Source organism: Shewanella sp. MF05956 (genome assembly GCF_059758055.1).
The window spans coordinates 1-46,418 of record NZ_JCAYNV010000023.1; the positions used below are offsets into that span (position 1 = coordinate 1).

39 protein-coding genes are annotated in these 46,418 nt (G+C 40.9%); 16 read left to right on the forward strand and 23 right to left on the reverse strand.

Annotation, left to right across the window (positions count from 1 at the left end; genetic code table 11):
- Both AC19MX_RS19350 and AC19MX_RS19355 read right to left on the reverse strand, forming a co-directional pair.
- On the reverse strand, positions 1-1,027 hold a 1,027-nt coding region (locus AC19MX_RS19350; protein WP_498299540.1), incomplete at its 3' end, for an acyltransferase family protein.
- A gap of 135 nt (positions 1,028-1,162) precedes the next feature.
- Positions 1,163-1,531 carry a LysR family transcriptional regulator gene (locus tag AC19MX_RS19355; RefSeq protein ID WP_498299541.1) on the reverse strand — a complete coding sequence of 123 codons (369 nt, stop codon included), beginning with the start codon at positions 1,529-1,531 and terminating at the stop codon, positions 1,163-1,165.
- Between the two features lie 32 nt (positions 1,532-1,563).
- Between AC19MX_RS19355 and AC19MX_RS19360 the strand changes: the two genes are divergently transcribed.
- Positions 1,564-1,749, forward strand: a complete 186-nt coding sequence (locus tag AC19MX_RS19360; protein WP_498299542.1) for a hypothetical protein — start codon at positions 1,564-1,566, stop codon at positions 1,747-1,749.
- 34 nt (positions 1,750-1,783) lie between these two features.
- On the opposite strand, the gene AC19MX_RS19365 is transcribed toward AC19MX_RS19360, so the two are convergent.
- Positions 1,784-2,740: a Gfo/Idh/MocA family protein gene (locus AC19MX_RS19365; protein WP_498299543.1), complete on the reverse strand. Its 957-nt coding sequence runs from the start codon at positions 2,738-2,740 to the stop codon at positions 1,784-1,786.
- A gap of 59 nt (positions 2,741-2,799) precedes the next feature.
- Here AC19MX_RS19365 and AC19MX_RS19370 point away from each other — a divergent pair, with 59 nt between their 5' ends.
- Both AC19MX_RS19370 and AC19MX_RS19375 read left to right on the forward strand, forming a co-directional pair.
- The gene (locus AC19MX_RS19370) at positions 2,800-3,081 is read left to right on the forward strand and encodes an amidohydrolase family protein (RefSeq protein WP_498299583.1); all 282 of its coding nucleotides are present in this window, start codon (positions 2,800-2,802) and stop codon (positions 3,079-3,081) included.
- Positions 3,082-3,200: 119 nt separating this feature from the next.
- Positions 3,201-4,220, forward strand: coding sequence for an NAD(P)H-hydrate dehydratase (locus tag AC19MX_RS19375; RefSeq protein WP_498299545.1), 1,020 nt, complete (start codon positions 3,201-3,203; stop codon positions 4,218-4,220).
- A gap of 472 nt (positions 4,221-4,692) precedes the next feature.
- On the opposite strand, the gene AC19MX_RS19380 is transcribed toward AC19MX_RS19375, so the two are convergent.
- Positions 4,693-4,869: a hypothetical protein gene (locus tag AC19MX_RS19380; protein ID WP_498299547.1), complete on the reverse strand. Its 177-nt coding sequence runs from the start codon at positions 4,867-4,869 to the stop codon at positions 4,693-4,695.
- A gap of 697 nt (positions 4,870-5,566) precedes the next feature.
- Here AC19MX_RS19380 and AC19MX_RS19385 point away from each other — a divergent pair.
- Complete coding sequence (locus AC19MX_RS19385; protein ID WP_498299548.1) at positions 5,567-6,595, forward strand: ABC transporter substrate-binding protein; 1,029 nt, start codon at positions 5,567-5,569, stop codon at positions 6,593-6,595.
- A gap of 248 nt (positions 6,596-6,843) precedes the next feature.
- Here AC19MX_RS19385 and AC19MX_RS19390 read toward each other — a convergent pair whose 3' ends face one another.
- The 5 genes from AC19MX_RS19390 to AC19MX_RS19410 form a co-directional block, all read right to left on the reverse strand.
- A complete protein-coding gene (locus tag AC19MX_RS19390) occupies positions 6,844-8,679 on the reverse strand; it encodes a putative bifunctional diguanylate cyclase/phosphodiesterase (RefSeq protein ID WP_498299550.1) in 1,836 nt (611 codons plus the stop codon).
- A 1-nt stretch (position 8,680) separates the two neighbouring features.
- Entirely contained in the window at positions 8,681-9,826 is a 1,146-nt protein-coding gene (locus AC19MX_RS19395) for an FIST signal transduction protein (RefSeq protein ID WP_498299551.1), read from the reverse strand.
- 293 nt (positions 9,827-10,119) lie between these two features.
- On the reverse strand, positions 10,120-11,328 hold the full coding sequence (locus tag AC19MX_RS19400) for a class I SAM-dependent methyltransferase (RefSeq protein ID WP_498299553.1): 1,209 nt from the start codon (positions 11,326-11,328) through the stop codon (positions 10,120-10,122).
- A gap of 240 nt (positions 11,329-11,568) precedes the next feature.
- Complete coding sequence (locus AC19MX_RS19405; protein ID WP_498299555.1) at positions 11,569-12,255, reverse strand: LrgB family protein; 687 nt, start codon at positions 12,253-12,255, stop codon at positions 11,569-11,571.
- Between the two features lie 34 nt (positions 12,256-12,289).
- Positions 12,290-12,727 (reverse strand): CidA/LrgA family protein, encoded by a 438-nt coding sequence (locus tag AC19MX_RS19410; protein WP_498299557.1) that lies wholly within the window; start codon positions 12,725-12,727, stop codon positions 12,290-12,292.
- 104 nt (positions 12,728-12,831) lie between these two features.
- Here AC19MX_RS19410 and AC19MX_RS19415 point away from each other — a divergent pair, with 104 nt between their 5' ends.
- From AC19MX_RS19415 to AC19MX_RS19435, 5 genes are all read left to right on the forward strand, one after another.
- Positions 12,832-13,734, forward strand: a complete 903-nt coding sequence (locus AC19MX_RS19415; protein ID WP_498299559.1) for a LysR family transcriptional regulator — start codon at positions 12,832-12,834, stop codon at positions 13,732-13,734.
- A 395-nt stretch (positions 13,735-14,129) separates the two neighbouring features.
- Positions 14,130-15,125 carry a GGDEF domain-containing protein gene (locus tag AC19MX_RS19420; RefSeq protein WP_498299561.1) on the forward strand — a complete coding sequence of 332 codons (996 nt, stop codon included), beginning with the start codon at positions 14,130-14,132 and terminating at the stop codon, positions 15,123-15,125.
- 3 nt (positions 15,126-15,128) lie between these two features.
- Positions 15,129-16,169: a GGDEF domain-containing protein gene (locus AC19MX_RS19425; RefSeq protein ID WP_498299562.1), complete on the forward strand. Its 1,041-nt coding sequence runs from the start codon at positions 15,129-15,131 to the stop codon at positions 16,167-16,169.
- A gap of 219 nt (positions 16,170-16,388) precedes the next feature.
- Positions 16,389-18,266, forward strand: a complete 1,878-nt coding sequence (locus AC19MX_RS19430) for a DUF294 nucleotidyltransferase-like domain-containing protein (protein WP_498299563.1) — start codon at positions 16,389-16,391, stop codon at positions 18,264-18,266.
- A 10-nt stretch (positions 18,267-18,276) separates the two neighbouring features.
- A complete protein-coding gene (locus AC19MX_RS19435) occupies positions 18,277-18,993 on the forward strand; it encodes a 3'-5' exonuclease (RefSeq protein ID WP_498299564.1) in 717 nt (238 codons plus the stop codon).
- A gap of 82 nt (positions 18,994-19,075) precedes the next feature.
- On the opposite strand, the gene AC19MX_RS19440 is transcribed toward AC19MX_RS19435, so the two are convergent.
- The 5 genes from AC19MX_RS19440 to nhaC form a co-directional block, all read right to left on the reverse strand.
- Positions 19,076-19,393: a chaperone modulator CbpM gene (locus AC19MX_RS19440; protein WP_498299565.1), complete on the reverse strand. Its 318-nt coding sequence runs from the start codon at positions 19,391-19,393 to the stop codon at positions 19,076-19,078.
- A gap of 2 nt (positions 19,394-19,395) precedes the next feature.
- Complete coding sequence (locus AC19MX_RS19445) at positions 19,396-20,376, reverse strand: DnaJ C-terminal domain-containing protein (RefSeq protein WP_498299566.1); 981 nt, start codon at positions 20,374-20,376, stop codon at positions 19,396-19,398.
- A gap of 246 nt (positions 20,377-20,622) precedes the next feature.
- Positions 20,623-21,711 (reverse strand): endonuclease/exonuclease/phosphatase family protein, encoded by a 1,089-nt coding sequence (locus AC19MX_RS19450; protein ID WP_498299567.1) that lies wholly within the window; start codon positions 21,709-21,711, stop codon positions 20,623-20,625.
- 155 nt (positions 21,712-21,866) lie between these two features.
- A complete protein-coding gene (locus AC19MX_RS19455) occupies positions 21,867-23,450 on the reverse strand; it encodes a BCCT family transporter (RefSeq protein ID WP_498299568.1) in 1,584 nt (527 codons plus the stop codon).
- A gap of 531 nt (positions 23,451-23,981) precedes the next feature.
- Positions 23,982-25,388 carry a Na+/H+ antiporter NhaC gene (nhaC, locus tag AC19MX_RS19460; RefSeq protein ID WP_498299569.1) on the reverse strand — a complete coding sequence of 469 codons (1,407 nt, stop codon included), beginning with the start codon at positions 25,386-25,388 and terminating at the stop codon, positions 23,982-23,984.
- Between the two features lie 474 nt (positions 25,389-25,862).
- Between nhaC and AC19MX_RS19465 the strand changes: the two genes are divergently transcribed.
- The gene (locus tag AC19MX_RS19465; RefSeq protein WP_498299570.1) at positions 25,863-27,011 is read left to right on the forward strand and encodes an ADP-ribosylglycohydrolase family protein; all 1,149 of its coding nucleotides are present in this window, start codon (positions 25,863-25,865) and stop codon (positions 27,009-27,011) included.
- Here AC19MX_RS19465 and ovoA read toward each other — a convergent pair.
- The 5 genes from ovoA to AC19MX_RS19490 form a co-directional block, all read right to left on the reverse strand.
- Entirely contained in the window at positions 26,983-29,145 is a 2,163-nt protein-coding gene (gene ovoA, locus AC19MX_RS19470; protein ID WP_498299571.1) for a 5-histidylcysteine sulfoxide synthase, read from the reverse strand. The genes AC19MX_RS19465 and ovoA overlap by 29 nt on opposite strands.
- Before the next feature lie 126 nt (positions 29,146-29,271).
- Positions 29,272-30,396, reverse strand: coding sequence for a MalY/PatB family protein (locus AC19MX_RS19475; RefSeq protein WP_498299572.1), 1,125 nt, complete (start codon positions 30,394-30,396; stop codon positions 29,272-29,274).
- Between the two features lie 389 nt (positions 30,397-30,785).
- A complete protein-coding gene (locus tag AC19MX_RS19480; RefSeq protein WP_498299573.1) occupies positions 30,786-32,930 on the reverse strand; it encodes a bifunctional diguanylate cyclase/phosphodiesterase in 2,145 nt (714 codons plus the stop codon).
- A 489-nt stretch (positions 32,931-33,419) separates the two neighbouring features.
- A complete protein-coding gene (locus AC19MX_RS19485; RefSeq protein ID WP_498299574.1) occupies positions 33,420-34,364 on the reverse strand; it encodes a LysR family transcriptional regulator in 945 nt (314 codons plus the stop codon).
- A 163-nt stretch (positions 34,365-34,527) separates the two neighbouring features.
- A complete protein-coding gene (locus AC19MX_RS19490; protein WP_498299575.1) occupies positions 34,528-35,505 on the reverse strand; it encodes an alpha/beta fold hydrolase in 978 nt (325 codons plus the stop codon).
- 232 nt (positions 35,506-35,737) lie between these two features.
- Here AC19MX_RS19490 and AC19MX_RS19495 point away from each other — a divergent pair, with 232 nt between their 5' ends.
- The 4 genes from AC19MX_RS19495 to AC19MX_RS19510 all read left to right on the forward strand — a co-directional run bounded on the left by AC19MX_RS19495 (position 35,738) and on the right by AC19MX_RS19510 (position 39,740).
- On the forward strand, positions 35,738-36,595 hold the full coding sequence (locus AC19MX_RS19495; protein WP_498299576.1) for an SMP-30/gluconolactonase/LRE family protein: 858 nt from the start codon (positions 35,738-35,740) through the stop codon (positions 36,593-36,595).
- A gap of 40 nt (positions 36,596-36,635) precedes the next feature.
- Positions 36,636-37,490, forward strand: a complete 855-nt coding sequence (locus AC19MX_RS19500) for a hypothetical protein (protein ID WP_498299577.1) — start codon at positions 36,636-36,638, stop codon at positions 37,488-37,490.
- Positions 37,491-37,603: 113 nt separating this feature from the next.
- On the forward strand, positions 37,604-38,239 hold the full coding sequence (locus tag AC19MX_RS19505) for a DsbA family oxidoreductase (RefSeq protein WP_498299578.1): 636 nt from the start codon (positions 37,604-37,606) through the stop codon (positions 38,237-38,239).
- Positions 38,240-38,867: 628 nt separating this feature from the next.
- A complete protein-coding gene (locus tag AC19MX_RS19510; RefSeq protein WP_498299579.1) occupies positions 38,868-39,740 on the forward strand; it encodes an enoyl-CoA hydratase/isomerase family protein in 873 nt (290 codons plus the stop codon).
- A gap of 152 nt (positions 39,741-39,892) precedes the next feature.
- Here the strand turns inward: AC19MX_RS19510 and AC19MX_RS19515 are convergent, their stop codons facing one another.
- Positions 39,893-40,198, reverse strand: coding sequence for a hypothetical protein (locus tag AC19MX_RS19515; protein WP_498299584.1), 306 nt, complete (start codon positions 40,196-40,198; stop codon positions 39,893-39,895).
- 487 nt (positions 40,199-40,685) lie between these two features.
- Between AC19MX_RS19515 and AC19MX_RS19520 the strand changes: the two genes are divergently transcribed.
- Both AC19MX_RS19520 and AC19MX_RS19525 read left to right on the forward strand, forming a co-directional pair.
- Positions 40,686-41,540: an alpha/beta fold hydrolase gene (locus tag AC19MX_RS19520; protein ID WP_498299580.1), complete on the forward strand. Its 855-nt coding sequence runs from the start codon at positions 40,686-40,688 to the stop codon at positions 41,538-41,540.
- 110 nt (positions 41,541-41,650) lie between these two features.
- Entirely contained in the window at positions 41,651-42,451 is an 801-nt protein-coding gene (locus AC19MX_RS19525) for a peroxiredoxin family protein (RefSeq protein WP_498299581.1), read from the forward strand.
- A gap of 685 nt (positions 42,452-43,136) precedes the next feature.
- Here AC19MX_RS19525 and AC19MX_RS19530 read toward each other — a convergent pair.
- From AC19MX_RS19530 to AC19MX_RS19540, 3 genes are all read right to left on the reverse strand, one after another.
- Entirely contained in the window at positions 43,137-43,475 is a 339-nt protein-coding gene (locus AC19MX_RS19530) for a hypothetical protein (protein WP_124731065.1), read from the reverse strand.
- A complete protein-coding gene (locus AC19MX_RS19535) occupies positions 43,468-45,117 on the reverse strand; it encodes an RHS repeat domain-containing protein (RefSeq protein WP_498299582.1) in 1,650 nt (549 codons plus the stop codon). The genes AC19MX_RS19530 and AC19MX_RS19535 overlap by 8 nt, the downstream gene beginning before the upstream one ends.
- 421 nt (positions 45,118-45,538) lie before the next feature.
- Positions 45,539-45,931 carry a hypothetical protein gene (locus AC19MX_RS19540; protein WP_124731067.1) on the reverse strand — a complete coding sequence of 131 codons (393 nt, stop codon included), beginning with the start codon at positions 45,929-45,931 and terminating at the stop codon, positions 45,539-45,541.
- Positions 45,932-46,418: the final 487 nt, after the last annotated feature.

Here is a 46,418-nt window from a genome sequence, read left to right on the forward strand (position 1 = left end):
AAATTCTCTTTGAAGTGGTCAATATGCATGGTGTGCTCCCGAAAAAAGGGAGTATAAGATCATAGCGAGATGTTAACGTCAAATAGTGCGTCAAATTGTTCAAAAAACATTCACGATCTCGCCCTGAGGTTGGTGTCCTGTTAATATGCGCACTGGCAAAACCAACCATGGTTAATAAACCCGACCATGACACCAAGCTGCATACCAACCACCAAATTTGCCACCGAGCCGTTAATGACAAATACGGGCTTAAATCTGGTGAATAGTAATATGCATAAAAAAGTAACGAGCTAATGAGTAGACTGATTAAATAGGTGCGACGATGCAAAGCCAATGTTTGCCAAATCTGTCCGCTGTATATAAAACTCATACCCACAAAAAAGAACAACACAAAAAACAAACTTAATGACAGGTTTTCAATATGATGACTGTCATCGGGCATTAGGTATTTTGCCAAACCTCTCACTATGACCAACACCAGCCCTAACGACAATAATCCATATTGCGACTGGCTCAGGCGTTCAAGCCATTTAAGCCACACAGTTCCCGTTGCGCCATCTAAAAAGCGCTTAAACGGAATAGCCAGTAACATAAAAATCAGCAGAAACTCGATAAACCATAAATGATTGTTATCAAAAGACCACATAAGTTGGCCATAGGCTGATAACAATGACTCATAATCTGCGATATTTTCGATATAGTTTTGCGGCGGTACTATCAATATCATCCCCACCAGCAATGGTATAAATAACCGATGAAATTTACTGATCATAAATGATTTTGCCGACATTTTTTGCAGTAACAATAAACTACCAGCGCCTGCAATAAAAAATAACGTTTGCAGCCTCAACTGCTCAAAATAAACCATAATGTCGTCAAGCACTTTGCTGGACTCGTTATTTATTACATGCCAGCCATCACCATTGAATGGCATAAAAATGTGATGTAAAAAAACAGCAAATATCAATATCACCCGCAACCAATCAAGCTCAGAGTAACGTCTACTTTGGGGTAAAACCTTGTCCATAATCAATGCCTTCCTCTGGCTTATTCGTTTAATGGTATGCCGTGATGGCATACTGATATATATCAGTTATAAAAATAATAGTAAGGCTATTTTAGGGCATGAGTAGCATACGGCAACAAAACCCTAACTTTTTTATTAGGCCATACTTTTTGCAATACTTGGTTGATTAGCGATGACTCGCGCCACAAAGGCATTGACCGTAGCACTGTGATTAGTTGACTTGACATGCAACTGCGTCGCAATGGATTTATGCGCATCAGTAAGCGCCATAAAACTTAAACAGGCAGAACTTAAATAGGCAATATTTAACTCGCCCACCTGCCCTTGCTCTGCTCGCTTTACCTGGCTTTTAGCTTTTTCTGCCAAGGCAATAATCTGTTTGGCATCATGCAGTAACTGCTCACCTGCTGTCGTGATCATCACCTCTCGCGAGTTACGAATAAACAACAATACTCCAAGCTCATCTTCAAGCATCGCAATATCCCGGCTAATGGCGGGTTGCACAGTATTTAGCGCGCCGCGCCAGAAAAGCTTTGATGTGCTGCCACACTGATAAAGCTATTAAGCAATTTATTACCTCTTTTGTTGAGTTTATTCCTGGTGGAGTCTCTGCGAGATTTTATACCAGCATGTTATTAGCCAGCCTAGTCACGATGGCATTAGTTATCATGCAATACAGCAACAATAAACGCATTAATCAGTTCAAAACCGACAATACATAAACAATGGACGGCAGCCGTTTTGCCCGTAATCATCTTAAATTAGCGCTTTGACTCGTGCCAGTTGCGACTGAAACAACACGCTATCTTGATGCGACACGATATCGCTTTCGGTTATCCCTAAAGCGACTAACCGACAGGCTTCATCTGCTTCAAAGTGATAACCCAACGAATGGCGATTATCGGCATATGAGTCAACTAAATCATCGAGATGATATAAATGACACTCTGATGCTCTAAATGCATCAGGAATAACGATGTAGCCTTTATCGCCAATCAAATAAGCATTATTACTTAATCGACATTGAAATGAACTTGCGAGGCTTACCGCAACTTGTTCACTTTTACCGATAATAATCACATCATCTTCAACCCCCGTCTCACATAGCTGGGCTTGCACATATAAATCATCGATATCGGCGGCTAAAAAGTAGTCAGCAATAGCTAACGGGTAAATGCCCATATCAAGTAAACAACCACCAGCCAATTGTCGATTATATTCACGGCCATTTGCGCTGAAGGGAATGGGATAACCAAAGTCGACTTTGACATGTTTAAGCTGGCCGATTTTACCGTCATCGAGCCACTGTTTGGCCTGCTTCATTGCCGGTAAAAAATAGGTCCATAACGCTTCCATTAACAGTAACCCCTTTTGTTGTGCCAATTGGCACAACTGTTGGCATTCTTCAACTGACACTGTCATTGGTTTTTCGCACAATACATGCTTACCCGCCATTAAGGCATCATAAGCTTGTTGAAAATGAAAGTTATGTGGGGTGGCGATATACACAATATCGACATTGGGATCATCAAATAACGCTTGATAACCCTGGTATGATTTATCGGCCCCATATTGTTTCGCAAACTTATCGGCATCCGCTTGCTGACGAGCGGCAACGGCATACAAATGGCTTTGCGGTGAGAAAGCCAGATCTTGACAAAATAACGCAGCAATTCGCCCTGTACTGACAATGCCCCAATTTATTATTTTCATGAACACTCCATTTCAATGTCGGTTAATCCGCGTTACGTTAATGTCGAAATAAGCTTCATATTAGCACGTCGCCATTTAAAGGTTTGTACATGGCCACCTTAGGCGGAGCAACATCATTAAGTATCGACGACAAAGTGGGTAACTTTATGCCCGGTAAAGAAGCCGATTTTGTGGTGTTAGACTGGGCAGCTACCGATTTACAACAGCTGCGCTTTAGCTATTCAAGTGGCATTGAAGACAAACTGTTTGCAATTATTATGCTGGGCGATGACCGTAACATTTTTGAAACCTACGTCGCAGGTAAATCGGTGTACCAACGCGATACGCTTAACCCTAAATAAAAATTAAGACTCATTAATGACAACAATTTACCTTGTTGTCATTTTATGCGTTAGTGCACAAAAATTAACCATTCTTATGGTATGGTTAATATCGGATGTTAGTTTTAGGGGTGCTAAATATGCAAACTCTCACCAAAGAATACATCACCTCACTGTTACCTGAGCGCCCTGATAATAGCCATAAAGCGACCTTTGGCCATGTGCTAAATATTGCAGGCTCAATGCATTATCGCGGTGCAGCATATTTATCGAGTTTATCAGCACTGAGAACAGGTGCAGGTTACGTGACACTGGCCAGCAGCCCTGGTGTTTGTCAGAGCGTAAGCGCATTAACGCCCAACATTGTCATGCGCCCGTTACCGACTCGGCCCATTATTTACGCCGAACTCAGTACGCAAATGACCGATTCTGTGTGTATCGAATTACAATCAATCGACACTGAATCTATTGATGAAAAAGCAGTAGCACAGTTACATGATTTATTAGAGAAAGCCTCGGTTATCACGGTAGGCAGTGGCCTCGGTATTAGCCTAAGTAAAGATGAGTTTAATCTCTCAACGACACCATTAAGCGCCACGGCGATTGCTGAGGGAAATCATGGGTTTTTCTTTGCCTTGCTCGGCGCACTGCAAACTCGCCCCCAAAGTATGGTATTTGACGCTGATGCGCTCAATTTTATTAGCCATTTATTACATCATTTACAACCTCAAACACCCTTACGTTTACCCAAAAACAGTATTATTACCCCGCACCCTAAAGAGCTGGCACGCTTACTTAATATTGATGTTGAAGAAATTCAGTCTGATCGCGCTCATTACGCGACATTAGCAGCAAAACAGTTACACGCTATCGTGGTATTAAAAGGTCACAATAGCGTGATAAGCAATGGAGAATATGCCTTTATTAACCCTACAGGTAACAGTGCACTTGCCAAAGCTGGCACGGGGGATGTGTTAACGGGGATGATTGGCGGGTTTTGTGCTCAAGGCATGAGCCCATTAAATGCAGCTTGCTTAGGAGTCTATTTGCACGGATTAGCGGGTGATTTAGCCGCACAGGCATTAAGCGAATATTCAGTGCTAGCCAGTGACTTACTTGACTATATCCCGCAAGCCATTAAACACATAATGGCAGACTAAAACCAATCCACATTAGAATGTGCTCTTTTTGCAAAAATGATCAGGGCGTTATTCGCAGCAAGCTTTGAGGGCATAGTACTCTCGGTAACGGCTCCTGAGCTGTTCTACTTCATCCATGCTGTATCGTTAAGACAGGCCAACAAAGAAAGGCGTGCTGATAAGTTCGCCCTTCGGGGGGATCACAAACCCTATTATGGTTTTAAATGACTTTGATGTGGATGACTTTGATGTAGATGACTTTTATGTAGATGACTTTGATATAGATGACTACACCTACATTCATCTTCATTGTTCTTAGCCTCGTGACACAGCCTAAAATAGATCACTTTCTCATAAGGATTCGCATAACATCTGCACCGATAAAGGATGACTCCATATGAAAGAAGCACCGCAGCAGAGGATGAGCTTAGGTTAATGCATAAAACAATGTACATTAGTGATTGATGATTTTATAAGCCACTATATCTAGCGATTATGATGATTGTCTGCGCGAGCGCGTAGACTTAAAAATGCCAAGCCAAAATGCGATTTCAAGCAAGATGCCCATGACAATAAACGCCACTGCACCAGTTGCACTGCCAACAAAATAACAAACTAAGGCTAAGCAAATTAATGCTGCTAACAATAAATATTGGGTCACTGCTGTCATGTAAACTCCGTAAATTATATGGCCATTTAATCAAAAATACTTAATCAACAGCACTGTATCAATGAGACTACATCAACGAGATTGCATCAATGAGAGTGCATCATTGATGCTAAGAATCTAATCCATCAATGTAAAACATTACCATGTCACAAAAGCGACACGATATTCACATTAACACTATTTAATCGATGACATTCGCAAAAAGTGAACCTCTAAACAACAGTTTAACCGTATGGTATCGACTTGCTTTGATGAGTGAGCTTTCATCCTAAATTGTAGAATCACAGCATTTCACAACGAATCATTTAAGCATCAGACTAAATAAGAACTAAGCTCATTTCTTCATGGTAAGTTCGCATTGCACACATTAGTTTAGGGCTAACTAATATCATGTGCGCCATCAAGAGAGTACACAATGACAGTTTATTTACCGAAAAGCTGAAACTGTTAACAAACCTGCAATCATGCTAAGTTGATGAGTCAATTAGGCGTATTTTTGCACAACTGTATTGTTATGTTTATTCGTCAAACCCATTTGTTACCACTCAAGATTACATAGAATACTAACGATTAAGCCTAATGGTTATAGAAAATGGTTATAGAAAATGGTTATAGAAAATGGTGACAAACATTAATGATAAACAATAGTGACAAACAATAATGACAGACTACTCTACCCTCAGGTACGGAGCTCTATATGAAAAACAGATTTTTAATTGCTGGATTACTACTCAGTATCTCTGCATTTCAAACCTCTGCACAAGAACATTGCGGCACAGTGACTATCGCCGACATGAATTGGAGCTCCGCGTCGTTAATTGCCAATGTCGATCAGTTTATTTTAGAGCATGGCTACGGCTGCGACGCCACGCTAACACCAGGAGATACCATACCAACGAGCACCTCTATGGTTGAAAAAGGTCAACCCGATATTGCCCCAGAAATTTGGTGGAACAACGTCAAAGACCTAATGGATCGAGGGATCAGTGAAAATCGCCTTGCTGTTGCGGGTCATTCACTCACCAACGGTGGCGAAGAAGGGTTTTGGGTACCTAAGTACATGGTTGATAAAGTTCCGAGTCTGCAAACCATTGAAGGTATTATTGCCAACGCAGCGCTGTTTACCAATCCGGATAACCCAGAGCGCAGTGCTTTTTACGGTTGTCCTGTCGGTTGGGGTTGCCAAATTACCGCAACCAATCAATATCGCGCGTTAAAACTCAATGCTGCGGGCTTTGATTTAATCACCCCTGGCTTTGGTGCGGGATTATCAGGCTCTATCGCGCATGCTTATCAACGTAAACAACCTTGGTTTGGATATTATTGGGCACCAACGGCCATATTGGGAAAATATGACATGGTCAAAGTTGAGTTTGCGAACGAAAGCGATATCGCACATTTTCGCGACTGTATTTCAAAAGAAGATTGTGCAGAGCCTAAAGCAACAATGTATCCAGCGGCATTAGTACAAACAGTGACTACGGCTAAATTTGCGCAGCAATCGCCCCTCGCATTCAGCTATCTTGGTAAACGTGCTTTTACTAATGCTCAAATGAATCAGTTGTTAGCCTGGATGGAAGAAAATCAAGCTGATAGTCAGGCAGCGGCTGAAGCATTTTTCATTAACCATAAAGACATTTGGGTTAACTGGGTGCCCGCAGATATCGCTGCCAACATTCAACACGCAGTCGATACGTTAGTAAAACCAATCCGCATGAATATGTGACCACTCAGAATGCATCCAGCGTTTTTTGATTAAGGCGTCGTTATGAGGTAATAGTTATTACCTTTCACATAGCGAGATCGCAGAGTAACTGCCGCGGCGGTTAAGCGTGAAAGAGGAGCACCAATTGATAACGTTATATTATAAAATCAGCCGCCAATTCCACCAGATACTCGACTTAACGTTATTGTTTCAGCCACCCCGTTTGATTTCCTATCCCTGTAATGTCCACTGATTAATGCGGATTGGTATTACTCACAAAGCAAGCTGAAAAAGTCTTTAATCGCCATAGGTTTATGGAAAAAATACCCTTGAAATGCACAACACCCCATTGCTGTTAACGTGTCCACTTCAGCTTCTGTCTCTACGCCTTCTGCAATTAACTCTAACTTAAAGGTTCTGGCAATTAGCATCGTCGCTTCAACGATGGCTCGGCTATCATCACGTTTATCGATAAGCGATACAAAGCTCCTATCAATTTTAATTTTATCGACGGGTAAATGCTTAAGATAACTTAGTGAGGAATACCCGGTCCCAAAATCATCAATAGACAATTCAAAACCGATTTGTTTTAACGCTGTAATTTTAGATACCGCCAAATCAATATCTTCGAGCATGGCGCTTTCAGTCAATTCAAGTTCGATATCACTCACTTTTATGTGATGTTGACTAATCAGTGTGCTGATGCGGTCAATAAACTCTGCTTGGTAAAACTGTTTTGCGCTGACATTGATGGCTAATTTGATAGGCATTTTTAATGGCAATGTTTGCAATGTTTGAATGCATAAACACGCTTGTTCAAATATCCACTCGCCCAGCGGAATAATAAACCCGGTTTTTTCTGCAATTGTTATAAACTCATCTGGAGGGATAAAACCGAGCTCTGCATGTTGCCAACGGATCAATAGTTCTGCACCTATAATCTCACCATATTGATTAACTTGGGGTTGTGCCACCATAAAAAAATCATTTTGAATTAGCGCTTGTCGCATTTCGGTGTCGAGTAAATAACGACGTCGAGTTTGCTTTTCCATATCTTGCTGGTAGAACACCGAGCTAGTCCCGGTAGAGATTTTAGCCTTCGACATGGCCAAATCGGCTTGCAGATACACCGTATAAGCATCGCAACTAGTAGACGAAAAATAAGTAATCCCTATGCTGGCATTCACGTCAATACGTCGACCATCAATTTGATAATTTAATTCAAAGCATTGATGTACTTTTAGCAACAACAGATCAAGGTCTTTTTGTAAGTTCAATTGGTTTGGGCATAAAATAACAAATGCATTACCCGAAAAACGCCCTACCATTTCCTGCTTAAGGCATATTTGTTGTAATCGTTGTGCGACCTGGCAAAGCAGTTCATCACCAACGATATGTCCTAGAGAATCATTAATGTCTCTGAAATGGTCTAAATCAATATAAATTAACGCACCATGGCGATCGTGTTGAACGCATAACTCAATTTGTTGGTTAAGCACATTAATAACTTGAGTGCGGTTAGGTAAACCCGTTAGTTCGTCATGGAATGCAATAAAAGTCAGTTGCTGCTCGGCTAGTTTTCGGCGCTCTACTTCACTCACCACTCGTGAATGCTGTAAAGAAGCACGGCAAACATAGAACAAATCTTTTACTGCTGGTGTAATAGCATTAATCACTTGCGGCGGTAAGGGAATGTCACAGCGTTCAAGTACAAAGAACGTGTGATCGATGAACGCGAACAGATGATAATAAGTCCCTTGATGGACGACGTGCTTAGTGATCACGTTATCAATCCTTGGCTCATTCAATAACTGGGTAAAAAAATCTTTAATTTCTGGAACTTGCTCAGGATAACACGCCGTAACATTTGGCATACAAATCCGCCCTAAATGATTGCACGTCATCTCATTGGGAGTAAACAAGTCACCTGACATTTTAGTCGGCATATACAAATAAGCCGCTCTAACGGATAAACGACGAATACACGTTTCCATGTAGCGCCGGCACAATGACCTTATATCAGTATTCACATTTAGGCTGCGAGTGATTTCATACTGTATTGATACAAGTTCTAATGTGGCTAAGTTGGCGGTAGAATTAATCACACTAAAGCCCCCCTAGCACGATGGTTTTATTAAGAAATTGAATGGCACCTTGGTCAGTATTTTTTATCTCACCAATAGATAATACTCCAGCCAATTTTTTCCCCACTGGCATCTGTGCATTAATGGCATTGAGTTCTAACTGATATTCATCATTTAAAAATAATGCTCGTGAAATACAATCAATCAGCACCACATAATGCATTTGCTCAGCCGTGTTTGGCTGTAGTTTTTGCGCAAATTGTTTACCTGCATCGCTGGCTGCCGTAATTAAAATATCTTTAGTGGCATTAAGAATATACACCAAACTGTTTTCAGCAACATTACCCACACACACAAGACTATTACCGTTAACTGCAATAATATCTCTAACTAAATACTCTTCATTTAATTGTTTTAAACCAAAAGGATAACTATGTATGTGTTGGGCAATTTCATCTTGTGTGATGTCCATACCACTCACTGTGGATATTGCATCACTATAAATATCTGCGGCGGGTTGGTAATTTAGACTATAGATTATGTTGTCTTTGGCTTCGGTGACTAAATAAGGACCTGCAACTTGAGGTAAGTCATGCTTGCCTTCTACTTGCAATTTAACGGTATTGGACAAACAAAAGATAATTGCGGCATTGCTAAAGCAGCCCTGTTCATTAGCCACACACATATTGAAGCGATTATTAAGATCTCCAACACCTGCGCCAATCAATATCCTGTCACTGCCAAGGTTTTCATAAACTGTTGCAATAAAGGGCTCTACTGCAGGGCTTAATCCATCAACAAAAATACCTGCAGAACCCAAGGTACCATTTGAGGCAACAAACTGTTGAAGTTGTTGGCATAAAACATCGTGACTTGCGGCAATATCTGGGATTAATAAACTGCATATTTTATCTTTAAAGCCAAGCACCAACACGCCTTTATAACTGTAATGATCTTCAAATATCACGCCAGGAATAATACAAGCATTGAGCGGCACAGGTGTGGCCGCAGCAATACCAGGAATAGATTCAATATGCAGTGTGGACTGAGAACCCATTAACACTAAAATATATTGTGCTTTTTGACTAACGGTATGAGCAATTAATGAAACAACATCATCCTCTGTTGCCTCATCTAAAAATTCGATATTGGTGAATATAATTGTCATTACTTATCTGAAATTCCCTATCATCAAATGGCTTCATTATCATAGTTGATAATGGCATATTCTTAGCACGACAAATAGTGAATTGTGGCTTTCATCACATCATCTAATGAGCATAATTCACACTACCCTCTAATGACCTGCTTCATTTCAAATTTTGTATCAAGTACTTAAGTGACGTGAGTGAGTTCAATGCTTGTATGAGAAATAAACGAAAAGAGTAAAACATAACACGTCACCCACTGACTATAGGTGACGTTATTGTCACTTTTAAAATAAAATAGAGTCGCGTTTATCTACCCAAGTAACGTTTCTAAGCATTGCTCTTTGATGCCGTAAAACGCTTTAATATCCGCAATTTGCTGTAAAATTGCACTGTTGTCACGGGGTTGCTTACGTTTTTGCGCCAAGATCATTTTGTTTTTGCTGGTGTGTTCAAGGGAAATAAACTCAAACACTTGCGTGTCGTAACCGTGAGCTTCTAACAATAATGCGCGTAGGCCGTCGGTGATCATTTCAGCTTCTTGACCTAAATGGATCCCATGTTGTAATAATGGTGCCAGTAACTGCGGGCTTTGCATTTGTGGGCGAATTTGTTTATGACAACATGGCGAACACATAATAATTTCCGCACCGGTTTGGATGCCCATGTGCAGCGCGTAATCAGTAGCGATGTCACAAGCATGTAAGGCAATCATGATATTAATGCCCTGCGCCTTAAAGTGTTGCACATCGCCCTGTTCAAACTTAATCCCAGTTAATGCTAGCTTCGCAGCCGTTTGATTACACAAATCAACTAACCCTTGGCGAAGCTCTACTCCAGTTACCTGGGTTTTCACCTGTAACTTATCGATAAAATAGTCATGCACCGCAAAGGTTAAATAGGCCTTACCTGAGCCAAAGTCTGCAATATGCACTTCATTTTTATCGGCTAAGCCGGTGTTATCAATGGCACGTGATAACACTTCAATAAACTTATTGATTTGCTTCCACTTTCGTGACATCGACGGAATAATCTCGCCCTTAGCATCGGTAATACCTAGCTCGCGTAAATACGGACGATGTTGTTCTACAAAACGCTTTTTAGCTCGGTTGTGTGACATTGCATCATCATCGACGCTAATCTCTTTTTCGCTGGCTTTAGGGGCATTTTTATTGCGATATTTATTGATAAGCACTTTACCCTTTTTACTGATGCTCAACTGCACTTCCCACTCATTAGTCATTAAATGGGCGCTTTGAAAATCACTCTCTAACCATTGCTGGCAAAGGTTGCCAACATCGGCAAGTTCAACATTTTTGGTAATATGATTGGTACGGTATTCATATAAACAAGATGCAAGCCGCTGACCTTTAAGTTCAACACTGCGCACAGCAATGCGAGTCAGCTCTTTATCGTCGCCACGGTATTTTGAAAACACTAAGCGTTGTAACGTGTTGTCAGTTAACGCGTTAACACATTCTTGTACAAAGCCATTCAGTTCGAGGGGGGTTACGTTTGACATTAAAATCTCGTTTACATTAAAAAATTAAAGCGGTATAGCACAAATGATCCTAGCGCATCTCATCTTAGTGCATCACCTGCGGCTAATGCTGATGTCCTATTCTACACCATCTAGCCGATACAACTCTCCTATTGATATCATTTCTCTGTACAGAATGATCCATGGTTTATGCACAAAAGAAAATGGTTGGAACTGATAAGTAAAATGTCAAATGCTTGCCTGCGCGCAATACCGGCTATATTAAAATAGCAATGCAAATACAGGTGCAGTAATGACCATCGCAATGCCGGTAAAAATCATGGTTAAACTGGCAATAACCCCCTCTTCTCGGCCAATTTGATTCGCTTTAGCCGCACCTGCGCCATGGGCAGATGCGCCTAATGAAATCCCTCTTGCCAAGCTACTTTGTATTCTGGCAGCTTTAAATAACGGTTCACAAATTAGCATGCCCATAATTCCGGTCACTAACACCAACATCGCGGTAAGCTCAGGTATACCACCAAAAGCACTCGTGGCTTCAATAGCAAATGGCGTTGAAACAGAACGCACAATTAAGCTTTTAGATAACTCCGATGGCATATGAGTAAAGTGGACAATCATCCATGAAGAGCCAACACCTAAACATAAACCAACGATTACACCCACACTGATGGTGAGCGGATAACGTTTAATCAACGCCCTTTCTCGATAAATCGGCACTGCAAATGCAATAGTTGCTGGCGCTAATAATGCTGGCAACCAATGGGTAAACTGAAAATAATCTTCGAGTGGGATCTTAAAAATCACAACTGTGAGTAATATTAATGTAGGTGCCATGATAATGGGCGCAAACCATATCCGTTGTTGACGTAAATAAAGCTGCTTACTGATGTAATAGCCAGCCAAGGTGAGTAATAAACACAATATACCTAACGATGAACCACTCATAACACCCCCTATATCCATTGCATTAACTCACTGACTATCTAAGCTGAAAACGCAGTGATGTGATGTGGTTTAAACGTTGTTGACGTTCAAATTTAAATAACTTGTCGACGACAAATGCGGTACCCAATAACACGCTGGTGCTAGCAAGTAACATGCACACAATTAGCTCAACACCGTAGCTTTCGAGTATTAATTGATATTTAGTCATCGCAACTACGGGAGGAATAAAAAATAATAGTAAATCGCCGATTAACCATGCTGAGCCTTTATTCACTGCTTTTTCAGGCACCCAGCGACAGGACAACAGTAATAATAACAAGCCCAAACCAATCACACTGCCAGGAATAATCGAGTGCACAGATTGCGCAAACCATTGGCATATCCATGCAAATAAACACAAGCCGACAATTTGAAAAAATAAGGTCGTTTTGCACTTTAACAAGCTTAGATGGGCGTTTAATGAAAATGTCATGTTGAATTACACTGTAGTTTTAATTAATAACTGAAGTTTACTCTTGCTTAATTTATAAAAAAAATGAATATTAATAATCAAATGCATCACCTTTGGTTATACAAATGGATCTTAAAGCACTGCATTATTTCACTGAAGTGGTCAACGCTGGCGGTTTTGCTAAAGCGTGTAACCGTGCATTTGTCACCCAACCTGCGCTTTCTAAAGCCATTCGTTTGCTAGAGGAAGAGCTTGACATGATGTTGTTAGAGCGAGGAAAACGCGGAACGCAAATCAGGTTAACAGAAGCCGGTCACGTCGTTTATCGCCATGCCTCAAGATTAATAGAAGGACGCCAACTCATGTTAAATGAGTTAGACAGTTTACGTAACTTGAATGGCGGCGTACTTAAACTAGGCTTAGCTCCGCTAGGGAGCGCTGAGCTATTTGCCCCTGTCATAGCAAAGTTTAGGCAGTTACACCCTCATATTGAATTACAACTTTTGGTACGTGGTGGTGTAGAACAAACTGTCGCACTACATAAAGACGAAATTGAATTAGCGACAGGTATTATTGATTTTGATGATGAATTTGATGGCATTCGAGTGCGCGATGAGTCAATGGTTGTTGTGCTGCCCGCGGCCCATGCATTAGCAAGTAAACAAACACTACAACTGAGTGATCTCAATAAATTAGCTCAAGTCATGTTTGAACCAGAATATGCATTATATGAATTAGTATTAGGCGCTTGTGCCAAAGCCGGTTTTACACCAAAAAATATCACCCGAGTCAGCCATGCTGACTTTGGTATTGCCCTCGTTGCGGCTGGCACTGGCGTAATGATACTGCCTAAAATTATTGCAGAGCGTTATCGGGTTAATGAGGTGGTTAATATTCCATTAGCCAGTGCCGACTTACGCTGGGAGTTATCATTATTTTGGCGTAAACAAAAACACTTATCATTTGCTGCAAAAGCCATGCTTCAGCTCGTTAAACAACATTTGAGCCAATTAGAAAATACCTATTAAACCAAAGAACAGTAAACATACTTGTATTTAAATAGTGTAGTAGCGAACTTATAATCAGGGTAAGAGCATTATCTTGACCAACCGATTGCGTCCGTATATGTCTATCTAATTTGTATCAAATAGGTCGTCTTAAAAAATAGTTTATATGAGTTGAGCAAATATACATCAATCAAATTTTGGGCTATTGTAGTTTAAGTACCTCCTAAACTTTGTTAAATATTGCTTAAGTAAACTATAAGCATTTTGCTTAAGATACAAAAGAGACCATAAAAATCAACAGATTAAAAATATCACCTTACTTTTATGTTAAATTAACATCAACAATCCGGTCGATGATTAATTGCGGTGAAAAATCGGGGTCTGTTGTTAATTTTGAAGCAATTCAAAGCATCAACATGATTTGTTTGTTTTTAATTGCAGGCAGTCTTTTCTATGCAGTGCAATGGTGGGTATTCGGCTTTTATTCATTAATGCTGCTAACACTGCTGTTTTGCATTAGTTATGTATTTAGTTTTGTGTGGATGCGAGTAGGAAAGCCAAATTATGCGGCATACCATTGCCTTATTATTGCCATTCTTCATTTTATCGCCTATTCAACTGTTATTTTTAATCGTGATTCTGGTTATCAATGGTTTTTAATCGCAATTATTCCAGCCTCTTTTTTGATGCTCCCCTCAGCTCCCCGATGGCATCATCTTATGTTTTCGCTTATTGCGATGTTCGGCATAATGGTGAGCGAAACGGGCATATATGGCGATCCTCTTCTTACATTCCCAGCCGAATTCTGTACGTTATCAATCTTAATCGGAGGGTTATTCTTAGTAATAGGACTTAATCTGACAATGCAAATGTGTAACCATTCACTTGATAAATATCAATCTAAACTGATCACCTTGGGGCAAAAAGATGAGCTCACAAATATTGCTAATCGCAGATTTTTTATGTCTACAATTGAACAGTTCGCTGAAAAAGAGGTAGGGAACTACTTTATTTTAACTTTGGATTTAGATCATTTTAAAAAAATCAATGACCAATATGGACATGCTGTAGGTGATAAAGCGTTAATTAATGTTGCAAAAACAATCAATGACATGATTGCTCATGGGACATTACTCGCACGCCTAGGCGGCGAAGAATTTGCAATATTGCTGCATTGCGACACCAACGAACAGGCTATCAATATAAGTAACGATATCAGGCAAGCGATAGCAGAACAATCGATCATTACAAGCGACGGAGAGAACATTAACTGCACAGCAAGTATTGGCATCGCGCCATTAACCCGAGATTTCTCAGTCTCGATGCAATTATCTGACAAGGCACTATATCGAGCCAAGGCAAATGGCCGCAATTGTGTCGTTTTGATCAACACTATCCCCGAACAACGATAAATTATGAATATCAAAACCGATTTACTTACAGCAGATGAAGCGGACTATGGCATACCAGCAAGCCGGATATTTGCGTTAGTTTTATTGTGTATCAACATTGTATTTATAAGCTATTTCTTCTACAGCGACTATCAGATTATCGTATTAATGGATGCGATTTTCATGGTCCTTTTTATTGCACTATATGGGCTGTCTTTTACTGCTTATGCACTGTTGATTAAAGAATCCTTGATGGTTCTGGCATTACTGCAAATTATGTTACTTTCAGTAGTATTTATCGGCAGAGATTCGGGGATGCATTTATACACAATAGGTATGATACCTGCGACGTATATTTTTGTTTCACGGCGACAAATTTGGCCTCGAATAAGAATTGCCACATTATGTTCCTTGGGATTAGTTTTTGCTGAAACTCAAACCTTTATTAAGCCAGTCTATATAGTGCCTCAGCATGAACTTATGGCCATAAAAATCATGGTTATTATATCGGTGTGCGTAATTGTTTTTAGTTTTTTCTTACTCTTTTTTAACTATATTCAAGATAAGAACACACAATTAAAAACACTGTCAGAAGTTGATGAACTCACAAAAATTGCCAATAGAAGGTTGTTTATACAGCATCTTCAGGATCATACTAAAGAGACTATAACCCATAGTTTATTACTCATAGACATAGATCATTTTAAGCTCATTAATGACCAGTATGGTCATGCAGGCGGAGATGAAGTGCTAAAACATGTTAGTGCATTGATGCGCTCTTTTTGTCACCCTAACGACTTAGTAGCAAGGCTCGGTGGTGAAGAGTTTGCTCTCTTTTTATCTAATACAACACTAACGCAAGCCATCACTCGCGCTGAGCACCTTTGCAAAACAATTGCAGATACACCTACAGATACAATTCTATTTTCACAACCTATTCCCTGTACCGTCAGCATAGGTGTAAACGTGTTAACTAAAGATATTAAAACGAGTTTAGGCAACGCAGACAAAGCAATGTACTCAGCAAAAATGAAAGGTCGCAATCAAGTTGTAAGCTCTAATTAATATTATTTTTTAGATATTCAGGGAAAAGGGATACTCTGGTCACTCACCTAAACTGAACGTCGCTTGTATTGTTATACCAAGTATTAGCCTTAATCACCCAGTAGCAGAGCCATGACAACATATTCAATAGCAACGATATATCCCCATGTTGTGTCTTTTGCTCGTATAATATCGACATAACGATAAAGCGCTAGTCATCACATATTAACAGGTTTATTTATGTCAGCCGAAGTACTCGAAATCCAGAGCTTTATTGCTCAGCACGCTCCATTTGATAAGCTTCCAGAACACGTTTTGATTGACGTTGCCAAAAGTGTTGAGATTTCTTATTACCGTACCGACAGTATGATTGTTAACTTCAATGACAGGATTACCGAACTTTATATGATCCGCAGTGGCGTCGTAGAGTTATATCGCCGTAAAGGTGAGCTCTATAATCGTCTTGATCAAGGGCAATTATTTGGCCAAATGGGATTATTGACCAATAATAAAGTGCGTTTTCCAGCTAAAGCGGTAAAAGATACCCTCGTATACTGTATTCCAGAATCAGTGTTCAATGATTTATGCGAAAATTATGATGATTTTGCAGATTTTGTTGAGGCTGAGGATACCACTCGGTTAAAACAAGCCGTAAAGGGTAAAACCGTTGAGGCTAACGCGCTCACCACCTCTAAAGTGAAAACCTTACTGACGAGAGAACCGGTTATTCTCCCTTGTAACAGCACGATACAAACCGTAGCCCAAATTATGGCTGAACAAAATATTTCTGCGGTATTAATTAATGACCTCAATATAGATGATCAACAAAATAGCAGTTTTGTCGGCATTATTACTGAACATGATCTTTGCGCTAAGGTGATTGCCGTGGGTGTTAATGTTGATAGCCCTATTTCACAAGTCATGTCGACCGATTTAATTTCACTGGATCATAACGCATATATATTTGAAGCGATGCTACTGATGCTTCGTAATAATATTGACCATCTGCCCATTCTTAAAAATAAAATCCCCATAGGCTTAATTGAAGTTGCCGATATTATTCGGTACGAGTCGCAAAATAGTTTGTTATTTGTCAGCAGTATCTTTCAACAGAATAGTTGCGAGGATTTAGTATCGCTATCTTCGCAGTTAAAAAGTTGTTTTGTACGCATGGTTAATGAAGATGCTAACTCGCATATGGTCGGGCGGGCAATGTCTGAAATCGGCCGTAACTTTAAACAACGTTTATTAGAACTTGCTGAAGAAAAGTTCGGCCCACCACCAGTTCCTTACTGCTTTTTAGCGCTGGGTTCAATGGCTCGTGATGAACAACTGATGGTAACCGATCAAGACAATGCCATTATTTTAGATAATAGTTATCAAGTCGCGGTGCATGGTGAATATTTTGCAAAGTTAGCAGATTTTGTGTGTGATGGTTTAGCGGCTTGTGGTTACAGTTATTGTACTGGCGATATTATGGCCAGTAATCCTGAGCACCGTAAAACTCGCTCAGAGTGGGAAGCATGTTTTGCTGACTGGATAGAAAACCCAAACCCAAAAGCTTTATTAAACAGCTCTATATTCTTCGATCTTACCGGGGTTTATGGTCGGGTTAAATGGGCAGAACAATTAAATACATTTATCTTGAGTAAAGCCAAGAAAAACAACCGTTTTTTAGCTTGCCTGGCGCACAACGCCCTTAACCGTAAACCTCCGCTGGGGTTTTTTAAAGACTTTGTGATGGAAAAAGATGGTCGTCATAATAACGCCATTAATTTAAAACGTCGTGGTACTGCGCCATTGGCAGACTTAATCCGAGTACATGCGCTAGCCATTGGCTCACAAGCACAAAATTCATTTGAACGCTTAGAAGATATTATCGACGCGGGTATTCTACCCAACTCAAAGGGGGAAGACTTACAGCATGCGATGGAACTTATCTCTTTGGTGCGCCTGCGCCACCAATCATCCGATATTGAATCTGGGATAGAACCTGATAACAATATTGAACCAGAAAGTATGTCTGATTTTGAACGTCGTAATCTTAAAGATGCTTTTTTAGTGCTAAGCAATGCGCAAAACTTTTTGAAATTTCGCTACAGTTCCAACAAACTTTAAAGGCTAACTCATGACAAATTTCAGTAAACAGGAGATTGTAAACTGGCAAGCCTTTCTCGAATTAAAAATGCAAAAAAGTAAAGATAGACGCTTGTTTGATTTTTACCACGCTGGAACATATCAAAATGAAACACCATTAAGTGATATTGAGTTTGTTGCACTGGATTTTGAAACAACAGGCTTAGACTCAGAGAAAAATAGCATCATTAGCATTGGTTTAGTGCCATTTAATTTGCAACGTATATTCTGCAATAAAGCAAAACAATGGTATCTCAACCCAAAAGATAAACTCCAAGAAAACTCTATTATTATTCACGGTATCACCCATTCAGACTTACAAGGTGCACCCGATCTTTTGTTGATTTTAGAGCAGATTTTAAATGAATTAGCCGGAAAAGTCGTCGTGGTACATTATCGGCATATTGAACGCGATTTTCTCGATCACACATTACGCATGTTGATTAACGAAGGCATTGTTTTTCCGGTAATCGATACGATGCAAATTGAAGCCAATTTGCATCGGGCGAAATCTCAGGGGTTATTTAATTTCTTTAAGCGAAAGCGTCCACATTCCATTCGGCTTGCTAATAGTCGTGAACGTTATCACTTGCCTGCTTATGCTCCTCATGATGCATTAACTGATGCGATAGCCACGGCTGAATTATTGCAGGCTCAAATTAAATATCATTTTAGCCCCGATACAGCGATTAAAAATTTATGGGTATAACTGAACCGCTATATGAATAAAAAAGCCGATGAATGAATCATCGGCATCGGTTGCAATACCCAGCTGTAGCCATGCTGGTTAACTATATTTTAAAGCGACTTAACTGCTGTTTAAGCCTATGTACTTCATGCTCTAGTTGATCTCTTTCATCGAGTAATTGCAAAATTAAACCAATTCCACTCCAGTCGAGCGCCAAATCACGTTGAATGCGCGTGGCTTTTTTAACTTGATGTAAATTTTCAACACTAAATTGCCATTGCTCTGTTACCTCGCCCTGCAGCGGAATCGCAATATTGTGCTCTACAAGCTCAAGTAATAACGCTGAGCTAATGTCGCTGCATTCACACAGTTCATCACTACTCAACCAACAATCTTGTTCGCTTATATTAATCTGCAGCATCGTTAGTTACTCCAACTGGCACGAGGGTCGAATGTATTTTTTTCAGCTAATTCAGTCCACAAAGGTTTGCTTGTATCGTCTGATACAGTCGGCACCACGATTTTAAGCACCGCAAATAAATCACCCTGCTCTTTTTTACTCAACAACCCTTTACCTTTTATGCGCAACCGCTGCCCAGATTGACTATTGGCTGGAATACTCAATTGAATATGCCCGGTTAAGGTCGGCAGTTTAACCTTGGTACCTAACACTGCTTCCCAGGGTGCCAGTGGCACAACTATAGTCAAATTTCGACCATCAACGTCGAATAAAGGATGAGGCGCATAACGAATTTTTAAATACAAATCGCCATTGTCGGCTTTGGTTTGCCCTGGTCCACCTTGGCCTTTTAGGCGAATGCGCTCGCCATTACTCACACCGGCAGGAATGTTCACTTTTAAGGATTTAGGATGTTCAACAACCTGACCATGAGCATCGCGTTGTTGTAGGGTAAACGAGACAGGCTTAAGAGTATCGACCAATGTTTCTTCAAGAAACATCGGAAACTCCATTTCGATATCCTGGCCTTTAGCGTGTTGAGATTGACGACCATGATGTTGTTGGTTAGGGTCAAAGCCTGAATGACGAGAGTCAAAGCCTGAATGACGAGCCCCAAAAATTGAATTAAAAAAATCAGCAAACTCTTGATCGCTTTGAGGATCGCTTTGCTGTTGTCCCCAATTTTGCCCACCTGCTTGATCGGCATCGTTGTTGTGTGGCCTATTGAGATGATGATGACGTACTTCATCATATTCAGCACGCTTTTTAGTATTATTTAATATCGCATAAGCTTCACCAATTTCTTTAAATTTTGCTTCTGCATCAGCATGTTTACTGACATCGGGATGATATTTTACCGCCAGCTTTTTATATGCGGCTTTTACCGCTTTAATATCCGCTTGCGGATCGATGCCCAATACCGTGTAATAGTCTTTAAAATTCATGTTATCCCCTAACAAAAACACGTTTGCAACGGAACGTCAGACAGCTTAATACTTAATACTAATGAGTTTAGGCCCACAGAGAAACAATACGCTTGATCTTGATCAACTCTATTACTGTACGCCTCGTTTAATTAATCACCAATAATTAATCACCATCACTCATTAAGAATCACCATGAATCAATCAGGCATAATCGCTTACTGAGATAATATCTTGAATATAGGTAACCATTAGCGCTATCGATGTTTATGGTGCCTCACTAGGCTCTGGCACATCATGCTTATTCACTTTTTGCTCTGCGGCTATCTCTTTGGCCCACTCATGCTCAGACACTCCCGCGTCAATACCTTGCTGTTGGGTACTTTGCGACGGAGTAAACGACAGTCTAGTCAATAAAGGAAAATGATCCGAACCAATCGATGGTAAACGTTGAATGTGCTGCAAGGTAAAATGTTGGCTGTGAAATAAATGATCTAATGGCCAGCGCATAAATAAGTAATCGGCATGAAAAGTGTTAAATGCTCCACGGCCAACACGCGGATCAAGCAATCCACTCATTTTACGAAAAAGTCGAGTGGTGGCTGACCAGGCGACATCATTAAGATCGCCGGTGACAATCACGGGCAGATCGCTGTCTGCGACACTTCTCGCTACGATGACTAATTCAGCATCTCGCTCTGCCGATTCAACATTTTCGGTTGGGCTTGGCGGTGCGGGGTGGAGAAAGTGCATCCGAATATGGTCTGTGGTGCGTAAGGTTAATGTGGCATGTATTGATGGCACATCCTTCTCAACCAAATAACATATTTGTTGCTCGCCTAAAGGCAATCGTGAATAAACGTGCATGCCATAAAGGTTATCAAGCGGACATTTAATGCTGTAAGGCATGTCGGTTTCTAATACCTTGAGCTTGTCTTGCCACCATTGGTCTGATTCAAGTGTGACTAATACATCGGGCTTATGCTCGTTGACTAATTGGATCAATGCGTCGGCATTACGATTGGGCGTGAGTACATTAGCAGTGATAATACTAAGTTGCTTATCAACATCAAATTCAGTGGACGTTTTAACCTCTTTGGGAAATAAAAAGGTATAAGGGAATATCCAGCTGAGCTGCCACATTAAGCATAACGTGGTGGCCACAACCAATATCTGCGTACTTAGCAGATGAATGTCGAGAAAAACAATATTAGCGATTAATAGTATTGCGGAGAATATAGACAATTGAAATCGGGGAAAATCCATACTCCTGACAATCCAATGCGGATGCCGTGAAAGAGGCAATAAAGTCGCCAGTAACATTAACACAGTAAAAAATGTCAGTATCGTAAACATAGACAACCTAGTTTTGTATGGTGAATCTTAATATCACTCTCACTGCCACATTATTTAAATAGTGGCCTACATTCAAGACTAAAAAAGGGCTTATCAATAATGTATCTTGATAAGCCCCCCTTCACAGTAGAGTCGTTAAGTGGATTGATTACGACTTAACTGCGGCGCTTTACCTCAGTAAACATACCGAGTACTAAGCTAATACAAGCGAGTATTAAAATAATAGCAAACGGAAGTGCTGCGATAATAGTCACCGACTGAAGTGCTTGAATAGAGTCAGTACCACCAATCCACAACATCACCATAGCGATTACCGCAGAGATAACCGCCCACACTATCTTTTGCTTCATCGGTAATTCCAACTTACCGCCTGCAGTCATACTATCGACCACGATGGAGCCTGAATCTAAAGTCGTCACAAAGAACACAATAATCAGTATAACCGCAATAATGGATAAGATATCACCCATTGGATACGCATCAAGCATGTAGAACAAACTCAATGAAACGTCGGTAATACCTTGTTCGGTCCCTAGCTGACCAACCTTATCAATGATTTGTTGAATCGCGATACCACCAAAAAAAGACATCCAAGCAGTCGTCACTAAAGTAGGGATAATCAACACACATGCCAGAAACTCACGTACGGTGCGGCCACGTGAAATTCGCGCAACAAACATACCAAAGAAAGGTGCGTACGCTATCCACCAGGCCCAATAGAATACTGTCCAACCGTGTAACCAGGTGGTGTCTTCACGGCCAGAATTCTGGCTCAGTGGTATGATGTTTTTGACGTAACCGACAACGCCTGTTACCAATGAATCAAGCACCGTCGTGAAATTAAGAATGCTGATAAAGCCAAGGAATATAAAGGCAATAATCATGTTGATGTTACTCAACAGTTTAACCCCGCCATCCATTCCACGCACCACTGAGAGAATAGCCAGCCCCATAATGAGCAGAATAATCGTCAGTTGCAGATAAATACTATTTTCAAAACCAAACACATGGCTTATACCGCTGGCCGCTTGAGAACCACCTAAACCCAGTGACGTTGCAAGACCAAACAATATAACCAGTACCGCCATAATGTCGATGACATCACCGGTTTTACCCCAGACTCTATCACCGAGTATGGGATAGAAAACCGAGCGCATAGACAGAGGTAAGCCCTTGTTATATACAAAATACGCCAATGAGAGCGCGGTCATGCCGTAAATAGCCCAGGCATGAAAACCCCAGTGGAATAACGAGGCGCCGAGCGCTAATTCACGACCTTCAGGTGTAAAAGGTGCTACGCCGAGCGGGGTGCCAAACCAATCGGTGTAAAACGCTGTTGGCTCTGCTACGCCCCAGAAAATAAGGCCAATACCCATACCTGCGGCAAATAGCATGGATATCCAAGATACTGTCGAGTAATCAGTGGTGGCACTATCACCGCCCAAGCGAATTTTGCCTAATGGGGAAAAGGCTATCACAAGTGCAAAAATGAGCATTATGTTCGCAGTCCACATGAACACGAAGTCAAAGTGAGATAGCGCGGCAGCCTTGACTGAATCAATGGCAGCTTTGGCATCTGCAGGAGGGAAAACCAGCAGGGCCACAATAAATAAAATGGATAAACCGACAGAAACGGTGAACACGGTGTTGTGGACATCCATGCCCCACTTTAAAATATTATCTTGACCAACTTGATAATCAGTTGAGTCGATACTGTATTTTTTTGATTTAAATTTCATAATTAAAAGGTTTACCTATTCGCAATCACGAATATGAAGACCAACTCCATTTTTGAGTGGTACTAATTAAACTGTAATAAAATACAAGGGGATTTGTACTTAATCATTTGTGCAGCGGTTTGATTTACATTAAAGAAGACGTTCTTAGAGTGTAAATATTTAGCTGACAAAATACGGGTAAAGTATACGTTATTAACAGCCCAACTTATATAAAAATAGGGACATTGCCCCTGTAATAAATTCAGAATCAATTTTTATTAACGTGTCCGTCTAATTCTGCCACAACACTTGTATTGGGTTTTAGTTAAGTACATAAGCGTCAGGTAATTAACTCGAGTATTTCAGCGTAGTTTAGAGATGTAACGATTCGACAAAACGCTGCATTAATACCTCACTCTGCACCAATGAAACGCTTTATGTTATCAATCCTATACATGGCTGAATGGTCAAGCGCAAAAAACGGTGAGTCATTCAGAAAAATAATGACCATCGTCAGCAATGTGACTATCACTCCCTTGAAGTAAACACAGCCTAAGCGGGTTCGGTTTTCGGTTTGAGTAAACCAATGCCAACAGCGGCCATTGCCACTGCAATAATGGCATTGAGGTAATTGAAAAACGCATAAGGTGCGTAATCAAGCACGTCCACTCCTAACGTCGCGGTATAAAAGGCACCAGCCGTGGTCCACGGAATAAGGCCTGTGGTCATCGTGGTCCCTTCTTCCACTGAGCGCGAAAGAATGGCGGGCTCTAAATTTTGTTGTTCATATTTAGGCTTAAACAGTTGGCAACTTAGAATAATCGAAATATAGGCTTCACCCATGGCAATGTTACCTAAAAAGCCCGACATAATCGTCGTTGCAATAAGGGTAGCGGTGCGTTGCACTCTTTTTATGATGCCCGCTAATAGTGCGGTGAGAAATCCCGCCCCGTGCAAAATACCGCCTAGCGCGATAGCCATTAACGCCAGCAATAAGGTCCAGCTCATGCTGCTAATGCCACCGCGACCCAGCAAAGCATCTACATTGACGATACCCGTTGATTCGGGCGTATTTTCCCACAGCGCATTAAGCACGGAGATAGCACTCTCTCCTTGATAAAAAATGGCGATGAGCACGGCAAGTATAATGCTGCATGACATCGTCACTTCTGCAGGCACTTTTCTAATGCTCAATACTGCAAGTAAAATTAGGGGTAATAAAGTAATCAGTGGCGTGAGGCTGTAAGTGTTGGCAAGTGCCGTTTGAATTGAAGTGACTTCTGTTAAATCAAGATTTTGCTCACCATAGTTAAATCCGATCACTAAAAATATGATGAATGTAAGGATAAAAGTAGGCGTAGTGGTGAACAGCATAGAATAAATATGTCGATAAATATCAGTGCCAGCACTCATTGCTGCGAGGTTTGTGGTATCTGAAATCGGTGACATTTTATCACCGAACGTTGCACCGCAAACAATCATACCTGCGACTAAAGGCAGCGGGATATTCATCGCTGAGCCGATGCCAATAAAAACCACGCCTAACGTGCCAACGGTACCCCAGGAGGTTCCTGTTGCGACCGACATCAAGGCGCACAGTAATAAACCAACAGCCAAAAACACACTCGGACTCAACCAGCTAAGGCCATAATAAATCAGCGTCGCGATGGTGCCACTGTGCATAAAACTGGCAATCACCATGCCGATCAATATAAAGATATAGATGGCAGGCATCGCTTTGCTCAACGCATTCGTCATTAACTCACGTATGTGTATATAGCCATAGCCAAGACTAAAAGCGTTAAGTCCTACCCATAAAAGGCACAAAAACATCAGTATATGCAGGCTGATCCCTAGACCAAAAAGCCCTCCTGCAATGGTGATGATAATCACGCTAAAACAGATAAGAGACTGCAAAAAACTAGGGCTACGGGGTAAGTTAGGAGTGATAACTGGCATTGGCACACATTATGATAACAATTGGCATAAAGCTGAGTATATCAGTACAAGTAATTGGGTAAACTATAAACCAACAAGTTATCAAAATTTATACAGTTCATCTTTAATAAGCGGTGGTTTAGCGACCTGTAAGCCTCTGTAAATAAGCCCCCATAAATAAAAACCTGTAAATAATTTCCGGGGTATGGCCATAAAAAACATCTAAATTGGTATAAATTACGTATTCATTATGACCACATACGTTTTTAATCAATATTCACATCGTCAACATTATCGATTTGTTATCGATTCACAACCTATGCTTCGCAGACTAATGTTAGGTGTCGATTGTTGTTAAGTCGATTGTTGTTGAGTCGATTGTTGTTGAGTCGATTGTTACTGAATCTATTGCTGTGAATCGAATGCTTGAGAATCTGTTGTTACAGAGTCAAATGCAGATACGAATTATTTTTACCATGTGAGTGAGGCATTACTATGAATAATCCCCCTTCTCAGAAACTTCGCGTAACCTGGGCACTAAAAACAAGTTTTATTGCTGACGCTTTAGCCATGCCAGTGCATTGGTATTATCAACCAATGGAAATAGAGCGTGCTTTTACTGGTGGGATTCAACGCTTTGAAGCTGCACCAGAATTTCATCCTTCATCGATTATGTCGTTGCACTCCAAACACAAAGGAGGGCGACAATCGGCTAATGGTTTGCCTAAAGGGCATTCGTCTAAGGGACATGCAGTTAAAGATCAGCCGCCACAAGTAGTCGGTGATATTATTTTAAAAGATAAAGCGCAGTTTTGGGACACACCGAATGTGCATTATCATCAAGGCATGCAGGCAGGTGAAAACACTCTCAATGCCCATTGCGCTCGAGTCTTAATGCGCACCCTCGCGAGCTCGTCACAACCCTATGACCGACAAGCATTTGTTAATGCCTACATTGACTTTATGACGAAGTCCCCCGCCGCTCATCCTGATACTTATGCAGAATCTTACCATCGAGGATTTTTTGCTAATTTGGCACAAGGTCGCGAGCCTGAAAGTTGTGCCATGATAACGCACGACACCGCATCCATTGGTGCATTAGTAACCATAGCGCCTTTGGTTTTTTCAGAACGGCTTAAGGGCATAAGTGAAGCTGATATAAAGATTGCCTGCCGAGCGCATTTAGCCTTAACCCATCCAGATGAGTCCTTAATGCAGGTGTGTGATAGCTATGTGCAACTCTTGTGTGCTCTGATGGAAGGGCCTGATGAAGTCAGCACTAAAGCACTTTTACTTAAAGCCAGTAAAGGCTTAACGAGTACCCATTTAGCCGGTCTGTTAAAACGTAATCTGCCCGACAGTCAGGTTATCGGCCAGGTGTTTTCAAGGGCGTGTTATATTTCAGATTCCTGGCCTATCGTCTTGTATCTGGCTTATAAATACCAAGGTGATCCTTGGCAAGCACTGCGAGTGAATACCAATTTAGGCGGTGACAATGTACATCGCGGTATCGTACTGGGAACCTTGCTTGGACTGCAAGGCGATACTGTGGCCACCAGCTGGTTTGAACAACTGGTAGACCACAAAGAGATTGCTGTAGAAATTGAGGCGCTTATCAGCGTGGCAAACGCTGCCAAATCGTAAGTTCTGACAAGGTATGCTGAAACTTATGCTGAGTTTCACGGATCACAAACGGGACTTTTTGTGGCTCACCCACTAACGTAAAGTGGCTTGATAATTGATCTTTCAAGCCATCTAATGTGCTGTAGTTTTCGCCATCTTTTTTGAAACCCCCTATCCACTCTTCCTTAGGTGTATGTTCTTCTAACCACGTATAAGGCGATGCAATAATAAGCAAGCCGCCATCATTGATACGCTGCGCGATATCCGCTAAAAAACGGCTCGGCTGGTAAAGCCTATCAATCAAATTAGCGGCGAGAACTAAATCATAAGCCGTAAATTGAGGTTTAAGGTTACAGGCATCACCTTGATGAAATGCAACACGGTTTGCATATGCGTCTAACCCAAGTTCTTGCAGGGTACGAGTATGATAACTGACCAACTCACCTTCCTCTGCCCGGGCGTAGCGCACTGCGCCTTGTTGCGCCATTTTAGCCGCCAGGTTAGTAAAGTTTGCTGAAAAATCAACACCGTCTACCTCATCAAACTGACGCGCTAACTCAAAACTGGCTCTGCCACACGCGCAGCCTAAATCAAGTGCTTTAGCGGTAGGTTTACCCTTCATAGCTTCAAGAGCAATATCGGCTAAAGCTTTAGGAAAGTTCTCTACGCCATACCAGGTGTCACCAAAGTGAAACTCTGCATATTCTGACAACAACTGATCACTTTCGTAGTAAGCCTTAGGCGACTTCGCCTCAACGCTCGAGGCAATATAGCGAAACCCGGCATGCTGAAAGAAATGACGCCTAAACGCATAACGTGCACTAAGGCGTGTTTCGTTACCACTTGAAATCCATGAACCGCCTTTGATTAAATTGTGTTTGCCATCAAACGTCGGCGTAGTGAAATCATCATAAAGAGGGTGTACTTTAAAATCATCAAAAGGATATATCGGCGTTTCGGTCCATTGCCACACGTTACCAACTACATCAAACCAATCGCCGTGTTGATGGCGCGTAACTGGGCAACATGATGCAAAATGGTCAAGATGCAAGTTACCATCGGCCTTGCTATCACCTAATTCTTCAACGCCGGCTTGTGAGCATAGACGATGCCATTCATCTTCAGTTGGCATGCGGATCTGTTGCCCTGTCGCTACGGTTTTCCATTCACAAAACGCTTTTGCTTCATGATAGTTAACTTCAGCAGGCCAATCCCAAGCCATATCAATTTCTTCGGTCATCAGGCGTAAACGCCAGCCATTGTGCCAACGCCAAAAAGTCGGGTGTTTCGCCTCAGTAAACTGCCGCCAAGCAAGGCCATCATCGCTCCAAAAACTATTTTGCTCATAACCCCCGGCCTCAACAAACTCGAGGAACTCTTGGTTACTGACTAAATATTGGCTGGCTTTAAATTCGGCTACCTCAGCCTGATGTTGGCCATATTCGTTGTCCCAGCCATAAACGTCACTGTCAAAGGATTTACCGAGATTAACCGAGCCAGCAGCCACGCTTATCAGTGTGTTTTTGGGTGCCTGGCCAGTCTCTTTACAAGCCGGCCATTGAGGCAATGACTGCACTTTAGCCAGTTCATGTTGGCGAATGAGCACCGACGATGTTTCAAGATGAATACGCTCGTGCTCAATTCCCATCACGATAGGCCACCAGGTATTTTCCCAATCAATGGGTAGCACTAGGTCTAAGCTATCAATTAATCTTAATACTGTGGTGCGCACTTTGGCACGATATTGTTTTACTGCAGCAACACTGGGCCAGTCATAACTGTCTTCCGACAAATCATCCCAGCTCATTTCATCAACACCCACCGCAAAAATTGATTCCATATAAGGATTAATTCGATCGGATATCAGTTTTGCCAATATCAACTTGTTGATGAAAAACGTTGCTGTATGCCCGAGATAGAAAATAAGCGGGTGACGCAAAGGGATAGGTTTTTGATAAAAGCCGCTATCGTCGCGCAAACAATCAAACAATTGTGAATAGGTATCAAAAGTGTTGGTAAAGTAAAGCGCGATTTCCTGGCGCTTATCATCAACGGTGCCACTAATAAGTGAAGGAGTTCGGCGTAATGCTACAGAATCAACAAATGTTGCAGAGCGTTTAGCTATTTCTTGAGCGTTTTGAATTGGTATTGTCATCGTGAAACACGTTCCTTTAATGCTTATTCTATATTCATACGATTGAATACTGGATAAAGCCTCAACTTTTTACTTTATATTGAATTTTTTGCCCAGAAACTCAGATTTAATGGGTGGTTATACAGCTCAACTTCGGAGTTTTTCAATCGCTTCGACTAAATAATCTCGTGAGCAACCAAAATTCAAGCGAAAACAGTCTTTATCACCAAAATCTCTGCCCGCTGATGGGCCAACACCTTTGGCTTCACACCAGGCTTGCGTATCAGCAACTTGCAAACCGCTGGCATCAACCCACAGTAAAAAAGTCGCTGCGGGTGAAATAGCGGTTAACCCTTCAATTTTGTTGATTTCAGTCACTAAATAATCGCGGTTGGCGATTAAATACGCCACTTGTTGCTGATGCCAGTCATCGCAATGTCTAAAGGCTGCATTTGTAGCGGTAAGACCGGTAACAGTTACCGTGGGCAATCTGCCACGAGCGGCATGGTTAAAAGCAGCTCTTAATTTTTCGTTTGGAATAATCGCGAAAGAGGTACCTAATCCAGCAATATTAAAGGTTTTACTCGCAGCCATTAATGTAACTGAATGTTCAGCCAACTCGGGGTGGGCACTGGCGGGTAAATGCGGCACGTCATCTAAAATGAGATCGCAATGTATTTCATCCGAACACACCATGACGCCATGTTTTCTGCATATTGCTGCTATGGTATCTAACTCGTCCTGGTTTAAAACTGAACCAAGCGGATTCATTGGATTACACATAATAAATAAGCTGGCTTTAGGATCTGCGGCCGCCGCTTCTAAGGCATTAAAATCGAGGGTCCAGCGCCCTTCCACTTCTATTGAACCAATACACGTCCGATTAAGATTATTGATTGCCGGTGCCGCCAATATCGGAGGATAATTGGGTGTTTGCACAATAATCGTATCACCTGCTTGGCAATATGCTGCAATAGCCACATTAAATGCGGGCACCACGCCTGGAGTCCAAACTAGCCAACTAGGATCAATCTTCCAGTTATACCGACGTTGACACCACGCCACTACGGCCTCACTGGCATGGGTATCGTGTGCCGGTAAAGTATAACCAAAGAGGCCGTCATCAATGCGTTGATGTAAAGCAGATAAAATAGGCTCTGCACAGCGAAACTCAGTATCCGCAATCCACATAGGCAATATATCTGTGCCTTTGTATTTTTCCCATTTATGAGCTTTGGACGATGTGCGATCGGGTTTATCACTGAAATTCATTGCGGGTCCTTCGATTGTTAATGTAGCCGTTTGCATAAAACAGCTCATGTAGTTTGTTACTGGCAACTTTAGATTAAAACACAAGTCAACATAACCCAAGAACTTGTCTGGAATATTACCGGCTTTGTTTGTCTGAGGAAGACGATAAAAGAGCATTATTGGTGGGCATATCTTTGTGTAAATGACAAAGTCGGTATAAGGATCAAAATGAAAAAACTTGCAATGTAGCCAATCGAAAGCTTGCTGGTCACACAGAAAACCATCGATTCGGCATCTTCTATTACCGAGATAACTTACAACGTTAACAGCGCTGCAGACGTTACAGTTGTTGAAAATCCGCCGCCATGAGGTTTTCACATCAATACAGACTAAAGATTAACTCACAAACTCTATTTACAAATCCAAGGGGGAGACGCCTGCCATAACGAAATCCACTCAGGGATAGCGCTTGCTGGCATTGGCCTTGCGATACCGAAGCCTTGTGCTAAATGACATCCCATCTTGAGTAATTGCCGACCATGCTCCTGGGTTTCAACCCCCTCTGCTATCACCGAACGACCGAATGCCTTCGATAATTCAATGACACCTTTAACAATGGCCTGGTCATCCATGTCATCTAACATGTCGATGACAAAAGATTGATCTATTTTGATAACATCAGTCGAGAGCTTCCTTAAATAACTTAAAGATGAAAACCCCGTACCAAAATCATCTAGCGAAAAACGTATCCCTAACTGTTTACATTGGCTGATAACCTCAGCGATGTGCTGAGTATCTTTAATAATACTGGATTCTAGAATTTCAAATTCAAGCTGGCCCGCTTGAAAACTATTGTTGAGAAATAGCACTTCATTTAATTGATTAATAAAATCTTCATGCTGAAGCTGTAATGGACTGACATTCACACTGATGGGTATTGCTATGCCTAAGCACCGCCATTCATTATGCTGCTTGATGGCCTGGTCAATGACCCATTTACCAAGCTCAATCCCTAATGGTTCTTCTTCAATGTAAGGCAAAAAACGAAATGGTGATAACAGACCTTCTGTCGGGTGTTGCCAACGAATAAGGGCCTCTAAACCTATAATTTCATTAGTTTCCATATTAATTTTTGGTTGATAAAATAACAAAAATTCATTGTTACTCAATCCATTGCTTATATGTTCTAACTCTCGATACTGGAGTTTTATCGCGACATCATTTTCAAAATCAAATTCATGAATGCAATTCTTTCCCAGCTCTTTAGCCCTATACATGGCTTGATCAGCATGTCGAATAAGTATGTCTGAGTAACTATTGTCCTGCGGGAAATATGTCACGCCAATACTCACAGTGACAAAAAGGCGTTTGTTTTCAATAATAAATTCTTCTGCGATTGAAGAAAGTATTCGCTGTAAAATCTCTATTGCTTGATGATGACTGTCTAAATCATCCAGAATCAAAACAAACTCATCGCCACCAAATCGGGCAAGTGTATCCCCATCACGTATGACGGTTTTAAATCTATTTGCGACAAGGCAAAGAAACTCATCGCCTATATCATGACCGTAAACATCATTGACCTCTTTAAAACCATCCAAGTCTAAGAAGGCTATCGCTATTTGTTTGTTGTTACGCTGCGCTTTGATAAGCGCTTGCTGCATTCGATCCGCTAACAAATTCCTGTTTGGCAAATGTGTGAGTGGGTCATAATTTGCGGCAAACTTTAACTTATCGTTTAATTCTTTTAATACCTGATTACTTTTTTCAAGTTTGCGTTGATCATTTTTTGCGTCAGTAATATCTTGAAATATACCACTTAACTTTTCAGCGACACCCTCAACATACGTGACATGACAGGTCGTTCTAACGTCAATTTTTCGACCTTTAATCGTATAAGTTTCAAGCTCTAAGTCATACTCTTCACCATGTTGAATAGCAGCATCAAGCGCTGCTAAGAATATTTCTTTTGAGTCGGGTAATAAATAACTAGCGCCAAGATCAACGGTGGGATTAAATTCTTGCGGGGTTGCTTCATAAATGCGGTACGTTTCATCTGTCCAAATCAAATTATTGTCATGCAAATTGAGTTGCCAGCCACCTAGTTTGCCTATCTCTTGAGACTCTCTCAATAACTCGGTGGTGGTTGCAAGCAGCTCTTCTTGTTTCTTTCGGAAGGTAATTTCTTGGTGCATACCAATCATTCGTGTCGGTTTGCCTTCAGCATCCCATGTAATCGCTTTGCCTGTAGACAACACCCACACATAATGACCATTTTTGTGTTTTAAACGAACTTCTAATTCACAAAGTTCACTTTGGCCTTGGCAATGGTAATCATAATTTTTAATCGCTTTAGGCAAATCATCTGGGTGTAATACATCGAGCCAGGTTTGGTAATTAACAGGCATTAACTCCGATAAGCTATACCCTATCATCTCAGCCCAACGTTCATTACAAACAAGACCATCATTTTCAACACGCCAATCCCAGACGCCAACTTTAGTCGCATCGATAACTAACTCATTAACCTCTTGGCTTATCGTATTCTTGTGCATGGCCTTTATACTGTTTGGGATAAAAATGATGGATTTAATCCGCTTATGTAAATAAGCACTATTTGTTTGTAAATTAGTCACAAAAGTCTATTTATTGCTGTTGTTTTTTTATTTCAATACTAAAACAGTCGTAACGAACAGATAATCTTTAATATTAAGGTAGGCTTGATTGAGCATCAAAGCAAATAGCTTAGTTAATGAGCGAAATCAATGTGTAAAAAATCGACAAACAAGATGAGATTAGCGCTTTTATTCTGTTTACATTATATCCCCGCAATGGAGGCATTGTAATTCGACAATAGTTGAAATAAATACCTTTGTAAATTGTAGATAGCTACAGACGCTCACAACATCGAAACTCGGTATACTTCGCTAGATGCTTAGGTGTTAATACCCCAAAAATAGGAGATTATTATCGTATAGATGCGGATGAAATGATTAAACAATTATCCTTACCGCACGACGATGAAATTACCAGTATTGGGCTCACTACACATACATAGAAGAATAATTCTCTACATAGGCTTCCCACACTGGAGGTGTACCAATTACATCTTGTACTGTTTCGATAAATTTTTTGACCAGTGGCGTTTGATTTCTGTGCGGGTAAACGGCGTATAACGCGCCAAAGTCACTTGGAAACCGGTAGTTTTGCAGTATAGGGACGAGTCCGAGGTCTTTAAGGTTTGATTTAAGCACGGACAGATCGGCGATTGAATAACCCAACCCTGCCTGTGTGGCACTAATAAGCGAATCTACGCTGTTTGCTTTGAATCTTCCGTTTATGCTGTACTTCTCCATTGTAGTTTGTCCGGAAGGTGCCATTTCCAGCTTATCAAAAGTAAAGGATCCATTTGAGTAGGTAATCGCTGGTAAGGATACAAGCTCTTTAAGCGTTTGAGGATTACCGTGCTCTTGAATAAAGTTTTCTGAGGCCAGAATAACCAACTTAGTTGGTGCGAGTTTCTTCGCTATATTGGTTGAGTCTTTGGGGGAGTTTAAACGAAAAGCGATATCGAATTTCTCACCGATGATATCCGTCAATCTATCGTCCAATGAAAGCTCAATATAGGTTTCAGGGTATTTTTTCATAAAAAGATTGATGGCTTTCTGCAGATATGGATTGCCGAACGAAACATAACTGGTTATCCGTAATAATCCCCTGGGTTCAGTATGAAAAGTCTCCGCCAAGCGTTGGGTTTTACTGAGTTCATTGCGGATAACTTTGGCTTGTTCCAGGATCTCACGCCCTGCATCGGTCAGGGATAAAGATCGCGTGGTGCGGTTGAGCAACCTGACGCCTAGTGTCTCTTCCAATATTTTAAATTGCTTAGTGACGACCGCTCTATCCATGTGCCTGAGCTCAGCGGCTTTTGCAAAGGATCCCTGATAAACAATATCCAGGAACAGGTCAAGGCGAGTCGCTATATCCATGTTTTATCCGCAAGTTAATTAAAAAATGAATCTGAAGCTCTATCCATTGAAAGAGACAAGTAACTTAAATCGATGGCCAGTCAGTTTTTTGGCAGTCCGTAATTGAAATCTTCAGCACCTGAATGATAGCCCATCGCTAGGGCAACATTACAGGCGCAGCGGTTTAAATTACTTTTTTTAGCATTTTTCTGAGCGCAATACTGAAGCTTTCCGGGCTATCTTCCTGAACAAAATGGCTGGCGTCAGGTACAAGTTGTACGTCTGCTCTAGGAAAGTGAGAGCGCCATTTTGCAATGGCTTCAGGCGTGCCATGATTGAAGTCCTTTTGGCCAAAAATAAACGCTATTGGTTTATTCGCAAGTGTTGTTAGCCTGGCCTCAATTTTCTCAAGCCATGCGCCTGCAAGGGTGATCTGCTGAGGAAAAATAGCGGTTGCTCTTCTTGACTCTGGTGTCGGGAATGCCATGGTGTAAGCATCAACGATGGCTTGGTTACTGCTGGACTCTTCATTGATATTTGCCAGCATTAGCTTAGTCACAAAGAAGTTCTCGTCCAGTACTCGCTGTTCCATCTCGGGTGTTCTAAATAGCATAGAAAACTCCTCGATACCGCCATCCACTTTCCACGCCCAGGTATTGGAAATTACCACACCAAGTACGTTATCCGGATGATTAGTAGCCACGTTTAGTCCGGTCGGCCCACCCCAGTCTTGAACAACCATGATGAATTTGTCTAATTTCAGATGTTCAAAAATTAGGGATTCAATCCACTCAGAATGCTCCTGTGGCGTAAAACCGAAATTAGCAGGCGTATCTGAAAAGCCAAACCCGGGTAAATCATAGGCAATAACCCGAGCTTCCTTTGACATATCTTTGATTATATTGCGATTTAAAAAAGACCAATCGGGGTTGCCGTGCGTCAGAACAATAGGAATGCCCTCACCTTCATCGACGTAATGCATCGATGCACCATTACGTTCATACCAGTGGCTCTTAAACGGATATTCTTCCTTGTCTACTATAAAAGGACGTTGCTTTTTATTGGTCACATCCGCGTTGTTGATTATTGGATCTGGCTCGACTTGATAGCTGATTGGTTGTGAAGGTTTATCAGCAAGTTTTTTTAATGCTTCTACAGACATGTATTCCTCCTAAAAGGTTAAGAAACGATTCCCGAGTTTAATTGATTTTATCGAACAATTAGTTGAGACATAAGCCATAAAAGCAATAATAGCACTCTGTATACGCTTTATTGTTTCTTAAAAAACAATAATCAATTGACTATACGCCTCTATATCATTGCTTTGAGTCGCGCGATAATCCAATTCAATCAATCACCTTGATTGAGCATTTACACTGACGGAGTTAACAATATTGAAATCTACCATCGCATCGGCCTTTATCGGACTGTCTTTATTATTTGCTAACGCGACTCAAGCCGCCTCATTAGCACCACAATGGGAATTAACCGGGTTCTCGCAACCTGAATCTGTTTATGTTTCACCTGAACATGAATGGATCTACGTTTCTAATGTAAACGGTAATGAACCTGGCTTTATCAGTAAGTTATCAAAAAATGGGGATATCGAAGAGCTGAAATGGGTTGACGGGTTAGGTATGCCAACAGGCATGGGGATGTTTAAAAATAGCCTTTATGTAGTAGATGGCACTCAGGTGCATATCATTGATGTGGAAAGCGGAAAAATCACAAAAAGTTTACAAGCAAATGACGCTGTCATGCTTAATGACCTGACGGTGAGCGATAAAGGGCAAGTCTTTGTTGGAGATATCGCGTCAGGAAAAATCTACACCCAGGTCGAGAATGAACTCGTTGTTTGGATGGAAGATAAAAAAATCCCACATCCAAACGGTTTATTGGCACAGGGTAATACACTTTTTGTCGCCAATTTGGCCAGCAAATTAGCTCAGCAATTTGAGCCTGAAGAGTATGGTTCAATCTATAAGATTAATATCGCAGACAAATCGCTGCAAATGGTCAATTCAAGCTACAGACTTGGTGGTTTAGATGGTCTAACCGAGTTGAATAATTCACTGGTTGTCAGTCACTTTCCTGCTGGTGAGATTTATCAGATCACAGACAAAGAACGAACGCTGTTAGGCACGTTAGATATTAGCGCTGCGGATATTAGTGTAGATGACAGTACCGATACGCTGTTTGTTCCATTCTTACTTAAGAACAAAGTGGCTTCTTATAAGATCATCAACGATTAAAGTCTATAGAAATAAAAGGTCTAGGAAAAGGAACTGAAAAATGAAGAGAGTATTAACACTCGCAGTAAGTTTATTCGTATTGTCAGCATGCTCAGCTATGAATACCAATGAGCTGGCGAAAAATACGCCAGAAAAAAGTATTTCTGGTTCAGGTTATGAGTCATTAAGAGGCGCCGTGATCAATTACGGCTACGATGGTTTTGATGATTTTAACCTGACTATTTATAACAATAAAATCAAATGGCTTGGTCAAAAAGGATACTTTCAAGGTGTTGCCAGTGAGGTTGTGCCACAGATATCGAAGGTTGCTGATAATATTTATTTCTTTTCCTGGTCTACTGGGAATGGAGGAGACAATGTTGTCCATAATTATAACGCCATGAGGGTCAATGCTCACTTGTCTGAGTCTCGGGTAAAAGAGGCTTTGTGGCAGATCCACGGTGATGTTTACAATATCAATAGCCCTGAAAGTGTTTTTCCACACTCACAACTTACCCCTGTTGAAGATATTGGCAAAATATTAAAGAAAAACATCGCTGACAAGAATCTACCGCCATTTGCCTTCTCAACAGAAATATCACATTTCCCAGAAGATATCGCGGGCAGAAACGAGTTAACAGGGCTTGCTATAAAATATGATACGCCTGATGGCGTGATAAAAATCGAAGTCGATGGTGAGCGCACTTACGTCAGTAAAAATAATCAGGATAGGAAAGATGTTTTTACCGCAGCCACTAAGATTGCGGATGGTATCTACTTTATCTCATGGGAAAAAGGGGGTGATAGTGATCATATCGTCGTTAACCGAAATAGTATGACCGTTTTTGATCATGTATCCCCAACAGGTGAACGTAAAGAAGCTATTTATGACATTACCTATTTTGGCGCCAAGTAATACAAAGCAAATAGGCTATTGTTTTTTATCAGCGCAACGGCCATTAGAGTCAGCAACTCGACATACTTTTAAACTAATGATGCGCACTTTATGTGCTCAAAAGGAAAAATACGATGAAAATTGAAATGTGGGCTGATTATACCTGTCCTTACTGTTACATGGGACAAGCCAGTCTTGATCAAGCGCTTGAAGGACTTGAATTGAATGAAGAGATAGAAATTGTACACAAAAGCTTTCAGCTAGAACCCAATGAAGCTTGTCACGCTGGCGAAGACCTCAATGATCTGGTGGCAAAAAGATACGGTAAATCATACGAATGGGGCAAAGCCCATAACGAACAACACACTCAAATGGCCGCAGGTTTTGGTTTGCAGTTGAATCTGGCCGCTCAAACTATCAACAATACGATTCTGGCACATCAAGCCACTAAATTTGCTGATGCAGAAGGTAAAAAAGAGCTGATGATTGAGCGTATATATCAAGCTACCTTTGAAGAAGGCAAGGATATCGGCGATAGACAAACGTTATTAGATCTTGCCGGCGAAATTGGTTTGGATGCGGATAAACTCGCAAAAGCGTTTGAAGAAAAAACCTACCTCAACGCAGCTCATGCAGACATTACAGAGGCCGGAGCAAAAGGAATAAACGGTGTTCCGTTTTATCTGATCAATGGCAATATACCTGTGTTCGGCTTGCATAAGGTGGATGCATTAAAAGCAATTCTACAACAAGCGAGTGAACAATCGTAATCTTCAACGATTATGAGGAACTCATAAAACCAGATATTTGACAATAAGATATTAATATTCAGTCGTACCGAAACAGGGACATTATTAACATCAAATAACTCGTAATATTCTTTTGGACTACACCAGGCGTCAAAAATAGTCACGATCATTGAAGGTGTATTAATACTCTAGCTACAATACAAGCCTCTTTCTCATTTAACTGGTTTGTTCTTAAAGGGAAATACGCTCATTGCTGCCAATATGGCGAGTAAGGTTGTTCAGCAATTTAAACCCGAACAGTTTGGTTCGGTTTATCAGATTAATATCGGTGACAAATCTGTACAGATGATTAACTCAGGCTACCGACGTGGTAGTGTGGAGGCGTTGCACAGTGGAACGATAATCTCGTTATCAGCCATTTTCCAGCGGGTGAAATTTATCAGATGACAGGTAAATAACGTATTTTATTAGGCATCACAGATGTAAGTGTTGCTGATACCTGTTTTGATGACATCTGTGTTAATGATAGCACTGACATCTTGTATTTTCGGTCTTGTTCAAGGGCAAAGAGGCTTTTTATAAGAGAGTTAATGACTCAGTTAATGGACCCAGTTAATGACCAAATCAATAGATAAGAAGAGTAACAAATATGAATAGACGTGATGTATTAAAAGCCACCGCGCTTACAGCAATGGGCGCAGCAGCTGCATTAACAAATGGCTCTGTTTTAGCTCAGTCAGTTTCGGAAAAAGATCATAACAGAGTATTCAAAAATATTGTTATGAGCAGAGAAAAAGGGGTTCTCATACTACGCATCAATAAACTGCCTCGTAATGAGGTGTCACAGATCACCCTGCATGAACTCAATATGGGTCTTGATATGGCTGCTGAAGACAAATCAGTGGGTGCAATTGTAATAACAGGCTCAGAGAGTGTTTTTTCAGCAGGTGCCGGAGCTGACGTTTTTCAGGAGAAGACTCAAGGAATGCCAACGCACGCCTCACTTGCTCATCAGGTCTTCAGCAGAATTGAAGGTTTTCCGAAACCTGTGATAGCTGCAATTAACGGATATAGCGGTGGCGGTGGTAATGAATTAGCATTTGCTTGCGATATTAGAATAGCAACGAAGAGTGCGACATTTAGACAGCCTGAACTCCAGGTCGGACTCATTCCCGGATTTGGTGGCATGCAAAGGCTTCAGCGTCATATTGGGCTAGGACGAGCAATGGAGATGATGATCACTGGCCGCTTGATGGATGCTAATGAAGCATTATCATTTGGATTAGTAACAACTGTTGTTGCAGATAATGAGGTATTAACCGCCGCAATATCAATGGCTGAAAAATTGATTAAAGATGTCAACGGACCTGCGTTCGCCGCATTCAAAGAGCGCATGGGTGCATCTTACAGTGAGCCTTTTGGCGCAGCACTAAAAAATGACCAACTTGCATTTGATCGCTTGGTAGTAACCGAAGAAGCACACTCTGCACTGCAGCGTTTTATCGCAAAACAAAAAGGCTAAGCTAAGCTTTTTTGTTCGCCATTACACTAAAATGGATTATTACGAGGGCTATCCATTCAACGCCACCAGTGTAAATATATTGAAAGGATAAAATGCAAACAACAAAGACACCTGCCCTCCTACAAATTTATCGGGAATATATTTGAACAGCTTTAGCTGACCCGAATGGTGAGTGTTATGGGTGGCAGCGCACAAAAACTACCAGTACATTTATCATTTTTATTGGCCATTCTGGCGATGGGCTCACGGAGTGAGCGCATAAACCAACTGATATCAATTAAGCGTTTACGGTATTCAGTAATGCATTCATTAACCGTTTGAAGTTCAAATGAGTTAAGGTCTTCTTCTTTTAGGTATTTGTGTGTAAGTAACGAGCCCTTAAAGCCTTTGTTCCATTGAATCAGTCTCTCTTTGTCTGACCACTTTTTTGCTTTGTCAGCATCTATTTTTAACACCACATGCAAATGATGACTCCCAGCCCTGTTAAAAAGAGTGCATAAGCACAGATATCAATAGCAAAAATGGTCGCCAATTCAAGAATGCGTGAATCGACCTACTCACACCTACGCTCAAAACTCTCACCTGTTGAGTTATCTATTCCACATAGAAATGCCTTACGCCCCGTGAACAACAGTGATCACTTCCTATTTGCAGGAGAAGGCGTATTTTCTAGGCTAACGATAGTCTGTCTAGGTCTGGCCATCTTAGATTACCTGTCTGAGTTAAGAGTAACTAAAGCCTAGTTGGGTGCTTGCGATTACCCATCTGGTTGGGTGATCATACTGTTCCTTATGCTGTTCCATCGCAAATTGAGCGATCGATCAAAATATACTTGAACGACTGTTCATATTGCTTTATAGTTCATCCCATCAACGAAGAGACAATCAATCAATTTGTTTTCTTGTTACGAGTTTCAACATTTTAAATAACCAATTGGATTAAGACATGACAGCATTTAAATCAGACGTAATCAGCCGTGAATCATACCGAGTCAATGGTGCCGACCTTTCTGTACTTCAAGCTGGCAAGGTAGGAAACCCAGTCGCTTTATTAATTCATGGTATTCCGGCTAATGCATTACTTTGGACTAAAGTCATTGAAGCGCTATCTGCTCGAGGTTACTTTGTTGTTGCGCCTGACTTACCTGGTTTTGGTGAAACAAAAGTGTCTGATAAAAGCCAGTATGGTATTCAAGCAAGTGCAGATTTACTGAATGACTGGATTATCGCGCAAGGTTGGAAGAATATCTGGCTTGTCGCTCATGATATTGGTGGCGGTGTCGCTCAAGGTTTGATGGTAGCAAATGAAACAGTCTTTCAAAAAGCAACCATATCCAACGCGATAACAGCAGATACGTGGCCTGTACCGGCAATGCAAGGTCTGATTGATGCAGCAAACGCACAGCAGTATGAAATAGCGGCAAAATCCGGAATGCTTGCAGAACAACTTGCCCCTTTGGTTCGTGCAACGTTTGTCAATCAACAACAGATAACTGATGAAGTCCTGGAAACGGTATTTCTTGATTCAAAACTAAACACTGAAACGGGTAGAGCTAAATTTGCAGACCTGCTTCGTAGTTTAACTAATGAAGATACGCTAGCGAACATGGAAGCATTGAAAAAAGTAAACCTTCCTGTCAACCTGATCTGGGCGATGCAAGATCCAAATCAACCGTGGGAAGGTCCTGGTTCAATCCTGCTAAATACATTTAAAAACGTGACGGTCAATAACATTGAACAGGCGGGTCACTTCTTGCAAATTGATGCCGAGAAAGAGTACTTAAAGCTACTACTTGGCTAGGACGTTATAAAAACCACTTTGTTAGCGTTTAACTGGACGATAACTTCAATGATTTTATGTGGGAGATGAAGAATCACTCCTCATTATTTATAATATTAGGACCATAAAATATGCTGCTTTCTATCGTTAGTTTTGTTTTATTAAATATTGCATTGGTACATTACTTCTCTAAATTAAAGCAGAACAAAGCAGCAAAGAATCCTGTGTTTCTTAAGAGTGCAATGGCCATTAGCTCTTTATCGTCGGTGTGGGCAATAAGTACACTTTTTACAACGCCTACACCGGTGGCTTCAACGGTTTTTATCATCGTCATAGCGCTTTATGTATTATCAACCAGCGCGATATTTACTTTTCTTCTTTCTACAGCAGAAACACCTATTGGTAATATTAAAATCGCGGTAGGTGACGATCTTTTAGCCTTTAAAACTAAAACGTTTGACTCTAGCTCATTGGCAGGTAAGCGTACATTATTGAAGTTTTATCGAGGCTCATGGTGCCCTTATTGTTCGGCAGAGCTGGTTATGTTTGAAGCGCTTAAGCCTCAATTAGATAAATATAACATTCAAATAGTCGGTATTTCTAACGATACCGCTGAACAACAACAAACCCACAAAATACGCGATAATATTAGCCACACGTTGGTGTCAGATCCTGAACTAAATATCATCCGACAATACGGCGTTGAGCATCATAAAGCGTTAGGCGCAACCTCGGATGAGCTGATTAGTATTTTTGGTATTACCATGCCCCTTCCTTGGAAAATGAAATATAAACCGATGTCTATTCCAACGTCGATATTAATCGATGAGAACGGCAAAATTGTATGGATTGACCAATCAGAGGATTATCGTTTACGTGCAAGCGAAGATGCCGTAATGGGTGCGGTTGCAGCTAATTTTGCTAAAGATTAATAACCAATTTCATTAAGTAATCTTGGATAATGTAGACATTGTTGAAGCATATTAACTAAATTGCAGTTACACAGAATCTGTTACACCCTCTAAGCCTTAGGTTTGTCGATTTGGCATTTAGTCTTAAATCTTGCTGAGGGATAGCTTGCTCGTAATAAAGAGGAACCTAGGGTTCAAAGTCCTATCTTTCGCCCAATAAAAAGGCTCATCATTTCTGATGAGCCTTTTTATTTGAATGTGGCGGAGGGATAGGGATTTGAACCCAGACTCTCGAATTAAATATTTAAAATAGTCGTTTAAATTCATTTAGTTGCAGATTTTTACACCATCAAACTCTGCAATTGTTAACTAAGATTGACTTTATTCCTGAAGTTGAAATAAGTCAATAATTATGGACCTTTAAAAGCGCTAATTTGTGCATCTAAAAATTTAATCATAATGAAGTATAAGTCGAACGGGACTGATTAAACTCAACTAGCCCACAAGCGCCTGCTCGCTTTGGCACCAACCCAAAGGAAGCGAAGTGCAAACCCCAAACGCCAGAAAAAAGAAAACCAGCTCCCGCTGGTTTTCGTTAGTGTTTGCTTTGCTCCCAAAGAAGCCAAACCTTCGGGCAACTAGTACCGTTGAAGAAAGCTTCTTTGGGTTTAGTTATTTGAAATCAAAATTTAAGGGTTTTATTATGCTATTTCCCGCACCTTATATAAATTGTTTCACCACCGCCTTCATACAGGTTTCTTGATTCATCAATAATTTCCATATGCTCTAAACACTCTTTCGGTTTATTTTTAAAAAGACTAATTAGTTTTTTCAACCTTCTCAAACTTGGTTTTTTTTCACCTGTTTCTGAGAAATCAACAGCTTCAAAAATAAAATATACTCCTTCACCATTAGATTCCTCAATTGTTTTTAACCAATCAGCATAATAGTGGTTTTCATTTATATCTAAAAACCTGTTGTCGATACTAGTGCAACCTAACAACATAGTATTTAAAGCAAGAAATAAGGGAAATAGTTTATTCATAATATTCTCTTCTGTGCCAATCATAAATGTAAGGAGCATTGGCTGTCATTGCGATACCTGTATAAGCCGCTGTTGGAACCATCCCAGCTAAGCTCCAAGCTTGGAAAGCTGTATTATAAGTTTCAGTCCCTGAAAGTACCATGCCAGTCATAGAGTCATAACCTTGAAAACCAACTAATTTCGAAATATCAGAATTCCAAAAGTCATGACCTTTAGAAATAGCATTCATGCTTCTTGCCCATGTTGAACTTTTATTTTCAAATATGGTTCCTTCCATACCTGAATCTTTTGTCAAATTTGTAAACCAGTTACCATCTCCAGCATCTGTACCTACAATCTGCGACATATCTCTATTTGAGTAGGTCATCAGTTCACCATGCTTGTTATATACAGGAGGTCTATTACCTTCAATTTTTGTTGCTCTAAGTTTCAACATATTTGTTCGTTCCTTGATATGTTCCCATCCTAACCTAGTCATAGAAAGAGCAAATGAAAGCTTAAAGCCTTCCCGGAAGCTCCCCCCTGTAGCTTCACCTGAAATACCACCTGCAACGCTATTAGACATCACCCGAGAAAAGTTCCATGTATTACCATAATGAGCAGCAATTCCACCAAATATTGCACCACTAAATGCCCCTTTCAAAGCTCCTGTTAGAGAACCTTTTAGACTTCCAGTCATCAGTGCTCCACTAACAAAGCCACCGGCTCCGCCAGCTATTCCCCCAGTTACAATTCCACCTGCCGTAGTTAATGTTGCTGCCGAAGTTGCTGTTGCAGCAGTTCCCCATGTAGCTCCCCATCCCGCAACCCAATTAGTGGCAGCACCATAAGTAGCAACAACGGCAACTACAGCTAAAATAGGTTTCCACCAGTTTTTAACAAATTTTTTCAGCCCACTGAAAAAATAACCACTCGGATCGGTATAGCTCATCGGATTATTCAACACATAGGAATAACGATTGTAATTCTGGCTATTCAACGGTGCCTGAATAAAGGGATCTGCTTGCAAGAATCTACCCAAGGTTGAATCGTAAATACGCCCACCCATATGAATAATATCTAAGTCTTTTATGTGCTTATGGCCTGTATATCCTCTGTCTGTCGGTTCGCTGGTCGTAAAACTAGCCAACGAACTATGAAGATACACAGCGGTACGTTTACCCCATGGGTCATAAATCGCTTGCGAGACGACTGCGCCACTGCCATTGGTTGTGGCGATGACCGAGCCTTGATGGTCTTTGTGTAGATAAAAAGTATCAGTTGAACCATTGCTTCGTTGGGTATAGACAATATCGCCGACATAAAACTTATGCTCGGTTAATGTACCTGCGCCACCCGTACGATATACCTTTTCATAATTACCTAAATAGGTTGTCTGATAAGTCACATTTTTGCCATTTTCGACATACGTATCAGATTTATAAATAAGCTCACGCTCAGGCCCATATTTCATGGTAGAACTACTGCCAGCTTTCGTGATTAATGTTGGCTTGTCGTAACTACCATAAGTAAAGGTGCGGGTGCCATCAGTTTTACTATTGCCGTTGGCATCGTAAAAAAACTTATATAATTGCGCTCCAGAGGCTGATTTGACCTCATTAAGCTGGTGCGGTTTAGTTGCATAGTAGGTGTAATTGCCCACACCCGTTTTAAATTTAATATTACCCCAGTCATCATAATTGAAATCTTGATACGTTTTACTACCATTCGCAATACTAATTGTCCTGTCTTCTAAACGGTCTGTCAGGTAGTCATAGCCATACGTTTCTGTAAAGTCGGTAATGCTTCCAGGGATTGAACCAAATTTAGTCCAGCGGCTGGTTACGAAATAATTGTGGGTGTCTTAATTATTGTAATTACGCATGATTGGTTCAGATTTCACTATTAAGCCCCGTCTTTATAAACATCAGGGCAGTATAGCCGCTTCTAGCAGTAAATAAGTCGCATCAAAAGCAATGATAAGACTGAGAATGTTGTACAGAAAACTAATGCCAAAAAGCCTTCGGTGAGCAGAGTATGATCTTGACTCACCGGAGGGGTACATACGGCCATGTTAAAGTACTTTATTTAATGCGATACTTTCCTACGACCTCGGTTAATATGACCTTCAGTTTTTCAAATTGGGCAACTCCCATGTCAGTCATTTTAAAATCTCCTACCTCAGAATAAGTTAACTTTGATTGCTGTTCATCTTCCCTGAACATAACTTCAACATATTGCCCTATCAATCCATTACTTACACGCTTCAGATCAATGTAATAACTGCCCACCATCCAACATTTATTAGCACTTTCGTCTTCTTGTTCATAATTATCACTAACAAAGCCCAATGCTTTAAGATTAGTGCATAGGGCCATATATTGCTGTTCAATATTTAACTTGTCAGTATTGAAGCTTATTTCAACATCGGTCGTTGGCAGACATCCACTTAATGCCATTAAGATAGTTGAAAACATCAAAATCCTTAACATCCACTTATCCTCAAATCACTATAAGTTGTGGTGATATAAAAAAACGGAGCCATTTTTTAACAAATAACATAACTCGTTTTCATGGCTTTGGCGAGAGGTATAGTCGATATACTCAACTCACCTCTTTCTATCAATATGACTAATACATTAGATTTAAATTAGTAGTTTACTAACTATTTTCGAAGTTAGGAGCAGCAGAAAATCTTGATATCAATCAAGTATAAGGAAGATGGTGGTTTTTCAAGAATTAATGCTTAAGCGCACAGCTAGCGCTGACAATTTTTGGTGCCTTGTCGTCGCTTCGGTCTATATGCTCACAATGTTCACTTAATGCAGGTAATACCCCAGGGCGAGATCGTGAATGTTTTTTGAACAATTTGACGCACTATTTGACGTTAACATCTCGCTATGATCTTATACTCCCTTTTTTCGGGAGCACACCATGCATATTGACCACTTCAAAGAGAATTTC

Coding starts and splice junctions, on each gene's coding strand:
- AC19MX_RS19510 (WP_498299579.1), top strand. CDS start 38,868: ATGAATAGACGTGATGTATTAAAAGCCACCGCGCTTACAGCAATGGGC.
- AC19MX_RS19465 (WP_498299570.1), top strand. CDS start 25,863: ATGAATAATCCCCCTTCTCAGAAACTTCGCGTAACCTGGGCACTAAAA.
- AC19MX_RS19435 (WP_498299564.1), top strand. CDS start 18,277: ATGACAAATTTCAGTAAACAGGAGATTGTAAACTGGCAAGCCTTTCTC.
- AC19MX_RS19450 (WP_498299567.1), bottom strand. CDS start 21,711: ATGTTTACGATACTGACATTTTTTACTGTGTTAATGTTACTGGCGACT.
- AC19MX_RS19415 (WP_498299559.1), top strand. CDS start 12,832: ATGGATCTTAAAGCACTGCATTATTTCACTGAAGTGGTCAACGCTGGC.
- AC19MX_RS19360 (WP_498299542.1), top strand. CDS start 1,564: ATGTGCTGCCACACTGATAAAGCTATTAAGCAATTTATTACCTCTTTT.
- AC19MX_RS19540 (WP_124731067.1), bottom strand. CDS start 45,931: ATGTTTTCAACTATCTTAATGGCATTAAGTGGATGTCTGCCAACGACC.
- AC19MX_RS19420 (WP_498299561.1), top strand. CDS start 14,130: ATGATTTGTTTGTTTTTAATTGCAGGCAGTCTTTTCTATGCAGTGCAA.
- AC19MX_RS19480 (WP_498299573.1), bottom strand. CDS start 32,930: ATGCACAAGAATACGATAAGCCAAGAGGTTAATGAGTTAGTTATCGAT.
- AC19MX_RS19440 (WP_498299565.1), bottom strand. CDS start 19,393: ATGCTGCAGATTAATATAAGCGAACAAGATTGTTGGTTGAGTAGTGAT.
- AC19MX_RS19455 (WP_498299568.1), bottom strand. CDS start 23,450: ATGAAATTTAAATCAAAAAAATACAGTATCGACTCAACTGATTATCAA.
- AC19MX_RS19475 (WP_498299572.1), bottom strand. CDS start 30,396: ATGAATTTCAGTGATAAACCCGATCGCACATCGTCCAAAGCTCATAAA.
- AC19MX_RS19395 (WP_498299551.1), bottom strand. CDS start 9,826: ATGACAATTATATTCACCAATATCGAATTTTTAGATGAGGCAACAGAG.
- nhaC (WP_498299569.1), bottom strand. CDS start 25,388: ATGCCAGTTATCACTCCTAACTTACCCCGTAGCCCTAGTTTTTTGCAG.
- AC19MX_RS19410 (WP_498299557.1), bottom strand. CDS start 12,727: ATGACATTTTCATTAAACGCCCATCTAAGCTTGTTAAAGTGCAAAACG.
- AC19MX_RS19365 (WP_498299543.1), bottom strand. CDS start 2,740: ATGAAAATAATAAATTGGGGCATTGTCAGTACAGGGCGAATTGCTGCG.
- AC19MX_RS19500 (WP_498299577.1), top strand. CDS start 36,636: ATGAAGAGAGTATTAACACTCGCAGTAAGTTTATTCGTATTGTCAGCA.
- AC19MX_RS19380 (WP_498299547.1), bottom strand. CDS start 4,869: ATGACAGCAGTGACCCAATATTTATTGTTAGCAGCATTAATTTGCTTA.
- AC19MX_RS19430 (WP_498299563.1), top strand. CDS start 16,389: ATGTCAGCCGAAGTACTCGAAATCCAGAGCTTTATTGCTCAGCACGCT.
- AC19MX_RS19445 (WP_498299566.1), bottom strand. CDS start 20,376: ATGAATTTTAAAGACTATTACACGGTATTGGGCATCGATCCGCAAGCG.
- AC19MX_RS19405 (WP_498299555.1), bottom strand. CDS start 12,255: ATGAGTGGTTCATCGTTAGGTATATTGTGTTTATTACTCACCTTGGCT.
- AC19MX_RS19505 (WP_498299578.1), top strand. CDS start 37,604: ATGAAAATTGAAATGTGGGCTGATTATACCTGTCCTTACTGTTACATG.
- AC19MX_RS19490 (WP_498299575.1), bottom strand. CDS start 35,505: ATGTCTGTAGAAGCATTAAAAAAACTTGCTGATAAACCTTCACAACCA.
- AC19MX_RS19525 (WP_498299581.1), top strand. CDS start 41,651: ATGCTGCTTTCTATCGTTAGTTTTGTTTTATTAAATATTGCATTGGTA.
- AC19MX_RS19530 (WP_124731065.1), bottom strand. CDS start 43,475: ATGAATAAACTATTTCCCTTATTTCTTGCTTTAAATACTATGTTGTTA.
- AC19MX_RS19520 (WP_498299580.1), top strand. CDS start 40,686: ATGACAGCATTTAAATCAGACGTAATCAGCCGTGAATCATACCGAGTC.
- AC19MX_RS19485 (WP_498299574.1), bottom strand. CDS start 34,364: ATGGATATAGCGACTCGCCTTGACCTGTTCCTGGATATTGTTTATCAG.
- AC19MX_RS19385 (WP_498299548.1), top strand. CDS start 5,567: ATGAAAAACAGATTTTTAATTGCTGGATTACTACTCAGTATCTCTGCA.
- AC19MX_RS19400 (WP_498299553.1), bottom strand. CDS start 11,328: ATGTCAAACGTAACCCCCCTCGAACTGAATGGCTTTGTACAAGAATGT.
- AC19MX_RS19425 (WP_498299562.1), top strand. CDS start 15,129: ATGAATATCAAAACCGATTTACTTACAGCAGATGAAGCGGACTATGGC.
- AC19MX_RS19375 (WP_498299545.1), top strand. CDS start 3,201: ATGCAAACTCTCACCAAAGAATACATCACCTCACTGTTACCTGAGCGC.
- ovoA (WP_498299571.1), bottom strand. CDS start 29,145: ATGACAATACCAATTCAAAACGCTCAAGAAATAGCTAAACGCTCTGCA.